The 57,671-nt window shown below is 66.0% G+C and carries 29 protein-coding genes (2 of these 29 only partly in view); 16 read left to right on the forward strand and 13 right to left on the reverse strand.

The window, feature by feature from the left end; genetic code table 11:
* Window positions 1-881, reverse strand: the 5' portion of a protein-coding gene (cobG, locus tag HQ354_RS03200; protein WP_222634160.1) for a precorrin-3B synthase. It extends 256 nt beyond the left edge of the window; only the first 881 of its 1,137 coding nucleotides appear in the window; it begins with the start codon at window positions 879-881; its stop codon lies beyond the left edge, outside the window.
* A gap of 237 nt (window positions 882-1,118) precedes the next feature.
* Between cobG and cobN the strand changes: the two genes are divergently transcribed.
* Genes cobN through HQ354_RS03215 form a run of 3 tightly spaced genes read left to right on the forward strand, consistent with a single transcriptional unit; the run spans window position 1,119 to window position 6,807 of the window.
* Window positions 1,119-4,760: a cobaltochelatase subunit CobN gene (cobN, locus tag HQ354_RS03205; protein WP_222634161.1), complete on the forward strand. Its 3,642-nt coding sequence runs from the start codon at window positions 1,119-1,121 to the stop codon at window positions 4,758-4,760.
* 15 nt (window positions 4,761-4,775) lie between these two features.
* Window positions 4,776-5,153, forward strand: coding sequence for a PPOX class F420-dependent oxidoreductase (locus HQ354_RS03210; protein ID WP_068424107.1), 378 nt, complete (start codon window positions 4,776-4,778; stop codon window positions 5,151-5,153).
* Between the two features lie 34 nt (window positions 5,154-5,187).
* Window positions 5,188-6,807: an amidohydrolase gene (locus HQ354_RS03215; protein ID WP_167677797.1), complete on the forward strand. Its 1,620-nt coding sequence runs from the start codon at window positions 5,188-5,190 to the stop codon at window positions 6,805-6,807.
* Here the strand turns inward: HQ354_RS03215 and HQ354_RS03220 are convergent.
* A complete protein-coding gene (locus HQ354_RS03220; RefSeq protein WP_167677799.1) occupies window positions 6,799-7,398 on the reverse strand; it encodes a TIGR03086 family metal-binding protein in 600 nt (199 codons plus the stop codon). The genes HQ354_RS03215 and HQ354_RS03220 overlap by 9 nt on opposite strands.
* A 55-nt stretch (window positions 7,399-7,453) precedes the next feature.
* On the opposite strand from HQ354_RS03220, the gene HQ354_RS03225 reads away from it, so the two are divergent.
* Window positions 7,454-8,452: a YafY family protein gene (locus HQ354_RS03225; protein ID WP_261768439.1), complete on the forward strand. Its 999-nt coding sequence runs from the start codon at window positions 7,454-7,456 to the stop codon at window positions 8,450-8,452.
* Between the two features lie 27 nt (window positions 8,453-8,479).
* On the opposite strand, the gene HQ354_RS03230 is transcribed toward HQ354_RS03225, so the two are convergent.
* Window positions 8,480-10,861, reverse strand: a complete 2,382-nt coding sequence (locus HQ354_RS03230; protein WP_167677801.1) for an excinuclease ABC subunit UvrA — start codon at window positions 10,859-10,861, stop codon at window positions 8,480-8,482.
* 186 nt (window positions 10,862-11,047) lie between these two features.
* On the opposite strand from HQ354_RS03230, the gene HQ354_RS03235 reads away from it, so the two are divergent.
* Window positions 11,048-11,473: a VOC family protein gene (locus tag HQ354_RS03235; RefSeq protein ID WP_114329424.1), complete on the forward strand. Its 426-nt coding sequence runs from the start codon at window positions 11,048-11,050 to the stop codon at window positions 11,471-11,473.
* 2 nt (window positions 11,474-11,475) lie between these two features.
* Here the strand turns inward: HQ354_RS03235 and HQ354_RS03240 are convergent, their stop codons facing one another.
* From HQ354_RS03240 to HQ354_RS03250, 3 genes are read right to left on the reverse strand one after another with little or no spacing between them, the layout of a single operon-like run.
* Entirely contained in the window at window positions 11,476-12,837 is a 1,362-nt protein-coding gene (locus tag HQ354_RS03240) for a metallopeptidase TldD-related protein (protein ID WP_068424097.1), read from the reverse strand.
* The gene (locus HQ354_RS03245; RefSeq protein WP_222634162.1) at window positions 12,834-14,360 is read right to left on the reverse strand and encodes a TldD/PmbA family protein; all 1,527 of its coding nucleotides are present in this window, start codon (window positions 14,358-14,360) and stop codon (window positions 12,834-12,836) included. Before HQ354_RS03245 ends, HQ354_RS03240 begins: the two co-directional genes overlap by 4 nt.
* Window positions 14,361-14,371: 11 nt before the next feature.
* A complete protein-coding gene (locus HQ354_RS03250) occupies window positions 14,372-15,139 on the reverse strand; it encodes a TSUP family transporter (RefSeq protein WP_222634163.1) in 768 nt (255 codons plus the stop codon).
* Window positions 15,140-15,173: 34 nt separating this feature from the next.
* On the opposite strand from HQ354_RS03250, the gene HQ354_RS03255 reads away from it, so the two are divergent.
* The 7 genes from HQ354_RS03255 (at window position 15,174) to HQ354_RS03285 (ending at window position 48,936) form a co-directional block, all read left to right on the forward strand.
* Window positions 15,174-16,334, forward strand: coding sequence for a sensor histidine kinase (locus tag HQ354_RS03255; protein ID WP_068425853.1), 1,161 nt, complete (start codon window positions 15,174-15,176; stop codon window positions 16,332-16,334).
* Between the two features lie 52 nt (window positions 16,335-16,386).
* Window positions 16,387-17,046 (forward strand): response regulator transcription factor, encoded by a 660-nt coding sequence (locus HQ354_RS03260; protein WP_167677803.1) that lies wholly within the window; start codon window positions 16,387-16,389, stop codon window positions 17,044-17,046.
* 81 nt (window positions 17,047-17,127) lie between these two features.
* Window positions 17,128-17,622, forward strand: a complete 495-nt coding sequence (locus HQ354_RS03265; RefSeq protein ID WP_308115107.1) for an FxsA family protein — start codon at window positions 17,128-17,130, stop codon at window positions 17,620-17,622.
* 17 nt (window positions 17,623-17,639) lie between these two features.
* On the forward strand, window positions 17,640-19,235 hold the full coding sequence (locus HQ354_RS03270) for an amidohydrolase family protein (RefSeq protein WP_308115108.1): 1,596 nt from the start codon (window positions 17,640-17,642) through the stop codon (window positions 19,233-19,235).
* Window positions 19,225-20,805, forward strand: coding sequence for an apolipoprotein N-acyltransferase (gene lnt / locus HQ354_RS03275; protein ID WP_222634164.1), 1,581 nt, complete (start codon window positions 19,225-19,227; stop codon window positions 20,803-20,805). The genes HQ354_RS03270 and lnt overlap by 11 nt, the downstream gene beginning before the upstream one ends.
* Before the next feature lie 647 nt (window positions 20,806-21,452).
* On the forward strand, window positions 21,453-48,215 hold the full coding sequence (locus HQ354_RS03280; RefSeq protein ID WP_222634165.1) for a non-ribosomal peptide synthase/polyketide synthase: 26,763 nt from the start codon (window positions 21,453-21,455) through the stop codon (window positions 48,213-48,215).
* Between the two features lie 103 nt (window positions 48,216-48,318).
* Window positions 48,319-48,936, forward strand: coding sequence for a hypothetical protein (locus HQ354_RS03285; RefSeq protein WP_206030658.1), 618 nt, complete (start codon window positions 48,319-48,321; stop codon window positions 48,934-48,936).
* Window positions 48,937-49,003: 67 nt separating this feature from the next.
* On the opposite strand, the gene pabB is transcribed toward HQ354_RS03285, so the two are convergent.
* From pabB to HQ354_RS03300, 3 genes are all read right to left on the reverse strand, one after another.
* Window positions 49,004-51,049, reverse strand: coding sequence for an aminodeoxychorismate synthase component I (gene pabB, locus HQ354_RS03290; RefSeq protein WP_068425844.1), 2,046 nt, complete (start codon window positions 51,047-51,049; stop codon window positions 49,004-49,006).
* A 9-nt stretch (window positions 51,050-51,058) separates the two neighbouring features.
* Window positions 51,059-51,436: a chorismate mutase gene (locus tag HQ354_RS03295; protein ID WP_068424077.1), complete on the reverse strand. Its 378-nt coding sequence runs from the start codon at window positions 51,434-51,436 to the stop codon at window positions 51,059-51,061.
* A gap of 338 nt (window positions 51,437-51,774) precedes the next feature.
* On the reverse strand, window positions 51,775-52,113 hold the full coding sequence (locus HQ354_RS03300) for an RNA polymerase-binding protein RbpA (protein WP_068424075.1): 339 nt from the start codon (window positions 52,111-52,113) through the stop codon (window positions 51,775-51,777).
* Window positions 52,114-52,312: 199 nt separating this feature from the next.
* Between HQ354_RS03300 and HQ354_RS03305 the strand changes: the two genes are divergently transcribed.
* Window positions 52,313-52,636 (forward strand): hypothetical protein, encoded by a 324-nt coding sequence (locus tag HQ354_RS03305; protein ID WP_114331000.1) that lies wholly within the window; start codon window positions 52,313-52,315, stop codon window positions 52,634-52,636.
* Between the two features lie 41 nt (window positions 52,637-52,677).
* Window positions 52,678-53,232, forward strand: a complete 555-nt coding sequence (locus tag HQ354_RS03310) for a DUF6328 family protein (protein ID WP_222634166.1) — start codon at window positions 52,678-52,680, stop codon at window positions 53,230-53,232.
* On the opposite strand, the gene HQ354_RS03315 is transcribed toward HQ354_RS03310, so the two are convergent.
* From HQ354_RS03315 to HQ354_RS03325, 3 genes are all read right to left on the reverse strand, one after another.
* Window positions 53,229-53,507 (reverse strand): Rho termination factor N-terminal domain-containing protein, encoded by a 279-nt coding sequence (locus tag HQ354_RS03315; RefSeq protein WP_222634167.1) that lies wholly within the window; start codon window positions 53,505-53,507, stop codon window positions 53,229-53,231. The genes HQ354_RS03310 and HQ354_RS03315 overlap by 4 nt on opposite strands.
* Before the next feature lie 50 nt (window positions 53,508-53,557).
* On the reverse strand, window positions 53,558-55,051 hold the full coding sequence (locus HQ354_RS03320) for an amidase (protein ID WP_068424071.1): 1,494 nt from the start codon (window positions 55,049-55,051) through the stop codon (window positions 53,558-53,560).
* 77 nt (window positions 55,052-55,128) lie between these two features.
* On the reverse strand, window positions 55,129-56,157 hold the full coding sequence (locus HQ354_RS03325; RefSeq protein WP_068425838.1) for a pirin family protein: 1,029 nt from the start codon (window positions 56,155-56,157) through the stop codon (window positions 55,129-55,131).
* A 123-nt stretch (window positions 56,158-56,280) separates the two neighbouring features.
* Here HQ354_RS03325 and HQ354_RS03330 point away from each other — a divergent pair, with 123 nt between their 5' ends.
* Both HQ354_RS03330 and HQ354_RS03335 read left to right on the forward strand, forming a co-directional pair.
* The gene (locus tag HQ354_RS03330; protein ID WP_254303468.1) at window positions 56,281-56,772 is read left to right on the forward strand and encodes a carboxymuconolactone decarboxylase family protein; all 492 of its coding nucleotides are present in this window, start codon (window positions 56,281-56,283) and stop codon (window positions 56,770-56,772) included.
* 12 nt (window positions 56,773-56,784) lie between these two features.
* On the forward strand, window positions 56,785-57,135 hold the full coding sequence (locus tag HQ354_RS03335; RefSeq protein ID WP_068424067.1) for a GNAT family N-acetyltransferase: 351 nt from the start codon (window positions 56,785-56,787) through the stop codon (window positions 57,133-57,135).
* A 344-nt stretch (window positions 57,136-57,479) separates the two neighbouring features.
* Here the strand turns inward: HQ354_RS03335 and HQ354_RS03340 are convergent, their stop codons facing one another.
* On the reverse strand, window positions 57,480-57,671 hold the end of the coding sequence (locus HQ354_RS03340; RefSeq protein WP_167676025.1) for a TetR/AcrR family transcriptional regulator. It continues 354 nt past the right edge of the window; the window shows 192 of its 546 coding nt (coding positions 355-546); its start codon lies beyond the right edge, outside the window; it ends in the stop codon at window positions 57,480-57,482.

A 57,671-nucleotide genomic window follows, 5' to 3' on the forward strand; every position in this document is an offset into this window, starting at 1 on the left:
ACGGTGTCGGCGGCACCTTCGTCGAGATCGCACACGACGATGCCGCGCCAGGGCGTCACGACGAGCGGCCGTTCGATCGCGGCCAGGAACTCCCCGAGACGGGCGTCGAGCACCCCCATCGCGAGCACGCCGCCGAGGGCGACACGGCCGTCGTCCTGCGTCATCCAACCGATCGGCGCCTCGTCCGCCCCGGACGAGTCGAGTTCTTCGGGTTCTCCGGCACCGAGCCCCAGCTGGTCGAGCACTCGGGCCGGTCCGTCGGACAGCTCGGACAGCCGCCATTGCGTGTCCCGAAGGTCGACGAATACCTGTGCGGCGTCGAGCAAGACGTCCACCACGTCCTCCGCATCGATGCGCACATTGGTGTCGGCTCCCGCGAGTATCAGCGCGAACTCCTCGGGCGTGATCGCCTGGACGCCGAAGTCGGGCTGCAAGGCGGTGACGTCTCCTCGGCCGTCGTCGAGCGCGAACTGCGTCCGACCAGGCAATTCCGCCAACGTATCGCGGGAGCACAGCGCCTCGTCGAGACGCTGGACGAGAGCACGCACGTCTGCGAGTCCGCCGACACGGCCGGACAGTGGTGACGCGAGGATGTTGCGCACGCGCTCGTGCGTCGCGGACGGAAGCAGCCCCGCCGACGCCAGACGCTCCGCCAGCGCGTCGCCGTCGGTGATGCCGCGGAACTGCACGTTCGCGCGTGACGTGAGTTCGAGCTTGCCGTCGCCGAGCTCGGAGGCCGCATGCGCGAGCTGCACCATCGCATCGGGCGTGAGCCGGCCACCGGGCAGGCGGACACGCGCGAGGCCGCCGTCGGCAGCCTGATGCATCGTCAGCGCACCGGGGCAGCGGTCCGGGTGCTCACGCGGGTCGGTCGAACTCATGTCGTCGAGGCTACAAGCGGTATCGACGGCGTCCACGTCGGCATCGAACACACCCGGGTAGCATTCCGTCCCGACAAGGCTTCGTCCGAGAGGAAACCCGGTGCAATCCCGGTGCGGTCGCGCCACTGTGAAAGCCAGACCCTCTCGGATCGCAGCACGAGACTCTCGTTCGACACTCTCGTTCGACGCTGTCGATCGACGTAGAAGGGCGCGAAACCCTTCAGGAGGGCTTTACCCGTGATCTTGCTGCTGTCGACGTCCGACACCGACCTGCTCAGTGCGCGCGCCAGCGGCGCCGACTACCGGTGGGGCAACCCGTCCCGACTGCTCGCCGACGACATTCCCGCGCTGGCCGACGGCGTCGATCTGATCGTCCTGCGCATCCTCGGTTCGAGGCGATCATGGGAAGAAGGCGTCGACGCCGTCCTCGCATCCGGACTTCCCGTCGTCGTGCTGGGTGGCGAACAGGCACCGGACGCCGAGTTGATGGAGCTGTCGACGGTTCCGGCCAACGTCGCGACCCAGGCGCACAACTACCTCGCCGAGGGCGGCCCCGAGAACCTGGTGCAGCTGCACGCGTTCCTGTCCGACACGGTCTTGCTGACCGGCAACGGATTCTCGGCACCACTGCACACCCCGACGTGGGGGATTCTGGAGCGCCAACCGACTCGAACCACCGATTCCGCCCCTGTGCCATCGGGTCACTCCGCAGGCTCCGCTCCTGTCGTCGCCGTTCTGTATTACCGTGCCCAGCACCTCGCCGGAAACACGACCTACATCGATGCGCTGTGCACGGCCGTGGAAAATGCAGGGGGACGAGCTCTTCCGATCTTCTGTGCGTCGTTGCGCACCGCGGAGCCCGAACTTCTCGAGACCCTGAAACAAGCCGACGCGATGGTCGTGACGGTCCTGGCCGCCGGTGGTACCAAGCCGGCGAGCGCATCGGCAGGCGGTGACGACGAGGCATGGGACGTCGCCGAACTCGCCGCGCTCGACGTGCCCATACTGCAGGGACTGTGCTTGACCAGCAGCCGCGAAACCTGGGAAGCAAACGACGACGGACTCTCTCCGCTCGATGTGGCAACCCAGGTCGCGGTCCCGGAGTTCGACGGCCGCCTGATCACGGTTCCGTTCTCGTTCAAGGAGATCGACGGCGACGGCCTGACCACCTACGTGCCCGATCACGAGCGAGCAGCCCGCGTCGCGGGAATCGCCGTGCGGCACGCGAAACTTCGTCGCATCCCGACGCCGGAACGCCGCATCGCGTTGATGTTCTCGGCGTACCCGACCAAGCACGCGCGCATCGGCAATGCCGTCGGACTCGATACGCCTGCCAGTGCGATCGCATTGATGACCGAGATGCGTTCCGCTGGATACGATCTCGGACCCGTCGACGGGCCGGACGCCATTCCGGGGCTGGCGGCCCGTGACGGTGACGCGCTGATCCACGCCCTGATCGCACGCGGCGGTCAGGACCCGGACTGGCTCACCGACGAGCAACTCGAGGGTAATCCGATTCGCATCTCGGCAGCGCGGTACCGATCGTGGTTCGCCCAGCTGCCCGACGAGCTGACCTCGGCCGTCGAGGAGCACTGGGGCCCGGCACCCGGCGACATGTACGTCGACCGATCGTCCGACAAGGACGGCGAAATCGTCATCGCAGCAATGCAATTCGGCAACGTCGTGATCATGGTCCAGCCTCCGCGCGGGTTCGGTGAGAAGCCCGTCGCGATCTACCACGATCCCGATCTCCCGCCGAGTCACCACTACCTCGCCGCGTACCGTTGGATTCAGGCGTCGCAGGACGACGGTGGTTTCGGCGCCGACGCAATGGTGCATCTCGGCAAGCACGGCAACCTCGAATGGCTGCCGGGTAAGACACTCGGTATGTCCGCCTCGTGCGGCACCGACGCGGCACTCGGCGACCTCCCGCTGATCTACCCCTTCCTCGTCAACGACCCCGGCGAGGGCACCCAGGCAAAGCGTCGTGCGCACGCGACCCTCGTCGACCATCTCATCCCGCCGATGGCGCGAGCGGAAAGCTACGGCGACATCTCGCGCCTCGAACAGCTACTCGACGAACACGCGAACATCTCGGCACTCGACCCCGCGAAGCTCCCGGCGATCCGCCAGCAGATCTGGACGCTGATGACGGCGGCGCAGATGCACCACGATCTCGGTCTCGAAGAACGCCCCGACGAGGACGTGTTCGACGACATGCTGCTGCACGTCGACGGGTGGCTGTGCGAGATCAAGGACGTTCAGATCCGCGACGGACTCCACGTTCTCGGGCAGGCGCCCGCCGGTGACAGTGAGGTCGAACTGGTGCTCGCGATGCTGCGCGCGCGGCAGATGTGGGGTGGAGAACAGTCGGTTCCCGGTCTGCGCGAGGCGCTCGGTCTGAGCGAGGGCGGCGACGAAGCACGCACACGCGTCGACGACATCGAGTCCGTCGCGCACGGTCTCGTCGCGGCGATGCAGGCGGCAGGATGGGATCCGGCGGCAGCGGACACGGTTGCCGGGGAGCACGGATCCGTCGTCGCCGACATTCTTCGGTTCGCCGCCTCCGAGGTCGTTCCGAGACTGCGCGGTACGTCCGAAGAGATCGAGCAGGTGCTGCACGCCCTCGACGGCGGTTTCGTCCCCGCGGGGCCGAGCGGTTCACCGCTGCGCGGACTGATCAACGTCCTGCCCACCGGCCGCAACTTCTATTCCGTCGATCCCAAGGCCGTCCCGTCGAAGCTTGCCTGGGAGACCGGGCAGGCGATGGCCGACTCCCTGCTCGAGCGGTACCGGAAGGATCACGGCGAGTGGCCGAAATCGGTCGGCCTGTCCGTGTGGGGCACGTCCGCGATGCGCACGTCCGGTGACGACGTCGCGGAAGTGTTCGCGCTGCTCGGAGTCCGGCCGGTGTGGGACGAGGCGTCGCGGCGCGTCACGACGCTCGAGGTCATCGACCTGGGGGAACTGGGACGCCCGCGCATCGACGTCACCGTGCGCATCAGCGGATTCTTCCGCGACGCGTTCCCGCACGTCCTGGCGTTGCTCGACGACGCGGTGCGTCTGGTCGCCGCGCTCGACGAGCCTGCGGACCGAAACTTCGTCCGCGCGCACACACAGGCCGATTTCGCCGAGCACGGCGACGAACGACGCTCCACGACGCGTATCTTCGGGTCCAAGCCAGGAACGTACGGGGCAGGCTTACTGCAGCTGATCGACAGCAAGACCTGGCGTAGCGACGAGGACCTCGCGCAGGTCTACACGACGTGGGGCGGTTTCGCATACGGCCGCGGCCTGGACGGTGTGCCCGCGTCGGACGACATGCGCACGGCGTACCGCCGAATTGCCGTGGCGGCCAAGAACACCGACACGCGCGAGCACGACATCGCCGACTCGGACGACTACTTCCAGTACCACGGCGGCATGATCGCTACGGTGCGCGCGCTGACGGGCACGTCACCGGAGGCCTACATCGGTGACAGTACGAGGCCGGACACCGTACGCACCCGTACGTTGTCGGAGGAGACCACCCGGGTGTTCCGGGCCCGCGTCGTCAATCCGCGGTGGCTGGAGGCGATGCGCAGGCACGGGTACAAGGGCGCGTTCGAGATGGCGGCCACCGTCGACTATCTCTTCGGGTACGACGCGACGACCGACGTCGTCGCCGACTGGATGTACGAGAAGCTCGCCGAGACATACGTTCTCGACGAGCAGAACCAGAAGTTCATGCAACAGTCGAACCCCTGGGCGCTGCACGGCATCGCCGAACGGCTGCTCGAGGCGACCGAGCGCGGCATGTGGGCGGAACCGGATCCGAAGATCCTCGGTGAACTACGCCAGGTGTATCTGCAGACGGAAGGCGATCTGGAGGGGGAGTAGCCGTACGCTGGTCGTATGCCCACGTTCCAGGAGATCGCCGACGGAAAGTACGTCTCGCTGACCACGTTCAAGAAGGACGGCACGCCCGTCGCGACGCCACTGTGGGGTGTTCGTGAGGGCGACCGCCTACTGGTGTGGACGACCTCCGATTCGTGGAAGGTCAAGAGGATCAGGCGCAACGGCCGTGTGACGGTAGCGCCCTGCACGGCGCGCGGGAAGATCCAGGGCGAGGCGCAAAACGGCTTCGCCGAGATACTGGACGGTCCCGCCACCGACAAGGTTCGTCGCGCGATCGCACGGAAGTACGGCATTCTCGGCTGGCTGACCGTCACCGGCAGTACGCTTCGGCGCGGCAAGACCGGCACCGTCGGCATTTCGGTGGCGCCCGCCTGACGCGACCTGCATACTTCCTTTTCGGGAGGTAAGGATGTCGTCGTACGCCGATCTTGTCCTTGTCGGAACCGTGTTGACCGTGGACTCGAGTCGCCCCACCGCAGAAGGCGTCGCGGTGCGGGACGGCCGTATCTGTGCGGTGGGCACCAGAGCGGAACTCGACTCCGAGATCGGCCCGAGCACACACGTCGTCGACATCGGCGACGGATGCGTGATGCCCGGTCTGGTCGAGGCGCACGGCCATCCGCTGATGGAGGCGGTGGTGCTGTCCGATCGGATGGTGGACATCCGTCCTGTCACCGTTCGCGACGCCGACGCCGTAGTGCAGGCCGTGCGTGACGAGGTCGGGCGCCGCGGTGACGACGGCGCATTCCTCAGCGGGTGGGATGCGTTGCTGCAGAAGGGCCTTCCGGAGCCGACCCTGGCGTGGCTCGACTCCGTCGCACCGGATACGCCGCTCGTGATCCTGCACAACTCGGGCCACCTCGCGTTCTTCAACTCCGTGGCGGCCCGTCTGCACGGATTGGACCGCACCACACCCGACCCGAAGGGCGCGGCCTACGGGCGTGATGCGAGCGGCGAGCTCGACGGTTCGGCCCGAGAGACTGCGGCGGTGTTTCCGCTCGTCTCGTCTGCGATGAATGCCGGCTCCTATCCGCAGATGCTGGCCGAGGAGTGCGCTCGGCTCAATCGCGCCGGGCTGACGACGTGTTCCGAGATGGCGTACGACCCGAAGTTCGGCCCGCTCGTCGAGGCGTTGAACACGCAGGGAGCGCTGACGGTTCGCCTTCGTACCTACGAGATGTCCAATCCGACGATGACCGCGCGCTCCACCCCTGGTGCGGGCGACGACATGGTGCGCGCTACAGGAATCAAGATATGGGTGGACGGTTCGCCGTGGATCGGCAACATCGACCTGACGTTCCCGTACCTCGACACCGACGCCACCGCTGCCATCGGCGTCGAGCCGGGATCGTGCGGGCACGCTAACTACACCCGCGAACAGCTGACCGAAATCGTCGACGCCTACTTTCCGCTGGGATGGCCGTTGGCGTGTCACGTCATGGGCGACAACGGGATCGACACGATTCTGGATGTGTACGACAGCGTCCTCACCCGTCACCCCCGTCCGGACCACCGGCTGCGCCTCGAACACGTCGGCGCGATCCGCGACGATCAGATCGCACGCGCGGTATCGCTCGGCGTGACGTGCAGCCTGTTCGTCGACCAGATCCATTACTGGGGTGACGTTCTCGTCGACGGACTCTTCGGGCCCGAGCACGGGTCGAGGTGGATGCCGGCCGGGTCGGCCGTAAGGGCAGGTATGAGGGTTTCCCTGCACAACGATCCTCCCGTCACGCCGGAGGAACCCCTGCGCAACATCGCCGTCGCAGTCACGAGAACCACACCGAACGGGCACGTCTCCGGTCCGGAACAACGGCTGACCGTCGAACAGGCCATCCGCGCTCAGACCATCGACGCGGCCTGGCAACTGTTCTCGGAGAACGAGATCGGCTCCATCGAAGTCGGCAAGTACGCGGACTTCGTCGTGCTGTCCGCCGATCCGCGCACCGTCCCGCCGGAAGACATCGCCGACCTCGACGTCCGCGCCACCTACCTCGCGGGCACCCGGGTGTTCGACGGCTCAGCGTGACGCGGCACCCACCCACGGAGCACTGGCCCGACCGGACCAATTGACGAGGCGTTCGGTCGGGCCGGCGTCGGCGGCGGGTTCGACCACGTCGTCGAAAGGCATGACGTCGCGAGGCTCGGCGGGAATCGCGCGCGCGGCGGCGGCGAGCACGGGTTCCACGAGCCGAGGTTCAGCCTCGGACGGTCGACCCGTCGACACCGCCAGATCCCATCCGTGAACGAGGGTTTCGTTGATGTACGCCCACACCGCTGCGCGGCCGGGCACGGTTCCCCACGGCGCCGTGACCGTCATGTCGAGTATGTTCTCACCCTCCCATGCCTCGAGCGCCAGTCGGACCTCCTCTCGATACGCGGCAGCCGCGTCGTCGAACCCGGTGAGCACCACCGGCACGGTCGTCGGGTCGCCGCCCAGTGCCATCGTCCTGGCGCGTCGCACACCCGCGATCTGGTGCCCCACCAGCGCTCGGACGTCGAAGTCCGGGCACGGCGTCGGCAGCGTCATCTGGTCGTCGCGAGTTGCTTCCATCAGATCGGCGACCCAGGCCAGCGCGTCGCGGTAGAGGTGCCGGGGATCGAGCGTGATGTCGGTCATGATCTCTCGTTTCGTCGTGATTCGAACGGTACGAGTAGAAGTCAACGTCGAATACATGACATCTTCTGTCGTGTATTCGTGCGACGATCGGCGAGTGCGTGCGGACAGATTGATCTCGTTGGTTCTTCTGCTGAGAAATCGAGGGCGCATGTCCGCGTCGCAGCTGGCTGTCGAGCTCGAAGTCTCGGAGCGCACGGTTCTGCGGGACATCGACGCCTTGTCCACCTCGGGCTTCCCGGTGTTCGCCGAACGCGGTCGTCACGGAGGTTTCGAGCTTCTTCCCGGCTTCACGACGGACCTCACCGGCTTGACCGCGGAGGAGGCGACAGCGCTCATGTCCGCGGACGCGTCGGCGTCGCTCGGCATGGGGTCGGCCTTCGCGTCCGCCATGCGCAAGGTCGCGGCGTCCTTGCCCGACGAGCAGCGACGCGTCGCGACGTCGGTGGCCGACCGCGTACTGGTCCGACCCGAAGGCTGGCTCCGAGACCCCGAACGAGACGAGTATCTCGACGTCGTTCAGCGCGGCGTCTTTCTCGGGCGCCGACTACGGCTCGACTACGCAGGCCGTAGCGGGACGCCGAGCGTGCGGACGGTGGACCCGATCGGACTCGTGTACGCCGCCGGGCACTGGTACCTGATGGCGACGGTGGACGGGGACGAACGGACCTATCGGGTGTCTCGGATTCGCCGTGCGGAACTACTGGACGACGACGCCCGCAGGAGTACGAGGGTCGATCTCGGTGCGCTGTGGGATGCCGGTCGCCGACGGTTCAGATCGAGTCGGGACACCGTGTCCGTTCGACTGCGTGTGCGGCCCGATCAGCTGGACCACGTCGCCGCCACCGCGATTCGAGTGGACGAGACGTCGGCGCCGCACGACGGGTGGATCGGACTCGACGCACTGTTCGGCGGTGTGGCACATGCCTGTTCGACGGTATGGATGCTCGGAGACGACTGTGAACTGCTCGGCCCCGAAGACGTGAGGGCCGCGGTGTTCGACCGCGCTCAGCGGATGATGACGCGTCATGCACCCCATGTGCGCGCGAATACATAGAGGGCTATGTATTCGCGCGCACGAGGGCTAGCGCCCCACGTACGCCGCGAGATGCTCGCCCGTCAACGTGGACCGGTCGGCGACGAGATCGGTCGGCGTGCCCTCGAAGACGACGCGACCGCCGTCGTGACCGGCGCCGGGGCCGAGGTCGATGATCCAGTCCGCGTGTGCCATGACCGCTTGATGATGTTCGATCACGATGACCGACTTGCCCGCATCGACGAGACGATCCAACAGACCGAGCAGCTGTTCGACGTCGGCCAGGTGGAGGCCGGTCGTCGGCTCGTCGAGAACGTAGATTCCGCCCTTCTCGCCCATGTGGGTCGCGAGCTTGAGGCGCTGACGCTCTCCGCCGGAGAGGGTGGTCAGCGGTTGACCCAGTTTGATGTAGCCGAGGCCGACGTCGACGAAACGCGTCAGGATCTTGTGCGCCGCAGCCAGTTTCGACGTCTCACCGAAGAACTCGTGCGCTTCCGCCGCCGACATCTCGAGCACCTCGCTGATGTCCTTGCCGCCGAGGTGGTATTCGAGGACCGATGCCTGGAAGCGCTTGCCCTCGCATTCCTCGCACGGGGTTGCGACGCCTGCCATCATCGCCAGGTCCGAGTAAATGACACCGTTGCCGTTGCACGTCGGGCAGGCGCCTTCCGAATTCGCGCTGAACAGAGCAGGCTTGACGCCGTTCGCCTTCGCGAACGCCTTGCGGATCGGCTCGAGCAGCCCGGTGTACGTCGCAGGATTGCTACGACGCGACCCGCGGATCGCGCCCTGATCGATTGCGACGACGTCGTCCAACCCGGACAGCGACCCGTGGATGAGCGAGCTCTTGCCGGAGCCCGCGACGCCCGTGACGACGGTCAGCACCCCGAGCGGCACGTCGACGTCGACGTTCTGCAGGTTGTGCGTATCGGCGCCGCGGATCTCGACGACCTCGGTGAACTCCCGGACGGACTCCTTCAGCGTCGCTCGGTCGTCGAAGTGCCGTCCGGTGATCGTGTCGCTCGAGCGCAGGCCGTCGACCGTGCCCTCGAAACATACTGTGCCACCGGCGGATCCGGCCCCGGGCCCGAGATCGACGATGTGATCGGCGATCACGATCGTTTCGGGTTTGTGTTCCACGACGAGAACGGTGTTGCCCTTGTCCCGCAGTTGCAGCAGAAGGTCGTTCATGTTCTGGATGTCGTGCGGATGCAGACCGGTGGTCGGCTCGTCGAACACGTAGGTGACGTCGGTGAGCGACGAACCCAGGTGCCGAATCATTTTGGTGCGCTGAGCTTCACCACCGGAGAGCGTGCCTGCGGGACGCTCGAGCGACAAGTAGCCCAGTCCGATCTGCACGAACGAGTCGAGCGTCTTGCCGAGCGACTCGAGCAGGGGTGCGACGGACGGTTCCTTCAGCCCGCCCACCCATTTCGCAAGGTCGCTGATCTGCATCGCGCACGCGTCGGCGATGGAGATTCCCTTGATCTTCGACGACCTCGCACCCTCGTTCAGACGGGTCCCGTCGCACTCCGGACACGTCTGGAACGTCACCGCACGCTCGACGAACGCGCGGATGTGCGGCTGCATCGCGTCGACGTCCTTGGACAGGAACGACTTCTGGATCTGAGGAACGAGACCCGAGTAGGTGAGGTTGATGCCCTCGACCTTGATCTTGGTCGGCTCGCGGTAGAGGAGATCGTTCAGTTCCCGCTTGGTGAATTCGGCGATCGGCTTGTCGGGGTCGAAGTAGCCGCAGCCACGGAAGATTCGGCCGTACCACCCCTCCATGCTGTATCCGGGGATCGTGATCGCACTCTCGTTGAGGGACTTGCTGTCGTCGTACAGCGCCGTCAGGTCGATGTCGCTGACCGACCCGCGTCCCTCGCAACGCGGACACATGCCGCCGGTGATCGAGAAGGTCCGCTTCTCCTTGGTCTCACGCCCGCCCTTCTGCACGGTGACGGCTCCGGCGCCGGAGATCGACGCGACGTTGAACGAGAACGCCTGAGGCGACCCGATGTGCGGCGTACCGAGGCGGCTGAACAGGATGCGCAGCATCGCGTTGGCGTCGGTGGCAGTGCCGACCGTCGAGTGCGGATTGGCACCCATCCGCTGCTGATCGACGATGATCGCAGTGGTCAAGCCGTCGAGCACATCGACGTCGGGCCGCGCGAGCGTCGGCATGAAACCTTGGACGAACGCGCTGTACGTCTCGTTGATCATGCGCTGCGACTCGGCGGCGATCGTGCTGAACACGAGAGAGCTCTTGCCCGAACCGGACACGCCGGTGAACACGGTCAGTCGGCGTTTGGGGATCTCGACACTGATGTCCTGCAGGTTGTTGACCCGCGCGCCCTGGACTCGAATCAGATCGTGGCTGTCGGCCACGTGCATCTCGGGTGACCGTGTGCTCGCACTCGCTGCCATCCGTTGTCGCCTCTCCCTCGGTGGGTTCACGCGGAATACGTTAGTTCCAGCGCCGCCGTGATACTTCTCGAATCCTGACCGGATTGGGCTTCGCGCGTTTCGACTCACGCGCGGCGGTGCACTCTCCGGCGGGGTGGCACGCGGGCAGCGCGACGGCGACAGGTCTTCGACGAGGAGAGACACACCATGGCGATAGCAGCTACCGATTTCCACCACGTGCGCATCACCGTCAGCGACATAGACGTCTCGCGGAAGTTCTACGACGACGTGTTCGGCTTCGACGTCGCGTACGAGTGGGATCCGAACGCCGACGAGCAGACCAAGAAGGCGCTGTGGTTTCTGTTCGGGGGAGTGATCTACTCGTTCGCCGGGGGACTGTTCGGCCTTCGTCCGGTTGCGCCGGGCGAGGATCGGTTCGACGAAGACCGCGCAGGCCTCGACCACCTGAGCTTCGCCGTCGCGACCTACGACGATCTCGAGAACGCCGTGGCGACCCTCGACGAACTGGGAATTCGTCACGAGGGCATCAAGTCGGCCGGCGAAGGCCTGAGCATCCTGGAATTCCGTGACCCGGACAACATCGCGCTGGAGATCTCAGGACCGGAGAAGTAGTCCTACTGTGCTTTGCTCACCGAGGACATGTGGAAATCAGGAATACGTAACGGCGGCATCGCCGTTCGCGTGAACCAGTCCTTCCACTCCCGGGGCAGCGTCTTCTCCGTCGCCCCGGCCTCGGTGACGCGGCGCAGCAGATCCAGTGGGCTCTCGTTGAAGCGGAAATTGTTGACGGCTCCGGTGACCGTTCCGTCCTCGACGAGGTAGACGCCGTCACGGGTCAGTCCGGTGAGCAGCAACGTGGCGGGATCGACCTCTCGGATGTACCACAGCGTCGTCAGCAGCAGTCCACGCTCGGTGCGTGCGATCATCGCGTCCAGGTCGGCGTCGCTGCCGCCCGTCAGGACGAGGTTGTCGCCGGGGATCACGGGGTCGGTGTCGTACTTGTCGGCGAGGAACCGCGGGTACGCCAGCGCTCCGACGGCACCGTCACGTACCCAGTCGACGCGCGAGGTGGCCATTCCGTTGTCGAACACCGAGACCGAATCGTTGGACGCACCGGTCGCGACGAAGGGCGAGTACTCGAGCCCGGCGTAGTTCGGATCGGAGAACAGCGTCAGGGGAATCGAACCGAGCTTCTCGCCGACGCGTGTGCCGCCCGGCCGCGACAACGCCGTATGACCTTCCTGCGCTCCCCGGCCTTCCATCGTCCACATCAGGTAGATCATCAGATCGGCGATGGCCGACGGCGGTAGCAACGTCTCGTATCGTCCTGCTGGAAGATCGAGTTGCGTCGAAGCCCACCCCAGCCGCGTCGACAGGTCACTCAGCAACGAGGCGACGTTCACGTCGTCGAAGTGCTTGGTGCTCGCGCCGACCCAGGCACTCGCGTCGTCGCGTTTGCCGTTGATCTCGATCGAGCCGGTGGGCTGCGTGAAACGGCGCCGGATCCCCGACGTCGATCCGAGCCAGACCGTGTCGAGGCGGTGATGGGCGAAGCCGTACAGCTGGTCCCGGCCGGCGAAGCCCGCGGCGAGGTCCTCGGTGAAACGGCCGAACACGCCGATGCTCGTGAGCGCGGTGTCGGCGGCCCAGTCGTCCGGATCGCCGGTGCCGGTGACGAGTGGCATCGCATCCTCGGCGGGTTCGGCTGCGCGAGCGGTGTTCTCGCACGCTGCGACGATCGACGCGATCTCGTCCGGGTCGACGCTCGTCGACGACATCGTCGCGACCTTCGTGTCGCTCGATCCACGGACCACGGAGACGACGGTCCAGTGTCGCGAAATTCCGATTCCGTTGGTGGTCATCGAATTTCCGGCCCAGCGCAACGACGCCTCGCTGGAGTCGGTGACGATGACGAACGTGTCGTCGACCGTGGCGAGTGCGAGCACCCGCTCGACGACCTCGTGACCGGGAATCACTGGCCTGCCTCCGATCGCGTGTTGAGAACGTTCACTCCACGGAAGACGGCAGCGGGACATCCGTGACTGACGGCCGCGACCTGACCGGGCTGCGCCTTTCCGCAGTTGAACGCGCCACCGAGGCGTCGCGTCGACACGCCGCCGACGAGATCCATCGATCCCCAGAAGTCGGTCGTCGTCGCTTGATAGGCGACATCGCGCACCTGGCCGTCGAGCACGCCGTTCCTGATGCGGAAGAACCGCTGTCCGGTGAACTGGAAGTTGTAGCGCTGCATGTCGATCGACCAGCTCTTGTCGCCGACGACGTAGATCCCGTCGTCGACCGAGGCGACCAGATCGTCGATGGTGCGATCGACGACGGGATCCGGTTGCAGAGACACGTTCGCCATCCGTTGAATCGGAACGTGCTGCGCCGAGTCGGCGTACGAGCACCCGTTGGAGCGGGGGAGTCCCAGCCTCGGCGCGAACACGCGGTCGAGTTGATAGCCGACGAGGACGCCGTCACGGATCAGATCCCACTGCTGCGCGGCCACGCCGTCGTCGTCGTAGCCGATGGTGGAGAGCCCGCCCACCTCCGTGCGGTCGGCCGTCACGTGCATGATGTCGCTGCCGTACTTCAGTGTGCCGAGTTGGTCCGGGGTCGCGAACGACGTACCGGCGTACGCCGCTTCGTACCCGATAGCGCGGTCGTACTCGGTTGCGTGACCGATGGATTCGTGGATCGTGAGCCACAGATTGGTCGGGTCGATCACCAGGTCGGTCGGCCCCGGAACGACGGACGGCGACTTCACCTTCTCGGCGAGCCATCCGGGGATGCGCGTCAACTCGTCCGACCAGTCCCACGTGCTGTCGGCACCGAGGTACTCCCACCCACGGCTGACCGGCGGGGCGAGAGTGCGCATCGTCTCGAAGGCGCCCGCGGCCGTGTCGACCGTCGTCGCTTCGAGCTGGGGGTGGAGCCGGACTCGTTGCTGCGTGATCGAACTGCCGGCCAGATCGGCGTAGTACGTCTGTTCCTTGACCTGCAGTACCGAAGCGGTCACGTGATCGACGCCGTCCGACGCGCGAAGGCGGGCGGAGTAGTCGGTGAGCAGTTCGACCTTGTCGCGGGTCGGAACGTGAAACGGATCGACGTCGTACTCCGACACCCATGTCGCGTTCGCGTACACGGGCTCGTCGGCGAGCTCGACGCGTTCGCGATTCAGCGACCGGAGTGCCTGGGCGACGTCGACGGCAGTGCGTGCCGTCGACGCGGCCGCGTCGACCGACAGATCGCTGTGCGACGCGAAACCCCACGTACCGTCCACGACGACGCGCACTGCGAGGCCGATTTCGGAGCCGTCCACGGCCGACTGGACGACGCCGTCGCGCAGGTTCAGCGATTGCGTGGTGAGGCGCTGCACTCGGAAGTCCGCGTGCGACGCACCGGCGCGCCGCGCGACGTCCAGGGCAGCAGCGGCCAGTTCGCCGCACGGCAACGCACGGAAGTCCGGATCGACATCGCGGTGGGGCGGCTGGGTCACAGACACGGAGATTAGCCGAATTGTTGCCAGCCGAGGCGGACAACCATGCCGACGACGACGACGAGCAGTACGACGCGCACGAATCCGGCGCCGCGTGCGAGCGCTGCACGCGATCCCAGCACGGCCCCGATCACGTTGCACACCGCCATCGCTGCGCCCAACTGCCACAGCACGTGTCCGGTCACGGCGAAGAACGTCAGAGCCCCGACGTTGGATCCGAGATTGAGCACCTTGGCCATCGCGGCGCTGCGCACGAACTCGGTGCCGAGCAGCGTCGCGAACGCGATGATGAAGAACGTTCCCGTGCCGGGGCCGAGAATGCCGTCGTAGAAGCCGAAGCAGCCGGCGGCGAGAAACACGACGACGAGAATCTTCCGAGTCGTCGGCGGGCGAGCTGCGGCGACGGTCCCGATGGTCGGGCGCGTCGTCACGAGCACCGCGACACCGACGAGCGCGACCATGATGATCGGGATGAACAGGTCGCGGTCGATCAGCGACACCGCCGCGGCGCCACCGGCAGCCGCGACCGCGGCGAGCACCGCGGCCGGCACGAGAATCTTCCAGTCGAGAGCCACCTTGCGTGCGAATGTCACGACGGCCGCGGCCGTACCGAACACGGCTGTCACCTTGTTGGTCGCGAGCGCTGCCTGGGGACTCAGCTGCGGCGCGACCAGCAGGATCGCGGGTAGCAGGATCAATCCGCCGCCGCCGACGACCGCATCGACCCAGCCGGCGGCAGTGGCCGCCACCATCAACAATCCCCAGTCCGCCGCGGTCATAAGGCCCTTGCTCGCATACGGCAAACTCAATCACATGCGGAGATTCAGCCTGTGGCTCAGGGGCAAGCCCTTCGTCGCGGACTCGCTGCTCGCAGGAATGCTCGTCGTGCTCGACGTCGTCGCGCTGGTCGCCAACGCCGAGTCGACGAATTGGGTGCTGTTCGGTGTGGTCACCTCGGCGGTCTGCACCCCGATCGCATGGCGTCGTCGGCACCCTCGAACGGTCGCGGTCGCGGTGCTCGTGGTGTCGTTGTTCGGCACGACGACCGGCGCGGCACTGGGAGAGACGACCAACCTTCATCCCTCGCTGCTCGCGCTGCCGATCATGCTGTACACGTTGGTGGCCTACGTGGGTCGGCGTGACGCGCTGTTCTATCTGATCGCGGTGATCCTGGATTCGATACTGGCGCTGCTTCTGTTCGACGAGGACCTCATCACCAGCGTCGTGTTCGGCGCCATGATGTATGCGCTGGCGTGGATCGCGGCCGAGTTCCTCGGCGCCCGGCGCGCGTACGACGAGGCCGTCGAAGCGCGCCTTGTCGTCGCCGAGTACGACCGAGATCGCCGCGCCGAGGAGGCGGTCGCCCTCGAACGGACGCGCATCGCACGCGAACTGCACGACGTCATCGCCCACGGGGTGAGCGTCATGGTCGTACAGGCCGACGGTGCGTCCTACGCGATACGCAAAGATCCCGAGCGGGCCGAACAAGCCGTCGCGAACATCTCGGCGACCGGTAGGCAGGCGCTTGCCGAACTGCGCCGGACCGTTGCCTTGCTGCGAACGACACCTCACACCGACGACATGCCGCAGTACGGCACAGCGGGTCTGGCGAAGGTGGTGGACATGATGTCCAAGGCCGGCCTCTACGTCGAACTCGAGCAGACGGGAAACCTCGACGACATCAGCCCCGCGATCAGCTTGGGAGTACATCGTGTCGTCCAGGAGTCGCTGACCAACGTGCTGCGACACGGCGGTCATGCGCCGAGAGCTCGCGTGTCGGTCGTCCGACGGGACAGCGGCGTCCACGTCGAGGTGATCAATCGCGACGTCGGACCGACTGCGAGCACGGTGCAGGGAACCGGAAACGGGCTCCTCGGCATGCGCGAACGCGTCGCCGTCCTGCAGGGGACCCTGGACGCGGGCCGTACCGACGACGGCCAGTGGGTGGTGCGTGCGGTGCTCCCACTCGAATAGACGGGAGTGGAGCCTGCGGAACTTATCGGCCGCGGGGGATAGGTTGTCCCCTGTGCCGATCACCGTTCTCATCGTCGACGACCAGGAATTGATGCGGATGGGCCTGACGATGGTCCTCGACGCCCAGGACGATCTGTCCGTCGTGGGCGAAGCGTCGGACGGTGCGTCGGCGCTCGCGAAGGTCGACGAGTTGAAGCCGGACGTCGTACTGATGGATGTCCGGATGCCGGGCATCGACGGCGTGACGGCGACGTCGCGCATCGTCGAGTCGAATTCCGAGGCACGTGTTCTGGTGATGACGACGTTCGATCTCGACGAGCACGTCATCGGTGCGTTGAAGGCGGGCGCGAGCGGGTTTCTGCTCAAGGACACCCCACCGGAGGATCTCGTCTCCGCCATCCGGAGCATCGCGGGTGGCGACGCCGTCGTGTCGCCGAAAGTCACGCGGCGCCTGTTGGGACGGTTCATCTCCGGCGACACGACGCCGACTCGCGATCCGGCGATGCTCGACGCGCTGACCGACCGTGAGCGCGAGGTGCTCGGACTGCTCGCCACAGGATTGTCGAACGCCGAGATCGCCGGCAGCCTGGTGTTGTCCGAGGCGACGGTGAAGACACATGTCGGGCGTGTACTGACAAAGCTCGGTCTACGCGACCGCGTCCAGGCCGTCGTTCTGGCCTACGAAACGGGACTGGTTCGGCCGGGGGCCTAGCTGCTCGACGGAATGTCGTCCGATCCGGGAGAAAATCGGAACCCCGGTTCGTTGTCGATACAGGCAACGAAAGGAACTACCGTGTTTGCGCTCTTTCTCCTCTATGTCGTCGTCGAGGTGGCCGCACTCGTCGCGGTCGGCAGCGCGATCGGTGTGCTGTGGACCGTGCTGCTGTTGATCGCAGGTTCGGTCGTCGGGCTCGTCCTCGTACGGTCGCAGGGCCGCCGCGTCATGGAGGGTCTGCGCGCCGCCAGTCGCGGTGAACGGACGCCGGCGGGAGCGGTCGCCGACGGTGTTCTGTTCGCGGTCGGGTCGGTCGCGATGTTCGTACCAGGTCTGGTGACGACAGTGTTCGGCATCCTGCTGCTGCTGCCGGTCTCGCGGTGGGCCCTGCGGCCGCTGGTGCTGGCCGCTGCTGCCCGCTGGATGCCGAGCATCGCGGTCGCGACGCGCAGAATGCGACCGACCGTCATCGACGGCGAGGTGATCGGTGAGACGTACGCGGGGCAGTACCCGAGCACCAGCGGGCGCATCATCGAGATCGACGGACGGGATTTCGATAAGCCGACCCGCTGAGGGCAGACTGGTCAGCCGTGAGCACCCAACTGTTTCTCGGCGGGCGGATCTACAGCGCTTCCGCTCCCGACGCCACGGCGATGGCCGTCACCGATGGAATCGTCACGTGGACAGGCGAAGACCGAACCGGCCGCGCACTTCATCCGGGTGCCGAGGAGTTCGACCTCGCGGGGGCCTTCGTCGCTCCCGCCTTCGTCGACGCACATGTTCATACGACGGCACACGGGCTGCTGCTCGGCGGGTTGGACCTGTCGGCGTCCCGGTCCCATGCTCAGTGTCTGGACGAACTCCGCCGTCACGCCGCGCGAACCGACGACGCGGTGATCTGGGGTCACGGCTTCGACGAGTCGCACTGGCCGGACGGGGGAGCACCCACCACCTCCGAGCTCGACGCCATCGCCCCCGGCCGCGCCGTGTATCTGACGCGCGTCGACTCGCATTCCGCCGCGTGCTCGACGGCCCTGCGCGCGGCGTGCCCGGACCTTGCGAACGCGATCGGCTTCCACCCGGAGCTGCCGGTGACCGCTGCGGCTCATCACGTGGTTCGCGCCGCCGCTCGATCCCTGCTGACCCCCGCCGCACGTGAAGCGGCCCGTCGGCGAATGCTCGACGCGGCGGCCGCAGCCGGGATCTGCGCAGTGCACGAGTGCGGTGGCCCCGACGTATCGGGTCTGGGTGACTTCACCGAACTCCTGGCCACCGAGCACGGGGTGGAGGTCCGCGGCTACTGGGGCGAAGCGGTCACCAGCGCCGCGGAGGCCCGGGACCTGCTCGCACGGACGGGTGCGCACGGACTGGCGGGCGACGTGTTCGTCGACGGTTCCCTCGGATCGCACACCGCGTGGCTCACCGACGACTACACCGACGTCCACGGCCGAGGCACGTCGTACCTCGACGTCGACGCGATCGCTGCGCACGTCGCCGCGTGCACCGAAGTCGGTGTTCAGGCGGGATTCCACGCCATCGGTGACGCTGCGGTGACAGCCGTCGTCGACGGCTTCGCGCGTGTCGCCGCCTCGGTGGGTGGTCCAGCGCTGGCCGCGCGCGGCCACCGCGTCGAACACCTGGAGATGGTTTCCGTCGACCACGCCGCGTCGCTCGCGGCGTGGGGCGTCATCGCGAGCATGCAACCGCGGTTCGACCGCCTCTGGGGAGGTGACGACGGCATGTACGCACAACGCCTCGGCGCGGACCGCGCGCGTGCACTGAATCCGCTGGCACCGTTGGCCTCCGCGGGCGTATCCCTGGCATTCGGATCCGACGCACCGGCGACGTCGATGGACCCGTGGGCGGTACTACGCGCTGCGGTCGGTCACCACACAGCCGGTAGCGGAGTCTCGCCGCGCGCAGCGTTCGCCGCTGCCACCAGGGGCGCGTGGCGAGCAGGCGGTGTGCGCGACGGGCTGGCGGGGACGTTGACGCCGGGAGCGCCTGCCAGTTTCGCGATGTGGGACGCGCCCGAACTCGTCGTGAAGGCCCCGAAGGATGGCGTTCAGCGGTGGTCCACCGATCCGAGAGCGGGAGTGCCGCCTCTGCCGCCGCTCGAGCTGGACTCGCCGAGCCCGCGTTGCCTGCGCACCGTTCATCGCGGGCGCGTGATCCATGAAGCGTGACCCTCGGGCGATCACGAGGGTCGCCGCGTCGAGTGCTGTCTCCGTGGCGTCGGGTCTGCTGCTCTATTTGAGCTTCCCACCCCGCACGCTATGGTTCCTGGCACCGTTGTCGATCGCACTGCTGGTCCTCGTGCTCGTCAGAGGGCGGGGAGACGGTCCACAGTCGAAGAAGGCCGGTTTCGGATACGGACTGCTCGCCGGCTTGGGCTTCTTCGTTCCGTTGTTGCCGTGGATCGGTGTGTACGTCGGACCACTTCCGTGGCTCGCGCTGGCGACGGCGGAATCGGTCTTCACCGGACTGTTCGGCGTGCTCGCCGTCGTCGCGGCACGGACCCGGTGGTGGCCTCTGGCTCTCGCTCTCGTCTGGAGCCTCGTCGAATGGGCTCGATCCAGTTTCCCGTTCGGTGGTTTTCCGTGGGGTCGCCTCGCGTTCGGACAGCCCGACGGGTGGCTTCTGCCTCTCGCGGGCGTCGGTGGCGCCCCGCTCCTGAGCTTCGGTGTCGCACTGACGGGGACCGGACTGGCCGCGGTGGCTGTCGCGCTGCTCGAGAAACGCCTTCGCGGAATCATCGTCGGCGTCTCCGTCGCCGCGAGTGCGTCGATCGTCGCCCTTGCCGTGGCACCGATGCTCATCGGGGACTCGCACGATCCGGATTCGCGCACCATCACCGTCGCGGCGATTCAGGGAAGCGTCCCGCGCCTCGGGCTCGACTTCAACGCACAGCGTCGCGCGGTGCTGGACAACCACGTTCGCGAAACGCTGAGTCTTGCCGACGACGTGCGTGCCGGCCGCACGCCCGCGCCCGACCTCGTGGTGTGGCCGGAGAACGCGTCGGACATCGATCCGCTCCGCAACGCAGATGCGGCCACCGAGATCACCGCGGCGTCCGAGGCGGTCGGCGCGCCCATCCTCGTCGGATCCGTTCTGGTCAACGACGATCGCACGACCACCAACTCGGTCATCGTGTGGGACGGCGCAGCAGGGCCGGGGGAGCGCCACGACAAGAAGATCATTCAGCCGTTCGGCGAATACTTGCCGTGGCGTAGCTTCTTCCGGCTGTTCTCCGAGTACGCCGATCGTGCCGGTTACTTCGTGCCGGGGACCGGCAACGGTGTCGTTCACGCGGACGGAATCACCGCCGGCATCGCGACGTGCTACGAGGTGGCATTCGACCGTGCGTTGAACGAATCCGTCCGCTCCGGTGCGGAATTCATCGCGATACCGACCAACAACGCAACCTTCGGCGATACCGAGATGACCTATCAACAACTGGCGATGTCGCGCGTACGAGCCGTGGAGCACGGCAGGTCGGTCGTCGTGGCAGCAACGAGCGGTGTCAGCGCGATCGTGTCGCCCAGCGGGGCTGTGACGCAACGGACGGAGCTGTTCGTTCCCGATGCGCTGGTCTCGCAGATCGAGCTGCGTCACGACACGACGGTCGCCACCGATCTCGGGGCGATCCCGGAGTACGTTCTCTGTTCGCTTGCAGCGATATTCGTCGTTGTCGGAGTTGCACGATCGCGCAGAACAATCCACACGACCGGTTCGGTCGGAAAAATCGACCACTAGCCCCGTAACGACCGATTCGTATGGATTCGGCGTCGATTTATCCGCCGATTTTCGTATGACGACTTGGGTTGCGCGCCAGCCATTGTCGAGATCTGTAACGGTCTCCGACGTAGGCTCGATTCCTCAATAGTGATCGGCCATAAAGGGGGCGGCGCATTATTGTATGTTCTAGTTCGCGGTGTGTGTAAGCGCACATGTCCGTCGTAGGGAATGAACAGCTTCGGCCTCGGTCGGCGATTCGTTCGGTCGATCGTGGTGGAGACCTGTCGTGCACGACGCAGGTCGCGCGGTTCGTCCCGGTCGTCGATGTGCGGTCGGTGGCTCGGACACTCGGGAGGGATCTTCGGTGGAAGATTGGGTGCTCGTCGACAAGCCTGCAGAATCGCTCGTGAAACAATCCGCGAGTACGGTCATGCGACCATTGCCGTACCGAACTTCGGCGTCGCCCCGTCGGTGCGGGCCAATCCACGCCTTTGCGCGCAACGAACCACACTAAAGGCCACGTCGGGCGGACAGCCACCGCGCGACACCGGCCTCCCGGGGTGGATCTTTCAGCGCCCGTCGTCGCACGTTCGAGAACGGATCTTGCATTGACCGACCCTGCCCCGACTCCCCCTTCCTCGACCTCGCTCCAGAAAGGCGAATGAATGCGGGCCGCAGTTTCAGGCGAATCTCACAGCTCTCCACTGCACGAACAGGGTGACGCAGGTTCCGGTTTCCCGTTGTCCTCGGCGCAGCGAGGAATGTGGTTCGCGCAGCAGCTGGCTCCGTCCGTTCCGGTCTGCATCGCGCAGTACGTGGATCTGCGGGGAGATCTGGACGTGGACGTCCTGCGCCGGGCGTCGCGGGTGGCCGGGCACGAGTTCCAATCGGGATTTCTACGGTTGGTCGAGGTGGACGGCGAGCCGATCCAGATCGTCGACCATTCCATCGACGACACGATTGCACTCGTCGACTTCCGGGGCGAAACGGACCCGATGGCGTCGGCGCGTCGCTGGATCGACGAAAACTACACCGCACCAGTCGATCTGACACGTGATCGACTGGTTGCCATGTCGTTGCTGCAGGTCGAAGAAGATCGATACCTGTGGTACAGCAAGATTCACCATGTCGCGCTCGACGGCTACGGCGCCATGACGATGGTCAACCGAACCGCCGAGCTCTACACCGCCGAGGTCGAGGGCCGCGAGCCTGCACCGGCCAAAGCGGCCGATCTCCGCACGTTGTACGAGGTGGATCAGGCATACCGCTCGTCGGCACGCTTCGAAACGGATCGGCAGTACTGGGCCGATCACGTCCGCGACGTACACGACGGTGCGACGCTGGCCAACAACCCCGGCGCGACGGTTGCGGCCAGCAAGCTCGAGAGCGCGTCGCTGCCCGACGACGTGGTCGCAGCATTGGAGAACTCCGACGCGTCCAAGGGTGCCACGGCTGCGGCCGTCGTCATCGCGGCCTTCGCGTGTTATCTCTCCCGCATGACCGGGCGGGAGAACGTTCTCGTCAACATGCCTGTGTCCGCGAGAACGACTGCGACACTGCGCCGTTCGGGCGGAATGCTTGTGAACGTCGCGCCCATTGCGGTGACCGTGCCGACGCACGGGACAGTCGGCGATCTCGTCGCCCAGGTGCAGCTCGAACTGATGGGTGCGCTCCGCCACCAGCGGTTCAGCATCGAGGACATTCGTCGTGACCTGAAGAGCAACGGTATCGACAAGACGCTCGTTGCCCCGATGGTCAACGTGATGCTGTTCCATCAGCAGATCCATCTCGGTTCGATCGTCGGCGAATTCAACATCGTCACGTCCGGCCCGGTCGACGACCTCCTGGTCAACATCTACCAGAGTGGCCATCCCGCAAAGACATTCGTCGATTTCCGCGGTAACCCGAACCGATACGTCGACGAAGACCTTGCGCAACACCACCGTTCGTTCGTCGAGGTCGTCGCCGCCTTCGTGGCCGCGAGCCCTCACGACGACATCGACGACGTACATCCCGAGAGCGCAGCGATCGGGGCACGCCGACGTGTCGAGCGGCAGGAGTTGCTGTACTGGCACTCCGAGCTCGCCGACCGGCCCGAGCCGGCGGGGCTTCCACTGTCCCGACCGCGTACCGCGGACGCCACGCGGGAGCCACGAACACTGAGCGTGCAGCTCGGCGCCGAGTCTCACCGCGCGTTGCTGGCCTCGGCAGCACGCCAGGGTTCGAGTGTCCTGGTGTCCTTGCACACCGCGGTCGCCACCGTGCTCGCGCGCGTCTCCGGCGAGAGCGAGAACGACGTCTCGATCGGCGCGCGAACCCCGTACACAGCAGGGAACACCGTGGTTCTGCGGAGTTCCGTCGACCCGAGCGAGTCGTTCTCGTCTCTGTCGCAGCGGCTGCGCGGCATCGATTCCGCGGCGCTCGCTCACAGCCACGTGACCTTCGCCGATGTCGCCCGCGAGGTCGCCACCGACGACGCCGCACTGTTCCGCATCGTCCTCGCGCACTCCTGCACAGCTCGGCTGACCGACTTCGACGGCGTCGATCTCGTGGTCGAAACCACCGAGAACGTCGATGCACTCGGAGCGCCGGCAGGCATCTCCGTCGACGTGCAGTACGACGCGGCTGTTCTGGACGAGGAGGTCGTGCGCGGCCACGCCGAACGGCTTCTCCGCATCCTGAATGTGGCCGCCGAGAACAGCGACGCCGTCGTCGGCGACATCGACGTGCTGTCGGAGTCCGAGCGCGCGGCGTTGGTGCCGGTGCGTGGTGGATCGTCGGTCGGCGAGCGATTGTTGCCGGAGATTCTGTGCGGTGCGGTCGATGTCGCGGGCGTCGACGCGGCGGCGCTCGTGTCGAGTGACAGGACGATGTCGTACGGGGAGTTGGATGCGGCGTCGACGCGGTTGGCGCGTCTGCTGATCTCGCGTGGTGTGGGTCCCGGTTCGTTCGTGGCGTTGGCGTTGGCGCGGTCGGTCGAGTCGGTCGTGTCGGTGTGGGCGGTGGCGAAGGCCGGTGCTGCGTTCCTGCCGGTGGATCCGTCGTATCCGGTGGACCGGATCGCGCACATGCTCACCGATTCGGGTGCGGCGTTCGGCATCACCATCGACGCTCACCGCACTACCCTGACCGAGGTCGGTCCGTCCGTGAGTTGGACGATTCTCGACGATGAGCAGGTCGTATCCGCGCTCGCCACCCATTCCGACAGCCCGATCACCGACGCGGAACGGGTACATCCGCTCACGCTTCACGACGCCGCCTATCTGATCTACACGTCGGGTTCGACGGGCGTGCCGAAGGGTGTCGTCGTGACGCACCGCGGCCTCTCCGACATGGCCGAACTCGAGCGCGTCCGATTCGAGGTGTCGCCTCGTTCTCGGACGCTCGCGTTCGCTTCGACGAGTTTCGACGCCTCGGTTCTGGAACTTCTTCTCGCCTTCTCCGGTGCCGCGACGATGGTGATCGCGCCGACGGATGTGTACGGCGGCCCCGAGTTGGCGTCATTGCTGCTCGAACAGCATGTGACGCACGCGTTCATCACGCCTGCGGCGTTGGCGTCGGTGGATCCGACGGGCCTGGACGAGCTGAGAGTCGTCGCGACCGGTGGTGAAGCGTGCGGTCCCGAACTGGTCGAGCGGTGGGCGCCGGGCCGACAGATGTTCAACGCCTACGGCCCGACCGAAGCGACCGTGTTCTCGTCGGTGAGTTCCGCGCTCGAACCGGGGAAGCAGGTCGACATCGGCTCGCCGATCACGGGCTCGGTACAGCTGGTTCTGGACGAGCGTCTGCAGCCCGTTCCGGTGGGTGTCGCGGGTGAGCTCTATCTGAGCGGGCCTGCTCTGGCGCGTGGCTATCATGCGCGGGCCGGATTGACGTCGGAGCGGTTCGTCGCTGCGCCGTTCGGTGTGGGCGGCGAGCGGATGTACCGCACCGGAGACGTGGTGCGGTGGAACGCCTCCGGTGCACTCGAGTACGTCGGGCGCTCCGACTTCCAGGTCAAGGTGCGCGGATTCCGCATCGAGCTGGGCGAGATCGATGCGGTCATCGCGTCGGCCGCCGACGTGGAATTCGTTGCGACGCTCGGTGTTTCGGGACCTGCAGGGTCGACGGCGTTGGCGTCCTACCTCGTTCCGATCCCGGGCTCGACGATCGACGTCGAAAGCCTACGCGCACAGATGGTCTCGGCATTGCCGTCGCACATGGTGCCGTCGGCCTTCGTGCTGCTCGATTCCATTCCACTCACGCCGGCAGGCAAGCTCGATCGCCGTGCACTCCCGGAACCGGAGTTCGGACGAACCACCGAGTTCCGCGCCCCGGTGACCGACACGCAACGACGCATCGCCGACGTGTTCGCCGAACTCCTGGACGGCAGGCGCGTCGGAATCGACGACAGCTTCTTCGACCTGGGCGGTAACTCGCTGGTTGCCACCCGCGTCGTCGCCAGGTTGAACGCCGAACTGGGCACTGGACTGCGCGTTCTCGACCTGTTCGAAGCTCCGACCATCGAGGCCCTGTCCGCCCGCGCGGAGACCTCGGTCGGCCACGATGCACGCCCCGCGTTGGTGCGGATGGACCGCCCGGATCGAGTTCCGTTGTCGCAGGCGCAGCAGCGGATGTGGTTCATCAACCAGTTCGACACGTCGTCACCCGCCTACAACATTCCGCTCGCGGTCCGCATGAAGGGCGCGGTCGACGTGTCCGCGTTGGAAACGGCCGTCGCCGACGTGGTCGCTCGACACGAGTCGCTGAGAACCGTGTTCCCGGTGGCCGACGAGATCCCGCATCAGAACGTTCTTCCCGTCGACTCGCCCGAAGTCGTCGCCGCGGCAGGGTCGTTGTCCGTGACCGACGTGGACGTTGCACAGGTGGCCGATCGCATCGCGTCCGATGCGGGTCTGGGTTTCGATGTGACGACGGATGTTCCGTTCCGTGCTCGGCTGTATCGGGTTGCGGTCGATGAGTTCGTGTTGGCGATCGTGGTGCATCACATTGCTGCCGACGGTGCGTCGATGGCGCCGTTGGCTGCTGATGTGATGGTGGCGTATTCGGCTCGGGTGAACGGTGAGTCGCCGTATTGGGAGCCGTTGCCGGTGCAGTATGCCGATTACACGTTGTGGCAGCGTGCGTTGCTCGGTGACGAGGACGATCCGGCGTCGGTGATGTCGTCGCAGTTGGCGTTCTGGTCGCGTGAGCTGGCCGATCTTCCGGATCTGCTGCCGCTGCCGATCGACCGCCCGCGCCCGCCTCAGCAATCGGTACTCGGTGCCACCACCGAGTTCGAAATTCCGAGCGATCTCCGACATGCGTTGGCGCAGTTGGCATCGGAGCATGACGCCACCCTGTTCATGGTCGTTCATTCGGCTCTCGCGCTGCTGCTGTCGCGGCTCAGTGGTACCGACGACATCGCCATCGGCACTCCGATCGCCGGTCGCGGCGAAGCAGGCCTCGACAAGCTCGTCGGCATGTTCGTCGGCACCCTCGTGCTGCGCACGGAGGTCTCACCGCACGTGAGCTTCACCGACCTGCTCGCACGCACGCGTGCCGCCGATCTCGCCGCGTTCGACAACACCGACGTACCGTTCGAGAAGCTCGTAGACACAGTGGCGACCACACGGTCGACCGACCATTCGCCGCTGTTCCAGGTACTGCTCGAGTTCCAGAACAACGAACGCGCGCACCTCGAACTGCCGGGCTTGGCAGTGTCCTTCGAGGAGATCCCGACGGGGACGACGAAGTTCGACCTGCAGTTGCGCGTCGACGAAGCGCCGACCGAAACCGGTGCTTCGCGCGCGAACTTCACGTACTCGACGGAACTGTTCGACGCGTCCACCGTCGACAGCTTCGTCGACAGGTTCCTGCGCCTTCTCCGATCGATCTGCGAGGCGCCGACGGCGTCGCTGCACGAACTCGAGATGCTGTCGGCAGCCGAACGCACCACCGTGCTCGAGACCTGGAACGCCACCGATCATCCACTGCCCGCCGCCGTCGGTGACGATCCGACGCTCGTGAGCCTCTTCGATCTGCAGGTCGCCCGAAGCCCGTACTCGATCGCCCTGGTGTTCGACGACGAGCACGTCACGTACCGCGAATTCGACGATCGCTCGAATCAGCTTGCGCGCCACCTCGTGTCGTTGGGCGTCGGCCCCGAGACGCACGTCGGTCTCGCTGTTCGCCGCTCGACCGATCTGCTCGTCGGAATGTATGCCATCCTCAAAGCCGGTGGTGCCTACGTACCGATCGACCCAGACCATCCGGTCGATCGTTCCGCGTACGTCATCGACAGCGCGGATCCGATCTGCATCGTCACGACCAGCCGTGACTGGATCAACGTTCCCGTCGAGACCCCCGTTCTCGCGCTGGACCTGATCGATGTCTCCGATCGCGACACAGCTGCACTGACGAATCGAGACCGCACCGCCGACCTCACCGGCGCCAACACCGCGTACGTCATCTACACGTCGGGGTCGACGGGCCGCCCGAAGGGCGTCGCCGTCACGCACGGCGCGATTGCCAACCGTTTGCTGTGGATGCAGAACGAGTATCACCTCGAGCCGTCGGACAACGTGCTGCAGAAGACGCCTGCGACGTTCGACGTGTCGGTGTGGGAATTCTTCTGGCCGCTCCAGGTCGGCGCCAAGCTGGTCATCGCCGAGCCCGACGGTCACCGCGATCCGGGTTACCTGTCGCGGACGATCTCTCGCGAGCGCATCACGACCGTGCACTTCGTACCGTCGATGCTGTCGGTCTTCACCGAAGGGGCAGACGCCGACGACTGTGCATCGTTGCGCTTGGTCTTCTGCAGTGGCGAAGCATTGCCGCCCGCGACGGTGGCAGCGTTCTCGCAGTTCGCGAGCGCCGAGCTCCACAACCTCTACGGCCCGACCGAGGCAGCCGTCGACGTCACTCACTATCATTGCGCCGCAGACGATCTCACGGTCGTTCCGATCGGTTCACCGGTGTGGAACACGCAGGTGTACGTGCTCGACGGTTCGCTGAAGCCCGCACCGGTCGGATCGCCGGGTGAGTTGTATCTCGCCGGTGTCCAGCTCGCGCGTGGCTACGTCGGACGCGGCGACCTCACCGCGGACCGGTTCGTCGCCGATCCGTTCGGCAGCAGCGGATCTCGACTCTATCGAACCGGCGACCTCGTGCGGTGGCGTGCGGACGGCAATCTCGAGTACATCGGGCGCACCGATTTCCAGGTGAAGCTACGCGGGCTCCGCATCGAACTGCCCGAGATCGAGGCCGCTCTGCTGCGGCACGATACCGTGGCGCAGGCCGTCGCTCTGGTGCACAGCGATGCGGTGACGGGGGAGCACCTGCTCGCCTACGTCGTTCCGACCCGCGACACCGAGTTCGACGCCTCCGCGGTCACGGCAGCAGTCGCGACGTCGCTTCCGGCGTACATGGTCCCGTCGATCGTCGTCGAACTCGACGCATTCCCGCTCAATGCGAGCGGCAAGCTCGATCGTAAGTTGCTGCCGGAGCCCGAGTTCGGGACTCTCGACACCGACGTCGTCTCACCCGAGAATCCGATCGAGGAATTCATCGCGGCCGAGGTCGCCGACCTGCTCGGCGTGCCGATGGTGGGTGTGACGCACAACTTCTTCGAGGCCGGTGGCAACTCACTGGTCGCGATGAGGCTCGTCGCCCGAATCAATGCGTCGCTCGGATCGAATCTGACGGTGCGCGATCTGTTCGATGCGCCGACAGTGCGTGGTCTCGCTGCCGTCGTCGAGTCGCAGGAACATCGGACCGAAGCCCGTCCGGCGCTGGTACCGATGGAACGAGGCGATACGGTTCCGCTTTCCCTTGCACAGCAACGTATGTGGTTCATCAACCAGTACGACACGTCCTCGTCCGCGTACAACGTCGCCTTCGCGATGCGGATGACGGGAGCGCTGGACGTCGACGCGGTGCGCGCGGCCGTTGCCGACGTCGTCGAGCGGCACGAATCGCTGCGTACGGTGTTCCCGCTGACCGACGACGGACCGGTTCAGTCGATTCTCGAAGCCCACCAGGTGCTTTCGGACCTCGAGCCGGTGGACGCCGAGTCCGAGGACGACGCGCTGCGCATCGTCGCCGAGGTCACGAGCGAGGGCTTCGACGTCGCGGCGGCCGTTCCGGTGCGCGCACAGTTGCTGCGCCTCGGTCCCGACGAACACGTGTTGGCCTTCGTCGTCCACCATATTTCGTCCGACGGATTTTCCACCGCGCCGCTCGCGCGCGACCTCATCGTCGCGTACAGCGCCCGGGTACACGGCCATGCGCCGAACATCGAACCGCTCCCGGTCCAGTACGCCGACTACGCACTGTGGCAGCGCGCCTTCCTGGGGTCCGAAGAGGACCCGGAGTCGTTGATGTCGACTCAGTTGGCGTTCTGGGTGGACACGTTGTCCGGGGCGCCCGAGGTGCTCGAACTGCCGCTGGATCGTCCGCGGCCGAGTGACCCGTCGTTCCGTGGCGCGAAGCTCGGGTTCGATCTCGATGCCGAACTGCACGGTCGGATGGCGTCGCTCGCGTCGTCGCGTGACTCCAGCGTGTTCATGATCGTGCATGCGGCACTGGGCATTCTGTTGTCCGCGCTGTCGGGATCCGAGGACATCTCGGTCGGAACACCGATCTCCGGTCGCGGTGACGCGGCGCTCGACGACGTCGTCGGTATGTTCGTCAACACGCTGGTGTTGCGCACCCGGATCGAGTCGTCCACCTCGTTCCAGGACCTGCTCGACGCCGTGCGCAGCACGGACCTCGAGGCGTTCACGCACGCCGACGTGCCGTTCGAGCGCGTCGTGGACCGCCTCGATCCGGTGCGTACGCCCGCGTACACGCCGCTGTTCCAGGTGATGCTCGAGTTCCAGCACACCGCACGCCCCAACATCACACTGCCGAATCTCGATGTCGAAGCCATGGATCTCGTCGACGACATCGCGAACTTCGATCTGCAGCTGACCATTTCGGAGGCGTTCGACGTCTCGGGCCAGCCGGCGGGAATCACGGCGTCGTTCCGTTATGCGACGGACCTGTTCGACGAGGCTTCGGTCGCCGAGTTCGCGACCCGGTACGAGTCGGTGCTTCGCGCTGTCACCGCCGACCCCGCCGTGGCCGTGGGCGACATCGACATGCTGACCGTCGCCGAGCGCACCGCGCTGGCTCCCGTACGCGGTGCGGCGGCGTTGCCCGAGCGATTGCTCCCCGACATCCTGACCGACGCCGTCTCTGCGGCCGGGACGGACACTGCAGCAATCGAATTCGAGGACGTCGTCGTGTCCTACGGCGAACTCGACGCTCGCTCCTCACAACTGGCCCGCCTTCTGATCGATCGCGGCGTCGGTCCGGACACGTTCGTCGCACTCGCGCTGCCGCGCTCGGTCGACACCATCGTCGCGATGTGGGCGACGGCGAAAGCAGGTGCCGCGTTCCTGCCCGTCGACCCGACGTATCCGACGGACCGTATCCGTCACATGCTCGTCGACTCCGCGGCGCCCATCGGACTCACGACACCCGAACATGCCGACGCGCTCGGTGAACTGACGTCGGCCGACGACACGCACCGCACCACGTGGCTCGTCCTCGGCGACGACGAGTCGACCGCCGACGTCTCGGCCCGGTCGACGGCGCCCGTCGTCGACGCGGACCGCACGAGACCACTCCGACTCGACGACGCCGCGTACCTCATCTACACCTCGGGATCGACCGGCGTGCCCAAGGGCGTCGTCGTCACTCACCGTGGACTCGCCAACCTCGCGGCAGAGGAGAACCGGCGATTCCGCGTCGTTCCCGGTTCTCGGACGCTCGCGTTCGCATCGCCGAGTTTCGACGCGTCGATTCTCGAATTCATGCTGGCCTTCGGTAGCGCCGCAACGATGGTCGTCGCACCGCCGAGTCTCTACGGTGGACCCGAACTGTCACGGTTGTTGGACGACAAGAGGGTCACACACGCGTTCGTCACGCCTGCCGCCCTCGCGTCGGTCGATCCGACCGGCCTCCGGCATCTCGACGTCATCGCCACGGGCGGCGACGCGTGCTCACCGGAACTGGTGGAGCGGTGGGCGCCCGGCCGGTCGATGTTCAACGCGTACGGGCCGACCGAGGGCACGATCTTCTCGTCGATCTCCGACGAGCTGCATCCCGGTATGCCCGTCGACATCGGCGCTCCGACCATCGGATTCGCCGAGGTGGTGCTCGATCGGCGGATGAATCCGGTTCCGGTCGGGGTGCCCGGCGAGCTGTACCTCGCCGGGCCTGCGCTGGCACGCGGCTATCACGGCCGACAGGTGTTGACGAGCGAGCGGTTCGTCGCGAATCCGTTCGCGACCGACGGCTCTCGGATGTACCGGACGGGCGACGTCGTGCGGTGGACGCGATCCGGCGCGCTCGAGTTCGTCGGTCGCAGCGACTCCCAGGTCAAGGTGCGCGGATTCCGCATCGAACTCGGTGAGATCGACAGCGTGCTGGCTACGCATCCGACGGTCGATTTCGTGACGACGGTCGGAGCGACGGGCCCGGCGGGCAACACCATTCTGGTGGCGTACGTCCTGCCTACTGACGGTGCATCGGTCGACACCCGCGTTCTGCGCGATCACGTCGCCGAATCACTTCCGAGCCACATGATTCCGGCCGCATTCGTCGAACTCGAGTCGATTCCGCTGACGCCCGCGGGCAAGTTGGATCGGCGGGCACTGCCCGCGCCGACGTTCGACACGCGTTCCGAATCCTCACGTGAGGCGAGCACTCCCGTCGAGAAGCATCTCGCCGAACTGTTCGCAGAGGTGCTGCGTCTCGATCATGTGGGCATCGACGAGTCGTTCTTCGCGCTCGGTGGCGACAGCATCATGTCGATCCAGCTCGTGTCGCGTGCGAAAGCTGCGGGCATCGTCCTGTCTCCGCGAGACGTGTTCGAGCGCAAGACCGTTGCAGCGCTCGCCGAAGTCGCCCTGTCCGGTGCGGACGAGGCCGTCGCGGTCCTCGAGGAGCTCCCCGGCGGAGGCGTCGGCGACGTACCGCTCACACCGATCGTCTCCTGGATGATCGAACGCACACCGGTTTTCGACCGACACACCCAGACTGCGTTGCTGACGCTGCCTCGAGGAATCGATCGCGTCACGCTCGAAGGAACGATCCAGGCGATCGTCGACCACCACGACATGCTGCGCGGCCGCCTCCGTGAGATCGACGGTGCGTGGACCATGGACGTGCAGCCGGTGGGATCGGTGACCGCCGCGGACATTCTGCACCATGCGGACGTGGAATCGACAACGCCTGCAGCCGAACTGGATCGGGCGGCACACCTGCTCGATCCGGCCGCCGGTTCGATGATTCGTTTCGTCTGGTTGGATTCCGCCGAACCCCGGCTGCTGATCGTCGCGCATCACCTCGTCGTCGACGGTGTGTCGTGGCGAATCCTGGTGCCCGACATGGGGACTGCGTGGTCGCAGATCGTTGCGGGCGAGACGCCGACGCTTCTTCCGGTGGGAACGTCGATGCGCCGGTGGGCGCACGGTCTCGTCGAGGTCAGCGTCGATCGTCGATGCGAGCTCGACCTGTGGCAGCACACGCTGTCGGGCCAGGATCCGCTCGTCGGATCGCGTCCGTTGGACTCCACGGTCGACGTCCACGACACGGTCGACAAGGTCGAAGTCGAACTTCCGACCGACGTCACCGACGACCTGCTGACGACCATCCCCGAAGCGTTCCACGGCAGCGTCAACGACGGGCTGATGGCGGCGCTCGCGCTCGCGGTGGCCGCATGGCGTCGAGATCGCGGCATCGAGACACCCGATTCGCTGATCAGCCTCGAGGGCCACGGCCGTGAGGATCAGGTCGTGCCCGGTGCGGACCTGGCCAGGACCGTCGGCTGGTTCACCACGATCTTCCCGGTCCGAATCGCGATGACGGACATCGACATCGACGACGCGTTGGACGGAGGCGCGGATGCGGGCCGACTGATCAAGGCCGTCAAGGAGAGGCTGCTCGCCGTACCCGATCACGGAATCGGATACGGCATGCTTCGCTACCTCGACGAGGAGTCCGCCGCGGCCCTGTCCAGTTACGCGGCGCCGCAGATCAGCTTCAACTATCTCGGCCGCTACAGCTCGGCGGTCCCAGAAAACCTGCGCGACGTCGGTTGGTTGCCGGTGGACAGCGACGAGATCGGCGACGTCCAGAATCCCGAATTGCCCGTCGCCGCGGCCCTGGACATCAACGCGGTCACGACGACGACCCACGACGGCGAGGCACGCCTGAAGGCAACGTTCGCCTTCCCGACCGGGGTGTTGGAACGCGACGACGTCGACAGCCTCGGTGCGCTGTGGGTGCGTGCGCTGACGGCGTTCGCGCACCACGCGCGTCGTACGGGTTCCGGCGGATTCACGCCGTCCGATCTCGACCTCGTCCAGCTCGACCAGGCTGCCATCGACGACGTGGAGGCGCGCTATCCGGGAGCGGTCGACATCTGGTCGATGTCCCCGCTGCAGGCAGGTCTGCTGTTCCACGCCGAACTGTCCGACCAGTCCGTGGATGCCTACCTGGTGCAGTTGATCATGACGCTGACGGGGTCGGTCGACGAGGCACGCTTCCGTGCGGCGACACGGAAGCTTCTCGATCGGCACGCGAACCTGCGTACTGCGTTCGTGCACAACATCGAGGGCGATTCGGTGCAGGTCGTCTCCGGACGCGTCGACGTGCCGTGGACGTCGATCGATCTGACCTCGTTGCCCGACGACGAACGCGACGCCGAACTCGATCGCCTTCTGGCGGCCGATCGCGGACGGCGTTTCAACATGGCCGAAGCACCGCTCCTGCGGTTCATGCTCATCGCGGTCACCGAGACGGAGTGGCGTCTGGTTCTCACCAACCACCACATTCTGATCGACGGCTGGTCGACGCCGCTGCTGGTGCGAGAACTGTTGACGCTGTACGCAACCGACGGCGACGACTCCGTGCTTCCGAGGGTGCCCGCGTACCGCGAGTATCTGACGTGGATGAGTCGCCGGAACACCGAGGCCGCCCGTGACGCATGGCGTTCCGCGTTGGCAGGGCTGTCCGAGCCGACGCTGCTCACCCCCGTCGAGAGCCGCAGGCAGGAATCGACTCTCGCCGCGCGCAAGCTGACCTCCCTGACGACGGAGGACACCGAACGACTCAGGACGTTCGCGCGAGTCCACGGTGTCACCCTGAACACCCTGGTCCAGGCGGCATGGGGAACCGTCCTCGCGTCGCTGACGGGGCGCGACGACGTCCTCTTCGGCGCGACGGTCTCGGGCCGGCCACCGGAAATCAACGACATCGAGTCCATGGTCGGTCTCTTCATCAACACGCTGCCGGTCCGCGTCACGATCGATCCGCGAGAAAGCCTTGGAGACTTCATCTCTCGGCTGCAGAACGAACAGGCGAGCCTGCTCGATCACCACTATCTCGGCCTGACCGAGATTCAGCGCATCGTCGGACCCGTCGTCGCATTCGATTCGCTGACGGTGTTCGAGTCCTACCCGATGGACCGCGCAGGCCTGACGACCGAGACCGACATCGTCGGGATGCGCGTCGCGAACATCGTCGACGGCAGCGATACCGCGCAGTATCCGATGACGCTCGTGGCCATGGTGGACGATCGCCTGCACATCGAGGCGAAGTATCTGCCGGAACTGTTCGCATCGTCGGCAGTCGACGCCATCGTCGGTCGCATCGGACGCGTGATGCATGCATTCGCCACGACACCCGACCTGCTGATGGGCAAGCTCGATCTGCTGTCGGAGTCCGAGCGTGCGGCTCTGGTGCCGGTGCGGGGTGGCCTGCCGGTCACGGAGCGGTTGTTGCCGGAGATTCTGTGCGGTGCGGTCGATGTCGCGGGCGTCGACGCGGCGGCGCTCGTGTCGAGTGACAGGACGATGTCGTACGGGGAGTTGGATGCGGCGTCGACGCGGTTGGCGCGTCTGTTGATTTCGCGTGGTGTGGGTCCTGGTTCGTTCGTGGCGTTGGCGTTGTCGCGGTCGGTCGAGTCGGTCGTGTCGGTGTGGGCGGTGGCGAAGGCCGGTGCTGCGTTCCTGCCGGTGGATCCGTCGTATCCGGTGGACCGGATCGCGCACATGCTCACCGACTCCGGTGTCGGCGTGGGCGTTACCGTGTCGGCACATCGCTCCGTGTTGGGCGACGCCGCGACGACAGTCGACTGGGTATTCCTCGACGACAACGAGATCGGGGCGACGCTCGCAGCGTTGCCCGACACCCCGGTCACCGACGCCGACAGGACCTGCCGACTCCGGCCGTCCCACGCTGCGTATCTCATCTACACGTCCGGTTCGACGGGTGTGCCGAAGGGCGTCGTCGTGACGCACACGGGCCTGAAGAACTTCGCCGAGGAGGAGCGCAGGCGCTTCGAGGTCACGGCCGATTCTCGGGTGCTGGCGTTCGCGTCCCCGAGCTTCGACGCCAGTGTGCTCGAGCTGCTGTTCGCCTACGGCAGCGGAGCGACGCTGGTCGTCGCGCCGACCGACGTGTACGGCGGCGCGGAACTGGCGTCGTTCGTGGCGGAACACCGTGTGACGCATGCGTTCATCACGCCTGCCGCGTTGGCGTCGGTGGATCCGACGGGCCTGGACGAGCTGAGAGTCGTCGCGACCGGCGGTGAAGCGTGCGGTCCCGAACTGGTCGAGCGGTGGGCGCCGGGCCGAAAGATGTTCAACGCCTACGGACCTACCGAGGCGACGGTCGTCGCTGTTCTCAGCAACGAGATGCACCCCGGTGTCCCGGTGGAGATCGGAAGCCCCGTCCTCGGGTCCGCGGTCGTCGTCCTCGATGCGCGACTGCAGCCGGTTCCGGTCGGAGTCGCGGGTGAGTTGTACCTTGCCGGACCAGGATTGGCTCGCGGGTACCACGATCGCGCCGTACTCACATCCGAACGATTCGTCGCGGCACCGTTCGGTGTACCGGGCGAACGGATGTACCGCACCGGAGACGTGGTGCGGTGGAACGATTCCGGCGCGCTCGAATACGTCGGCCGCTCCGACTTCCAGGTCAAGATTCGCGGATTCCGCATCGAGCTGGGCGAGATCGATGCGGTCATCGCCACGGTTCCCGGTGTGGAATTCGTTGCCACACTCGGCGTTCCGGGGCCCGCCGGTTCGACCGTGCTCGTGTCGTACCTGATGCCGGTGCCGGGTGCCGTGATCGACGTCGACGACGTGCGTGTGAAGGCCGCCTCGGCGTTGCCGTCGCACATGGTTCCGTCGGCGTTCGTGCTGCTCGACGCCATTCCACTGACCCCTGCCGGCAAGCTCGATCGCCGGGCGCTGCCCACACCGGATCTGCGCAGCGGGGGAGAGCGTCGCGAACCTGTCTCCGACGCCGAGATCACCGTCGCTCAGGTGTTCGGCGAGGTGCTGGGTATCGACGACGTCGGACTCGACGACAACTTCTTCGACCTCGGCGGCGATTCGCTGAGTGCGACGCGTGTGACGGCGCGAGTCAACAGTGCGCTCGGCACGAACGTCAGCGTGCGCGCGCTGTTCGAGGCCCCGACCGTCGAGATGTTGGCGGCACGGACGGGCCGACTCGCCGCGGTCGACTCGAGGCCGGCGCTGGTTCCGATGACCCGTCCGGATCGAATTCCGTTGTCGCAGGCGCAGCAGCGGATGTGGTTCATCAACCAGTTCGACACGTCGTCGCCTGCGTACAACATTCCGCTTGCGGTGCGACTGACAGGCGTCGTGGATGTCGACGCCTTGAACGCGGCCATCGCCGATGTCCTCGTGCGTCACGAGTCGTTGCGCACGACGTTCCCGTCGGACGGCGAGGCTCCGCGTCAATCGATCCACGACGCGCGGTCGAAGCTCGTGTCGCTCGTGCCCGTGGACGTGGAGGCGTCGACGTTGTTCGAGCGCATCGCGTCCGATGCGGGTCTCGGTTTCGATGTGACGGTGGATGTTCCGTTCCGCGCTCGGTTGTATCGGGTTGCGGTCGATGAGTTCGTGTTGGCGATCGTGGTGCATCACATTGCTGCCGACGGTGCGTCGATGGCGCCGTTGGCTGCTGATGTGATGGTGGCGTATTCGGCTCGGGTGAACGGTGAGTCGCCGTATTGGGAGCCGTTGCCGGTGCAGTATGCCGATTACACGTTGTGGCAGCGTGCGTTGCTCGGTGACGAGGACGATCCGGCGTCGGTGATGTCGTCGCAGTTGGCGTTCTGGTCGCGTGAGCTGGCCGATCTTCCGGATCTGCTGCCGTTGCCCACGGATCGGCCGCGGCCCGCGCAGCAGTCGATGCGCGGCGCCACGGTGAAGTTCGAATTCGCGCCGTCGGTGCACCGCGCGTTGATCGACATTGCGAGAGAGGCGCATTCGACGGTGTTCATGGCGGTACACGCCGCGTGGGCACTGTTGATGGCCAGATTGAGCGGTACCGAGGACATCGCCGTCGGTACGCCGATCGCCGGTCGCGGAGAAGCAGGACTGGACAAGCTCGTCGGCATGTTCGTCGGCACCCTCGTGCTGCGCACGGAGGTCTCACCGCACGTGAGCTTCACCGACCTGCTCGCACGGACGCGTGCCGCCGATCTCGCCGCGTTCGACAATACCGACGTACCGTTCGAGCGACTGGTCGACGAACTGGCACCGCTGCGCACGACGGATCGCTCGCCGCTGTTCCAGGTATTGATCGAGTTCCAGAACAACGAACGGCCGCACCTCGAATTGCCCGAACTCGTCGTCACCGCGCTCGACTTCGACGCTGCCGTCGCGAAGTTCGATCTGCAGCTGACGATGTCGGAGAACGTCGACGAATCCGGTGCTCCCGCAGGCATGTCGGCGGCGATCACGTACGCCACCGATCTGTTCGACGAGTCGACGGTACGCATGTTCGCGGACCGGTTCTCCGCCATCGTCGAGGCCGTCACCGCCGACCCGAACTGCATCGTCGGTGACGTCGACATCGTCAGCCCCGCCGAAGTCACGGCGATGCAGTCCACGTGGAACCATGCGGGTCGCACGCCGTCCGAGGACACGCTCACCAGCCGATTCGAAACGGCTGCAGCCCGTTTCGCCGACACCGTCGCCGTCGTCGACGGCACGTCGACCTACACGTACGCAGACCTGGACGCACGCGCGAATCGGCTTGCGCGACATCTGGTCTCCGTCGGCGTCGGACCCGAGACACTCGTCGCGGTGGCGATGCCGCGCACCGCCGACCTCGTCGTGGTGCTGCTCGCAGTACTGAAGGCGGGCGGCGGCTACCTCCCGGTCGACGTCACCTATCCGGCGGACCGGCTGGCGTTCATGCTCGACGACGCCAGCCCGGTGTGCGTCGTCTCCACGACGGCGGACATCGGATCGGTGCCGACCGACGGCATCACCTCGGTGCTCGTCGACGACCCGGAGACCGCGTCCGCACTGGAGCGGCTGTCGTCCGACGTGCTCGGCGACGAGGATCGCCTCGGCAAAGCGTCCGCGGACTCGATCGCCTACGTCATCTACACGTCCGGAAGCACCGGACGCCCCAAGGGTGTTCAGGTCACGCACACGACGGTCGCGACGCTGTTCGAGAACACGATCGACAAGTTCGGCTTCGACGACACCGACGTGTGGACAATGTTCCACTCGTACGCGTTCGACTTCTCGGTGTGGGAGCTGTGGGGACCGCTGCTGTACGGCGGCAAGCTCGTCATCGTCGACTACTACACGGCTCGCTCGCCGGAGAAGTTCCGCGAACTGCTGGTCTCCGAACAGGTCACGGTGCTCAACCAGACACCGACGGCGTTCTACCAATTCGCCGAGGCCGACCGAGTCGCACCCGCCGAGGCAGGCCGACTTGCGTTGCGCTACATCGTCTTCGGCGGTGAGGCCCTCGACCTGGCCCAGCTCGGTCGGTGGTATGCACGTCACGACGAGAATGCTCCGACCCTCGTCAACATGTACGGCATCACCGAGACGACGGTGCACGTCAGCTACCTGCCGTTGACCGCGGACTTCGCCGCGTCGGCGTCCGCGAGCGTCATCGGGCAGGCTCTACCGGGGCTGACCGTGTCGGTTCGCGACCACCGCCTGCGGCTCGTTCCGCCGGGTGTCACGGGTGAGATGTACGTCTCGGGTGCACAGCTCTCCCGCGGTTACCTCGGCCGCACCGCGCTGACGTCGACCCGTTTCGTCGCCGATCCGGAGTCCGCCACCGGTACGCGCATGTACCGCACCGGCGACACCGCGCGCTGGAACCGTGACGGGAGCCTCGAATACCTCGGCCGCAGCGACACACAGATCCAGTTGCACGGATTCCGCATCGAACTCGGTGAGATCGAGTCGGCGCTGTCGAACTTCGACGGGGTGGCCCAGGCGGTCGTGACGGTCCGTGACGACGGGGCAGGAGATCGACTCGTCGGCTACGTCGTGCCCGAATCGGGCCGCACCGTCGAACCGTCGGCCGTGCTCGAGTTCGTCGGCGCGACGCTTACGTCCTACATGGTTCCCGCGGCGCTCCTCGTGATCGACGAGCTGCCGCTCACCGCCAACGGCAAGCTCGACCGTCGCGCACTGCCTGCCCCGGACTTCGCGTCGCGTGTCACGCAGAGCCGAGCGCCGGCTACCCCGATCGAGGAGCGGCTCGCATCGCTGTTCGCCGAGGTGCTCGGTCTCGACGCGGTCGGCGTCGACGACTCGTTCTTCGCGCTCGGCGGCGACAGCATCATGTCGATCCAGTTGGTGTCGCGTGCGAAGGCGGCCGGACTGGTCATCGCGCCGCGGGACATCTTCGAGCGCAAGACCGTCGCGTCGCTCGCCGAGGTCGCCAAGTTCGGCAGCGCCACCGACGTCGTCGTGCTCGAGGAACTTCCGGGCGGGGGAGTCGGCGACCTGCCGCTCACTCCGATCGTGCAGTGGATGCTGGGGCGGAGCGAGCACTTCGGTCGCTACACGCAGACGGCCTTGCTGCAGCTGCCGCCGTCGATCGACTCCGACGTGTTGGATCGCACCGTGCAAGCGGTGCTCGACCGCCACGACATGCTGCGAGCGAGGTTGTACCGCAACGAAATCGGAGACTGGACCGAAACGGTCGCTCCGGCAGGAACGATCACCGCTGCATCGGTGATCCACCGCGTCGTCGTGGACACCGTCGTCGGCGACGAGTTCTCCGCCGTCGCCGCGCGCGAACTCGACGCCGCCGCTGACCGCCTCGACCCCGCCGACGGACGAATGATCCAGATGGTCTGGTTCGCCACGGAATCGGGCGCGGGCCGTCTGCTGATCGTCGCTCACCACCTGGTGATCGACGGCGTCTCCTGGCGGATCCTGGTGCCCGACCTCGCCACGGCGTGGGCACGGATCGTGGCAGGAGAGAATCCCGATCTGGCCGAGACGGGGACATCGATGCGGCGCTGGGCCACCGGTCTCGCCGAGGTCGCCGAACGTCGCGTATCCGAGCTCCCGCTGTGGACTCGAATTCTGACCGGTGACGACCCGCTCATCGGCACGCGGGCGCTCGATCCGGCGGTCGACGTCGACGCCACCGTCGATCGTGTGAAGGCGTCGCTGCCCGTCGAGGTCACCGAACATCTGCTGACGACGCTGCCCGAGGCATTCCACGGCAGCGTGAGCGACGGGCTGCTGACCGGTCTGGCGTTGGCGTTGACCGCGTGGCGCCGCGAACGCGGTGCGGACGTCGACGACGCCCTCGTGAGCCTCGAGGGCCACGGGCGTGAGGAAGGCGTCGTTCCCGGCGCGGACCTCGGCCGCACGATCGGGTGGTTCACGACCATCTTCCCGGTTCGGCTCGACCTCGCCGGCATCGATGTCGCCGACGCGTTCGTCGCGGGTAGTTCCGCCGGCGACGCGATCAAGTCGATCAAGGAACAGCTGGTCGGCATCCCGGACCACGGCATCGGCTTCGGCCTGCTGCGCTACCTGACCGATCAGGGCGGGCAGGCACTGGGCGGGTTCGATCGTCCGCAGGTCAGCTTCAACTACCTCGGCCGGTTCGCGACCGCGTCGACCGAGGGCATGGACGACGTCGGCTGGATTCCGGTGTCCGACGCGTCCCTCGGGGATGCGCAGAATCCGACGATGCCGGTCCCCGCGCTGCTCGACATCAACGCAGTCACCAATTCGACGCCTGCCGGCCCGGTGCTCGACGCGACGTTCGCGTTCCCGACGGGTGTGTTGTCCGCGTCCGAGGTGGAGCGGCTCGTCGAACTGTGGATCGAAGCGCTGACGGCGCTGACCGTGCACGCGGCAGGTACCGATGCGGGTGGATACACCCCGTCCGACCTCGAGCTCGTCGATCTCGACCAGGCGACGATCGTGGACCTCGAACAGCGCTTCCCGGCGCTCGACGACGTCTGGTCGATGTCGCCTCTGCAGTCGGGTCTGCTGTTCCACGCGCGCCTCGCGGGCGAGGTGGGACACGGCGTCGCAGCGGGTGCCGACGACGGCGTCGACGCGTACATGGTGCAGCTCGGCCTCGAGCTCCGCGGAACGGTCGACGCGACGCGCATGAAGGCGGCAGCTCAGACGCTGCTGGATCGCCATGCGAACCTGCGTACCGCGTTCGTGCACGACGCCGCAGGCCACTCCGTGCAGGTCGTACAGACCGGGGTTCGGGTGCCGTGGAAGCAGGTCGACCTGCGCGGCGCCGACGACGCCGAGAGCGCGTTGGAATCCGTCCTGGCCGAGGACAGGGGCACGCGGTTCGTGCTCGATCGTGCGCCGTTGCTCCGGTTCACCCTGATCACGAAGGCCGACGGCGAGTGGCGACTGCTGCTGACCAATCACCACATACTGCTGGACGGCTGGTCCACCCCACTTCTCATCAAGGAACTGCTGACGCTGTACGCGACGGCGGGCGACGACTCGATGCTGCCGCGGGTGCCTGCATACCGTGACTATCTGTCGTGGATGAAGAAGCAGGACCCGGAAGTGTCGACGGCACAATGGGTTCGGGCGCTCGCGGGTGTCGAGGAGCCGACGCTGCTGGCCGCCGCGGACCGCGGCCGTCAGTTGTCGACGGTGTCGCTCGAGACGACGCGATCGCTGTCCCTGGAGACGACGGCGGCACTTCGCGACCGTGCGGCTCAGCGCGGTGCGACGCTCAACACGTTCGTGCAGAGCGCGTGGGGAATCGTGTTGGCCACGTTGACCGGTCGTCACGACGTCGTCTTCGGCGCCACCGTCTCGGGTAGACCGCCGGAGATTCCGGGCATCGAGTCCATGATCGGCCTGTTCATCAACACGCTGCCGGTCCGCGTCACACTCGACCCGGCAGAGCCGATCGGCGATCTCGTCGACCGGATCCAGGTGGAGCAGGCGTCACTGCTCGATCACCACTACATGGGTCTCACCGAGATCCAGCGTGCCGCCGGCGCCGGCGTCGCGTTCGACACCCTCACCGTGTTCGAGTCGTATCCTGTCGATCGCGCGGGACTGTCGGAGGACACCGACATCGCAGGCATGCGCGTCGCCGACGTCGTGGGCAAGGACGCCGCGCACTATCCGCTGACGCTCGTCGCGTCGGTGGACGATCGACTGCATCTGAAGGCGAAGTATCTCCCAGATCTGTTCGCCGAGAACGAGGTCGAGCGCATCGTCGGCCGCGTCGAACGCGTGCTCCACGCGATGCTGTCCGACGACCGCAGGCCGGTCGCAGGCATCAGGCTGCTCGACGACGCGGAGCACGACGCCCTGGCACCCGTCTCGGGACTCGAAGGCGGGTCGACGCGGTTGCTCGCGCAGGTCTTCGAGCGTGCGGCGTCGATGGACCCCGATCGGATCGCGCTGCGCTACGACGGCAGGTCCGTCGACTACCGCGAACTCGATCGCCGGTCGTCGCAGCTGGCACGCCTGCTGCTGCGCCGCGGAGTGGCAGCCGAAACGTTCGTTGCGCTCGGCCTGCCTCGGTCGGTGGAGTCGGTCGTCGCGGTGTGGGCCGTCGCCAAGACCGGAGCGGCATTCGTTCCGGTGGACCCGGGTTATCCACGCGATCGCATCGACCACATGCTGTCCGATTCGGCCGCCCGATTCGGCATCACGACGACGACGAATCGCGACGATCTTCCGGCCGCACTCGTCGGCGGTGAGCCCTGGATCGTCGTCGACGACGTCGACACCGAGTCCGAACTGGCGTCGTTGTCGTCCGAGCCTCTCACCGAGACCGAACGCGTCGCAGGCGTCGACATGTCCAGCGCGGCCTACGCGATCTACACATCGGGTTCGACGGGTCTGCCCAAGGGCGTCGTCGTCACCCACAGCGGCCTGGAGAATTTCGCGAACGAGCAGATCGATCGGTACTCGCTGACGCCGGACGCACGGACGTTGCACGTGTCGTCGCCGAGCTTCGACGCATCCGTACTCGAATATCTGCTGGCGTTCGGTGCAGGCTCGACCATGGTGATCGTCCCGCCCACCGTCTACGGCGGCGACGAACTACGGGCCATCATCGCGGCGGAAGGCGTCACGCACGCGTTCATCACGCCCGCTGTGCTGGCCTCGGTGAATCCGATCGGGCTCGACACGTTCGAAAACGTCGTCGTCGGCGGCGAAGCAGTGCCTGCCGAGCTCGTGACGACGTGGGCGCCCGGCCGTGCCCTGTTCAACGGATACGGCCCGACCGAGACCACCATCATGTCGAACATCAGCGATCCGCTCGACGGCGATTCGCTGCTCACCATCGGCGGCCCGATCCGCGGCGTGGAAGCGGTCGTCCTCGACGGCCGGATGCAGCCGGTTCCCGTCGGCGTGCAGGGAGAGCTCTACCTCGCGGGCGCAGGCCTGGCACGCGGCTACCACGATCGTCCCGGCCTCACCGCGGAGCGGTTCGTCGCCAATCCGTTCGGCAAGCCGGGAACGCGGATGTACCGCACCGGTGACGTCGTTCGGTGGACGCCGGAACGCACCGTCGAATACGTGGGACGCAGCGACTTCCAAGTCAAGGTGCGCGGCTTCCGTATCGAGCTCGGCGAGATCGACGCAGTGTTGTCCTCGCACCCGAGCGTCGACTTCGTCGCGACGGTGGGCGCCGAATCACCCTCCGGCACTACGGTTCTCGTGTCATACGTTCGTCCGGTGGACCGGACGGCGGAACTCGACGTGTCGGTACTGACCGAACACGCGGCCGCCAGCCTGCCCGGACACATGGTGCCGTCGATCATCGTTCCGCTGGAACAGATTCCGCTGACGCCCGTCGGCAAGCTCGATCGCCGAGCACTGCCGACACCCGAGTTCGGTGCCGAGACCGCCGACTACGTCGCGCCGCGCGACGCGGAGGAAGAAGCGGTCGCCGCGGTGTTCGCCGACATCCTCGGAGTCGACCGCGTCGGAGCACTGGACGGATTCTTCGACCGCGGTGGCGACTCGCTGTCCGCAACGCGCGTGATCGCACGTGTCAATGCGACGACGTCGAGCAGCCTCGGTGTCCGAGCCATCTTCGAAGCCCCGACGGTGGCGGCGCTCGCCGCACTCGTCCGCGGATCTTCGGCTGTGGACGGCCGTCCGGTACTCGGCGCGAAGGCGCGACCTGCGGAGATTCCGCTGTCGCTCGCGCAGCAGCGGATGTGGTTCATCAACCGCTTCGACCCGTCGTCACCGGCGTACAACGTGCCTCTCGTCGTCCGGCTGACCGGCGAGCTCGATCCGGCCGCTTTGACGGCGGCGGTGTCGGACCTGCTGGATCGGCACGAGTCGCTGCGCACGACGTTCCCCGCCGGAGCCGATGGACCGCAGCAGCTCGTACACCGCACCGAGGACGTCCTTCCGACGGTCGTCGTGACGCCGGTGGAGGAGAACGACATTCACGAGGCCGTCGGACGCTTCGTCGGCGTCGGTTTCGACGTGGCGACCGAGATTCCGATCCGCCTCGCGGTGTTCGAGGTCCCGTCGCCCGACGAGCCCGTCCACGTCCTCACCGTCGTCGTGCACCACATCTCGGCCGACGGCGCGTCGATGGCGCCGCTGGCTCGCGACGTCATGACCGCGTACCTGGCACGAACGCAGTCGACGGCTCCCGCGTGGGAACCGCTCGAGGTGCAGTACGCCGACTACACGCTGTGGCAGCGCGAGCTGCTCGGCGACGAGGACGATCCGACGAGCATCGCCTCACGTCAGCTCGAGTACTGGCGCACGACGCTGCGCGGTCTGCCCGAGCTGCTTCCGTTGCCGACGGACAAGCCCCGTCCGACCACGCAGACATTCGTCGGTGGCCGCGTCCGATTCACGATCGACGCCGAACTGCACGTCAGGCTGACCGAGTTCGCCCGGACTCACCCGGCGACGATGTTCATGATCGTGCACGGTGCGTTCGCGGTGACTCTGTCCAGGCTCAGCGGCACCGACGACATCGCCATCTCGACTCCGATCGCCGGCCGCGGCGAGGCGGCACTCGACGACATCGTCGGCATGTTCGTCAACACCCTCGTGCTGCGGACCGTCGTCGTGGGCGCCGAGTCGTTCGATGCGCTTCTGCGACGCCTCGTACACGACGACCTCGAAGCGTTCGCGCGCGGTGACATCCCGTTCGAGCGGGTGGTCGAAGTGCTCAACCCGTCGCGTTCCACCGCGTATGCGCCGTTGTCGCAGGTCGCGTTGTCGTTCCAGAACAACGAACGGGCGCGACTCGACCTGCCGGGCCTGGTCGTGGAAGGCGTCGACATCGACGTGCCGGTGGCCAAGCAGGACCTGCAACTGCTGCTGTCCGAAACGTTCGACGAACAGGGCGCACCCGCCGGTATCGACGGTGCGATCGACTATGCGACCGCGCTGTTCGAACCGTCGACCGTTTACTCGTTCGCCGAACGCTTCGTACGCATCCTCGATGCGGCGATCGGCGCACCCGATGCTCCAATCGGCGACATCGACATCCTCACCGAGACCGAACGGCCGCTGTTCGCGCCTGCGCGCGGCGACGACGGGGGAGAACCCTCGACGTGGCCCGAAATTCTCGCGCATGCCGTCCGGGAGAATCACGACGGCATCGCCCTCGAGTACCTCGACCGAACGCTGACGTACGCCGAACTGGACTCCGTCTCGACCCAGATCGCGCGCATGCTCATCGATTACGGCGCGGGACCGGAGACGTACGTGGCGCTCGCGATGCCGCGGTCGATCGAATCGGTCGTCTCGACATGGGGCGTCACCAAATCGGGCGCCGCGTTCCTCCCCGTCGATCCGAACTACCCGTCCGAGCGCATCGCTCACATGCTGGACGACTCCCGGTCTCCGATCGGCCTCACGTTGTCTGCGTTCCGAAATCAGTTGCCGGACAGCGTCACCTGGCTCGTCGTGGATGACCCGGAGTTCGTCGCCGACGCCGAGCAGTACCCGACGGATCCGGTGACCGATGCGGACCGAACGTCGGCTCTGCAACTCGACCATCCGGCGTACTTGATCTACACGTCGGGGTCCACGGGTCGTCCGAAGGGTGTGGCCGTCCGACACCGCGGAATGTCGAACCTCGAGCACGAGGTGACACTGCGGTTCCACCCGACGCGGCAATCGCGCATCTCGCACAACGCGTCACCGAGTTTCGACGCGTCCGTGTACGAGATGACGATGGCCATCGGCGTCGGTGCGATTCTGGTCATCGTCCCGCCCGGCCTCTACGGCGGCAGTGATCTGGCCGACTACCTCGAAGCGCACCGGGTGACGCACACGTTCCTGACACCCGCGGCGCTCGCGTCCATCGACGCCGACAGGCTTCCCGACGTGGAGGTGCTCGCACTCGGCGGCGAGGCGGTGACGTCCGAACTCGTCGCCCGCTGGGCGCCCGGACGCGAACTGTTCAACGGGTACGGCCCGACGGAGACGACCATCCAGGCCAGCGTCGGCGGCCCGCTCGCGGCCGGTGCTTCGATCGACGTCGGTAGCCCGGCGATCGGGTTCCGGTACCTCGTGTTGGACGAGCGACTCAGGCCCGTGCCTGCGGGGGTCGCCGGCGAGCTGTACATCGCCGGACCCGCGACGGCCCGCGGTTACCTGCACCGGTTCGCGTTGACCTCGGAACGGTTCGTCGCGGATCCGTTCGGCGAGCCCGGCGAGCGTATGTACCGCACGGGCGACGTCGTCCGCTGGACGAGTGGTCACACGATCGAGTTCGTCGGACGCAGCGACTTCCAGGTCAAGGTGCGCGGCTTCCGCATCGAACTCGGTGAGATCGACGCCGCGCTCACCGAGCACGACGCGGTCGGCTTCGCGGCGACGATCGGTCACACCGCGCCGTCGGGTGACACGGTTCTCGTCTCCTACATCCGGGTGAACGACGAGCACAGCGTCTCGACGACGCAGCTGACCGACTTCCTCGCCGCATCCCTTCCGCGGCACATGGTGCCGACGGCGATCGTCGAACTCGACGAGATTCCGTTGACTCCCGTCGGCAAGCTCGATCGCCGTGCTCTTCCGGTACCGGAGCTGGGGTCGACATCGACGCCGTACCGTGCGCCGTCGACCCCGACGGAGACCGCGGTCGTCGCGGTGTTCGCCGACATCCTCGGAGTCACCACGGTCGGAGTCGACGACAACTTCTTCGATCTCGGTGGTACCTCCCTCGTCGCGACGAGGATCGTGCCCGCACTCGAAGCGGCCGTCGGCGTCCGGGTTCCGCTGCAGGCGCTGTTCCTCGATCCGACGGCAGGCGGTCTCGCCGCGCGGATCGACGCAGGGGAAGGCACGTCGACATCCCAGCTCGACGCCGCGTTCTCGGTCGTGATCCCGTTGCGCGCGGAGGGCAACGGAACGCCGTTGTTCTGCGTCCACCCGGGAATCGGCCTGTCGTGGGGTTACTCGGGAATCGTGCGGCACCTCGACGACGACCGTCCCGTCTACGGTCTGCAGCTGCCGAGTATCTCCGAAGGTGGGCGGTTCGAGTCCATCCAGGAACTCGCACACCGGTACGTCGAGGAAATCCGCGCGGTTCAGCCGGACGGGCCGTACAACGTGCTCGGGTGGTCGCTCGGCGGCGCCATCGCGCATGCCGTCGCCGTCGAGTTGCGTGCGACGGGTGCGGAGATCGAGTCGCTGACGATCATGGACAGCTACGTTCTCGATCCTGCCGAGACGACCGCGGGTGAACTGACCGTCGAGGAACTTCTCGAGGGCCTCGGCGTGGACGTCTCGCGTGACGAGTCCGAACCTGCCCTGACCTACGACGGTGCCGTGACGTTGCTGAACGACGCCTTCGGACAGGACACCGGCCTGACTCCCGGTCACCTCGAACGAATCAATGCGGGATTCTCGAATTCGACAGCTTTGATGAATGCATTCGTTCCGGATGAGTTCGACGGTGATGTTCTGTTCTTCGCGGCCGCACGGGGATCCGGTGACGGAGTTCGACGAGAACCGTCGCAGTGGAATTCGTTCGTGTCCGGAGAAATACGTATTCGATCGATCGATTGCGCGCACAATCAAATGATCGAGCCGGAGGTTCTCGCGGAAATCGGAAAGGAACTCGAAGAGTATCTCGACAGATGATTTCTGGTTCCGACGAATTTTGCTTCATTCGGTCACAGAACGCGCGGTAGCGAATACCATCGTGACCTACGCACGATCCATTTCGCCGAACTACGGTCTGGGGATGCCTGTGAAACGAATCAAGTCCGTGTCAGCAACCATCGTGGCGGTCGTGGCCACGACCGCGGTCACCGTGGCTCTCGGCAGCGGCCCTGCGAATGCTGCACCCGCAGCAGAGTCGGTCGGCTTCGAAACGTCGGCCACCCCCGAAGGATCGGTGAGGACCGTCCTCGACGGCGGCGCCTTCCGCCTCGACGCGTCGGCGTCGGCGGTTCAGGTCGTCGGTGATTCGGGGGCGGTGCTCGCGAGCCTGCCGCTGACGTACACGGTGAACGGAACGCAGTATTCGATCGCACCGTCGATCACAGGGGAGCGGCAGCTTCTGCTCACACCGCAGCCGGCCGCGTTGGTCACCGACGTGGCCGGACCGGTGACGAAACAGCAGGCGCTGGACAACCTGCTCAGCCAGACCGGAATCGGACTGGCCAACGGGGGAGCGGCAGGAGCAGCCGTAGGTGCGGCACTCGGACTTGCGATCGGGTGTGTGTCGATCTTCCCCAATTTCATCGCGGGTTGCATCATCGGTACAGCGATCGGTGTCGTGGCGGGCACGATCATCGGGACGAACAACGCGAACCCCAACATCGGGCCTGCGGCGTTCGAGTACTTCAACACTCCGTAGACGGCACGACGAAAGATCGGGCCGCAACGGTGTCACCGTTGCGGCCCGATCTTTTTCGATGGGTAGGTCAGTTGTTCGTGTTGTCCAACGCGCGGCGCATCGAGACGGCCTTCACCATGGTCTCGGTGAATTCCTCCTCGGGATCCGACAACGCCACGATTGCGCCGCCGACACCGAAGGTCACCTCGTGCTCGGTGGAGACGATGGTTCTGATCACGATCGAGAAGTCGGCGGTGCCGGTCAACGAGAAGTAGCCGATCGCTCCGGAATACACCCCGCGAGGGCCGTCTTCCAGCTTGTCGATGATCGCCATCGTACGGATCTTCGGCGCTCCCGTCATCGAGCCGCCCGGGAATGCAGCCCCGATGCAGTCCACGGCCGACGCGTCCTCACGCAGACGGCCCCGAACAGTCGACACCAATTGGTGCACAGGAGCATAGGTTTCGACATCGAACAGCTTCGGTACGTGCACCGAACCGGGCACGCACACGCGAGCGAGATCGTTACGGACCAGATCGACGATCATGAGGTTCTCGGCGTTGTCCTTCTCGTTCGAGAGAAGATCCGCCCGCAGCAACTCGTCTTCCGCCTCCGTTGCGCCCCGGGGACGCGTGCCCTTGATGGGCTTCGACTCCACGATGCGGTCGGCGTCGATGCGGAGGAAGCGTTCGGGCGATGCGCTGGAGACGGACAGGTCGTCGAACCCGAGGAACGCGCTGTACGGGGTCGGATTGATCTCGCGCAGACACGAATACGTGCCGAGCGCGTCGATCGGTCCCGGGAACGTCGCCATGTTGGTCAGACACACCTCGTAGGTCTCACCCGACCGGATGTCGGCGAGACACTGTTCGATCAGTCCGATGTACTTCGCGCGATCGTGGCGGAGCTGCAGATCCGCTTGCACCGTCGGAGCGACCAACGGCTGTTCGGGCTCCGGCTCGGAACGACCTCGAACTCCGTCGAGACGCCGCAGCGACTCGGTGATCGATGCGAACCAGTCGAGTGTCGCCGGCTCCTCGTGATCGGCGACCAGCGCCAGAACATGGCACCGCCCGGCGTCGTGATCGAACACGAGCGCGCGGTCGGCGAAGACCATCGACGCGTCCGGAGTCGGGGCAGTGTGGACCAGCTGACCTCCCACGTCTGCCTTCAGTTCGTACCCCAGATAGCCGACGTACCCGAGACCGAAGGCGAACGGATGGTCGTGCAGCGGCGGGACGGCGCGTTCCGTCAACTGCCGATTCAGGTAGTCGAAGAACGTCGAATCCACCGACTCGACGGTGCCGTCGCTGCGCTGCACGTTCACGCGCGCCGCGGCGACGCTGTAGGTCACGTATTCCGCACGGGGACCGGAACAATCACCCATGATGGAGAACCGTGAGTCCGCCTCCAACGCCGAGCTCCCGTCGAGCCAGAACTTGTTCGGACCGTCGGCGAACAATGCGCGAAAGACCTGTTCGGTATCGAAATCGCCCTCGACGCAACGGGTTTCGATGGCGTACGCGGACCGGGTAGGCGCAGTCTGCGACGTCGCGGCGGGCAGACTCAGATCGCGAAAGTTCGCCAGAAGCTCCCGTCCGTATTCGGTGCTGATCGACTCGGGGTGAAACTGCACTCCCCACATCGGAAGCGTGCGGTGGCGAACAGCCATGACGAGGCCGTCGGCCGTCCACGCACACGGCTCCAGGTCGTCGGGAAGCTCGATTGCGACGAGCGAGTGATACCTGACCACCGAGAACGACGACGGCAGCCCGTCGAACAGATCGGTGCCGGCGTGCGTGATCGTCGAGACACGACCATGCATCGGGAGCGGCGCGAGATCGACGTGACCACCCAGCACGTGACAGATGGCCTGGTGCCCCAGACAGACACCCAGCACCGGTAGACCACTCTCGAGAATCACACGCGACGAGATGCCGAGGTCGTGGGCGGTGGCGGGTCGGCCGGGGCCGGGGGAGATGACAACGTTGTCGTATCGGGCGAAATCCAATGTCTCCCAAGCGACGTCGTTCTTCACGACGGTGGGCGGAGTTCCGTTGACCTCGGCGAGTAGTCCGTACAGGTTGTACGTGAACGAATCGTAATTGTCGATCAACAAAGTGCGCACTGCCATGACGGCCACCTAACGCTGCCGCGGAGTCGAGGCGGGTCCGTCGCCGTTCGTCGATGCTGCGCCGTCCGAGTTCGACTCCAGCGAGGCTGCGACCGGGTCCGCGTCGATGATGACGTCCTCGACGCGACAAGCCTCTGCGATGAGCAGGGAATACACCGACGCCAGGAAGTCCTCGGACAGATCGTTGTTCCGCGCGAATTCACGAGCGCGGTCCTGCACGACACCGACACGGCCGGGCTGCATCATCGGAATATCGAAGTCTCGCTTCACATGTGCGACGCGAACGCACACGTCGATGCGTTCCTTGACCGCTTCCAGCAGCCGCCGGTCGATCGCATCGAGTTCACCGCGAAGCGATCTCAACAATCCGTCGGACTCGTCGCTCACGATTCGCTGCCCCCTCGTTCTGCAGCACAGCGCTGCGATTGCTCGATTTCAACGGTATTCACAACATATCGCGCTGACTTTCTGGACCGTTACCCCGACGACGATCGGCTCAGCCTTCGATTCTGACATCTCGGCGCGCCCCACGAGGGGAACAATGACCGACATTTTCGTTTTCGTCGTCGGATCGTTGCACGACGCCCGAAAAACAAACTTCGAGCCCATTCGAGACGAAAAAACTGCGCCGAACGAATGAATTCGTTCGGCGCAGTTGCATTTCGTACGCTCGGATTCGCGGAGTCCGAACGCGAACGGTGGTGCGCATCGGCGCTACCCGAGTATCAGGCTCCGCGTCGCTTCACCTTGAGGAGGTCCATTCGCTCCTTGAGAAGCTCTTCGAGCTCCTCGACCGAGCGACGCTCGAGCAACATGTCCCAGTGAGTACGAGGAGGCTTGACCTTCTTGGTCTCGGGCGCAGCGCCCTCGATCAGGGTGCCTTCCAGACCGTTGCGGCACATCCAGGTGCCCGGAATTTCGGCGTCGTCCGCGAACGGCACATCGAACTCTTCGCCGTTGTCGCAGCGGTAGCGGGCGACGCGACGAGGCGCGAGGTCGTGATCTCGATCGGTCTCGTAGCTGACAGCGCCGAGTCGGCTACCCCGAAGTACACGATCTGCCATTGTGAAGTCCTCTCCCTCGATAGTGCGTGCTGGGGCGGACGTCGTGCCTGCTGTACACGATCCCCACGCCACTCACAGATTCTTCAACGCGCCGAGCACGCCGATCGTTCCCGGTTCGGCGTGCGACACGAATCGATCCGCGCACAAGTACGCATCATTCTACCCGGCAGCACGCCGTAGGCTCGTGGGCATGTCACCGATGTCCCGACGAGCCCATGCGTGCGAATGGTGTGGACGCGAAGTCGCGGATTCCGGAATGGGGCGTCGGCGACGGTACTGCAGGCAGTCGTGCCGTCAACGCGCCTACGAACACCGAAGCGCAGTCAAGGGCACGTCGATCGCGGAGGATGCGGTCGTCCTGTCCGCGGACGAGGCGTCGGCCCTGATCGATCGAGCCTTCGAGGTCCGGTGCGCCGCCGAGGACGTGGCGATCGCGATAGGTGAAGGTGCCACGGCCGAGGAATTGACGCGCCTGTGCGACGACCTCGTATCGCGAGCACGGGACGCCGAACGACTTCGGTGAGGTGGGAGGGATCTGGACCGGTCCGGCAGTAGTGTTGTCGAATGAACACCGGCGAGGGCGAGGCTCAGCGCGAATGGAATGGCAAGGCGCGGAACGAGACCCCGACTCAGCAACTCGATCGCAAGAGGAACGCACTGCTTCAGGAGCTTCGAGTCGTGCAGACCGGTGTTCAGCTGTTGACCGGATTTCTGCTCACGGTCCCGTTCCAAGGCCGCTTCGATCAGCTGTCGTCGACTGGCCGGGCCGTGTATCTGGTCACGGTCGCTGCGTCGATCGTCGCGACGATACTGCTGATCGCCCCAGTCGGTATGCACCGTCTTCTGTTCCGCAAGCGGGCCATCGGATATCTGGTCCGAGTCGGAAACCGACTTGCCATTCTCGGGCTGTTGTCACTCGCCGTGGCGCTCGTCGGGGTAGTGACTCTGACGTTCGACCTGGTGCTGGGCATCGTCGGAGCCGTCAGTGCTGCGATCGTCGTCGCGGTACTGCTGATCGGCCTGTGGTGGGTCCTGCCGCGTAGCCATCTCGCGCATGGCGACATGGATTCCGGCGACGAATCCCGGATATCGGACTCTAGGGGTCCGACTGCGTCCTAGTGGTCGCGCAGCTTCTCGATAAGATCGTCCTTCTTCAGATTCGAGTAGCCCGACAGGCCGAGTTCCTTGGCCCGCGACTTCAGGTCGTCGACGGTCCAGTCCTTGTACGAACCCGAATGACCGCCCTTCGCGCCGACGGACGACCGACCCTTGTTCGCCGCGGCGTTGGAAATGCGAGCCGCTTTTTCTTTCGAGTTGCCTTCCTTGCGGAGCTCCTCGTACATGTCCTGGTCCTTGAGCTGCGGCTTCGAGTCGCTCGACGAATTCTTCGGCATGGTTCCTCCTGACGTCGTGTCGGGAGTCGGATATCCGTGCGTTGCGCTGTTCAAACGACGCCGTGCGGGGCCGGGAACCGTTGAATCCACGGCTGCGCTTCCTCGAGCTGCGCCGCGAGCTGAAGCAGGAGACGCTCCGAGCCGAGAGGTCCGACGAACTGCACTCCGAGGGGGAGGCCGTCGTCGGTCCAGTGCAACGGAACGCTGATCGCGGGGCGGCCGGTCAGATTGGCCAGCTGGGTGTACGGCACCCAACCGAGGTTCTGCTCGATCGCGTCGTCGAGCAAGCCGCTCAGTGCCATGACGCGCCCGCCACGCATGGCGTTCATGACGCGTGCTGCAAGTTGGACCAGAGGCGACGTCGCGGTTGCGCCGAGCCGCGGTGGGGGAGTTGCGAGCGTGGGGGTGAGGAACAGATCGAACCGAGTGTGGAACTCGGCGAGGGACCGTACGTAGGTCCTCGTGTTCTCGAGAGCGGCGATCATCGCGTTCATCCCGCTGTGACGGCCGAACTCGGCCATCGCCAGCGTGTCTGGTTCGAACTGCGAGTTCTTCGCACCGAGACGGGCCTTGATGTCGACGACCTGGGCGTACACCTGCGCGAACCAGATCGTCAGGAAGTCACGGGACAAGGACCGGTCGTCGTAGGGGGGAGCCACCTGTTCGACGCGGTGGCCGAGCCCGGTCAGCAGCGTCGCGGCCCGTTCGACCGCCGCGACGGCTTCACGGTCGGGGTTCGGGTTCACCGACGACGAGATGGACCAGCCGATGCGCAGCTTCGCAGGACGGCGGTCGAGATCGGACGCGAACGGCGTGGTCGGGAACTGCGCCGAATAGTCGGCGTACGGGTCGGGGCCGACGATGGCGTCGCACAGTGCTGCGCTGTCGCGAACGGTTCGGCTCACCACACCTTGCCCGACCATCCCGAACAGGACCTCACCGGTCTGTGGTCCGTACGGCGAGAGACCGCGACCGAGTTTCAACCCGACCAGTCCATTGCAGGCAGCCGGGATGCGGATGGATCCACCGCCGTCGTTGGCGCCCGCTGCAGGGACGATACCGGCGGCGACTGCGGCGCCGGCACCACCGGACGATCCACCCGGCGTGCGTTCCGGGTTCCACGGATTACGGGCGGGGCCCCACAGTTCCGATTCGGTGACGCCCTTCGCGCCGAACTCGGGGGTGTTGGTCTTTCCGAAGATCACCAGACCGGCATCGAGGAACCGCTGTGTGACCAGTGCATGTTCTGCGGCGACATCGTTCTTCAGTGATTGTGAACCGTACGACGTCGGGTAACCCTTGTACTCCTGCGCCAGATCCTTGATCAGGAACGGGACACCGGCCAACGGCCCGGTCAATTCGCCGCTGTCGGCACGCTCGTCGGCAGCAGCGTCCATTCGCATGACGATGGAGTTGAGGCCACCGTCGACGGCGTCCGCCCGCGTGCGCGCCAGATTCAGCAGTTCGCGGGGCTTGACCTCGCCGGTTCGAACCAGCTCGGCCAGAGACGTGGCGTCGTTGGACACGTATTCGGCGAATTCCACCGGGCGATGCTATCCCGGGCCGGGCCGCCGTTCGATGGATTCCGCCCCGCGAATCGTTCCCCGGCTGGGCTACTCGGCTATCGATCGCGAAAAGCGCGCCCGGCCTTGTTCTCTCGCGGCCTGAGGCTGCTGTTCGGCAGCGTCGGCGCGGGCAGATGTTGAGTATCCCCCTCGTAGCCCTGCACCTGGCCGAACCTGTCACTGTGCGCCTGCCACTGCTCGCGGTAGCGCTCGATCTCGGAGTGCGTGCGGCCGACGAAGTTCCACCACATGATGATGTCCTCGTTCAACGGCGTTCCACCGAGCAACACGACACGGGCCGCAACGTCGGCGCCGACGTTGCGCAGGTGAAGACGCGTCGCGCCGACCCCGATGTATCCCATCTCGGTTCGAACGAGCGGTTCGGCTGCGGACTCGACGACCTGCACTGTTCCGTCGTCGACGAGGACACCGTGTTCGAACGTGGGGTCCACGTCGAGCTCGATCTCGGCACCCGGCGCGAACGTCAGCTCGGCCCCGAGCAACGGCGTGAAGGTGTGCACCGGCGACCGATCACCCGCACATTCGCCGAGAAACACGCGAACGGCGACGCCGCTCCGCTCGACGGCAGGCGGCACGTAGTGCGCGAAGTCGCGCGGCGTGTCCGCGGCGTCGGCCGGAAGGGCCACCCAGAGCTGGACGCCGTGCAGGATCGTGGTGTTCGACGTCGACACCTCGGTGTGCGCGATCCCGTGGCCTGCCGTCATCAGGTTCAGCTCACCGGGCCGCACCATCGCGTGATTGCCCATCGTGTCGCGATGTTCGATCTCGCCGGTGAACAGCCAACTGACCGTCTGCAGACCGGTGTGTGGATGCGGTGGTACGTCCATGCCACCCGTCGTCGACACGTCGTCGGGACCGTAGTGGTCGGCGAAACACCAGGCGCCGATCAACGACCGTTCACGCTGGGGCAGTGTGCGACGCACCGTCATCGCACGCGGTCCACCGAGCGGCACATCGCGCGCTGTGAGCACCTCCACGACGATGTCGCCGACGTCACCAGCAGTACCTGCGTCCGCGTCCGACCGGCAGTCGATCTCGGACGGCCGGGTTTCGAGGTTGCTCATGTGCTCATGTTCCTCCTCACCGGCGCACCTCGCCGGATCGGGGTGGGAACTGCCGTCGGTCGACGAGTAATGTCGATGCGCGAGAACGTGTTCGATCCCCTCCGTACGACCCGAGAGGCTTCCGTGACCCACAGCGATTCCGACGATGCACACTCTCCAGTGCTGCGGGTGTTGATCGACAAACATGATCCCGAAGTGTTCAAAGCGCAAGTCGCTGTGGCCAAGGCTGTCCGCGCCGCCACGCACGACGCCGGTATGGATCGCCGGTTCGTCGAGCTGGTCAACGTCCGTGTTTCCCAGATCAACAGGTGCGCATACTGTCTGGACGTCCATGGCGCAGCCGCAGTGGCAGCGGGGGAGACGCCGCAGCGGCTCTCGGTGTTGCCCGCGTGGCGGGACACGACGTTGTTCGACGATCGTGAACGCGCCGCTCTGACGCTCGCCGAGTCGGTCACCACGCTGCCCGACAGCGCCAGCCAGGATCGCGACTACGCATTCTCCCGAAAGGTGTTGTCCGACAAAGAGATTTCGGCATTGTGCTGGGTAGCAATCGCCATGAATGCCTTCAACCGCATATCGATCGTCAGCCGACACACGGTGCGACCTCAACAGTAGAAAGGCCACACGATGACCGCTTCGAACGACGACATCCGCGACCGCGTCACCGTCGCTCACGATGCTCCCGGGCAGCGCTACACCCTCGGAATCGACGACTCCGTCATCGGCTTCACCGAGTACCGCGACCACGACGGCCGGAGGGTGTTCTTTCACACCGAGACTGACGACGCCTATGCGGGCCACGGCCTCAGTTCGATCCTGGTGAAGAACGCACTCGACGACGTGCGTGCACAGGGCCTGCGAGTGGTCGCCGTCTGTCCGCTGGTGGCCAAGTACGTCGGCAAGCACACGGAGGTCCAGGACATCGTGGACCCGGTTACCCCACAGGTTCTCGAATTTCTCGACGCAGCGTCACAGTGAGCTAGATCCCGGCGACGAACTCCACACCTATAGAAACGTCACTGTGACGTTTCTATAGGTGTGGGCAGGGTCGGTGAGTCGGGGGTCCCGTGGCTTTGCGGTGCCGCCGAGACTCCATGAGGTGAACGACGATCGTGGGGCGAGAACCGCGACAATCGTGGGCCGTCGACGTCCCGGCGGATGCCGGCTGGACCGAGTGCGCGAACCGCGTGGAGATCGACGTTACGAGCGGTGTGAGACAGAGCGTTCCGATGTGTCGAGGCGTGACGCGTGTGCACCGTGTACAGCCAGTTCATGACTCGGCGCCCATGTCGGCGTTTTGCCGATAATCTACATTATGTCAACTAAGCGACCGGCCATCGACTAGCCAGCGCTTCGCAGATGGCACGCTGCTCTCCCTCGTCGTGCGTGTGCATCAGCAGCCCTTCGACGGTGAACACCGCAATCATCACTTCGGCGTCGACGGTCTCCGCGGAGACGCCGGCTGCTTCCAGTTCGGCACGGAACAGACTGCCTGTGAGTAGATGAAAGTTGTT

Source organism: Rhodococcus sp. BP-261 (assembly GCF_019835205.1).
Lineage (GTDB): Bacteria > Actinomycetota > Actinomycetes > Mycobacteriales > Mycobacteriaceae > Rhodococcoides > Rhodococcoides kyotonensis_B.

Bases quoted from the DNA above. Each gene is read 5' to 3' on its own strand.
- HQ354_RS03305 (WP_114331000.1), top strand. From the start codon at position 52,313: ATGTCCCGACGAGCCCATGCGTGCGAATGGTGTGGACGCGAAGTCGCG.
- lnt (WP_222634164.1), top strand. From the start codon at position 19,225: ATGAAGCGTGACCCTCGGGCGATCACGAGGGTCGCCGCGTCGAGTGCT.
- HQ354_RS03230 (WP_167677801.1), bottom strand. From the start codon at position 10,861: ATGGCAGCGAGTGCGAGCACACGGTCACCCGAGATGCACGTGGCCGAC.
- HQ354_RS03210 (WP_068424107.1), top strand. From the start codon at position 4,776: ATGCCCACGTTCCAGGAGATCGCCGACGGAAAGTACGTCTCGCTGACC.
- HQ354_RS03250 (WP_222634163.1), bottom strand. From the start codon at position 15,139: ATGACCGCGGCGGACTGGGGATTGTTGATGGTGGCGGCCACTGCCGCC.
- HQ354_RS03325 (WP_068425838.1), bottom strand. From the start codon at position 56,157: ATGAGCAACCTCGAAACCCGGCCGTCCGAGATCGACTGCCGGTCGGAC.
- HQ354_RS03215 (WP_167677797.1), top strand. From the start codon at position 5,188: ATGTCGTCGTACGCCGATCTTGTCCTTGTCGGAACCGTGTTGACCGTG.
- HQ354_RS03310 (WP_222634166.1), top strand. From the start codon at position 52,678: ATGAACACCGGCGAGGGCGAGGCTCAGCGCGAATGGAATGGCAAGGCG.
- HQ354_RS03280 (WP_222634165.1), top strand. From the start codon at position 21,453: ATGCGGGCCGCAGTTTCAGGCGAATCTCACAGCTCTCCACTGCACGAA.
- HQ354_RS03300 (WP_068424075.1), bottom strand. From the start codon at position 52,113: ATGGCAGATCGTGTACTTCGGGGTAGCCGACTCGGCGCTGTCAGCTAC.
- HQ354_RS03225 (WP_261768439.1), top strand. From the start codon at position 7,454: ATGACATCTTCTGTCGTGTATTCGTGCGACGATCGGCGAGTGCGTGCG.
- HQ354_RS03315 (WP_222634167.1), bottom strand. From the start codon at position 53,507: ATGCCGAAGAATTCGTCGAGCGACTCGAAGCCGCAGCTCAAGGACCAG.
- HQ354_RS03235 (WP_114329424.1), top strand. From the start codon at position 11,048: ATGGCGATAGCAGCTACCGATTTCCACCACGTGCGCATCACCGTCAGC.
- HQ354_RS03220 (WP_167677799.1), bottom strand. From the start codon at position 7,398: ATGACCGACATCACGCTCGATCCCCGGCACCTCTACCGCGACGCGCTG.
- HQ354_RS03285 (WP_206030658.1), top strand. From the start codon at position 48,319: ATGCCTGTGAAACGAATCAAGTCCGTGTCAGCAACCATCGTGGCGGTC.
- HQ354_RS03255 (WP_068425853.1), top strand. From the start codon at position 15,174: ATGCGGAGATTCAGCCTGTGGCTCAGGGGCAAGCCCTTCGTCGCGGAC.
- pabB (WP_068425844.1), bottom strand. From the start codon at position 51,049: ATGGCAGTGCGCACTTTGTTGATCGACAATTACGATTCGTTCACGTAC.
- HQ354_RS03335 (WP_068424067.1), top strand. From the start codon at position 56,785: ATGACCGCTTCGAACGACGACATCCGCGACCGCGTCACCGTCGCTCAC.